The following is a 56,722-nucleotide window of genomic DNA, read 5'->3' as shown; positions in this document are numbered from 1 at the left end:
GATTCGAGCACGTCAATCTCGATCTCATCTACGGCACCCCGGGCGAGCGTGACGGTGACCTGGATCAGTCTCTCGCCGCCGTGCTCGACGCCGGTGTCGACCACGTCTCGGCGTACGCACTGATCGTCGAGGACGGCACCGCCATGGCCCGTAAGGTCCGCCGCGGTGAGCTGCCCGCACCCGACGACGACGTACTGGCGAGCCGATACGAGCGCATCGACACGGCGTTGAACGCCGCAGGCCTGTCCTGGTACGAGGTGTCCAACTGGGCCACCGACGCCGCAGCGCAGTGCCGCCACAACATCGGCTACTGGGACGGCGGCGACTGGTGGGGCGCGGGACCCGGCGCGCACAGCCACATCGGCGGCACGCGGTTCTGGAACGTCAAACACCCGGCCGCGTACGCCGATCGCCTCGCCGCAGGACACCTACCGGTGCTGGGCAGCGAACTGCTCAGCGCTGAGGACCGACACCTCGAGGAGCTGATGTTGACCGTGCGGCTCCGCGCGGGAGTGCCGAAAACCCTGCTGGGGCCGGCCGAGCGTGCCGCTGCCGAGCAGACCGTCGCGGACGGGTTGATGGTGCAGCGCGGGGAACGACTCGTGCTCACCGATCGGGGCCGATTGCTGGCCGATGCGGTGGTGCGCACCATCGCAGCCGCCTGAAAACCTGGCTCAGGCGCCAAGAGCGTCGTAGTCGAACACCCTGGCGTGCAACACCGTTCGACTGCGCAGAGCCGCACGCACTGCCCGATGCAGGCCGTCCTCTAAATAGATGACGCCGCGGAACTGCACCGCGTGGGGGAACAGATCGCCGTAGAAGGTGGAGTCCTCGGACAGCAACCTGTCCAGCTCGAGCACCTTGGTGGTGGTGACGATCTCGTCCAGACGGAGCTGGCGTGGCGGAATTCTCGACCAGTCTCGGATGGACAGACCGTGCTCGGGATACGGCTTTCCGTCACGAACACCTTTGAAGATCATCGCGAGCCTCGAGCCGCTGGACCGAATCGAAAGAACGTTTCCACTCGGACCACAGTAAGGCCTTGCACGAGCATGCGTTCGCCGGCTACTAGACTCGAGCGACGATTGGAAACGAGAACGGAGGTGGGCACCGATGTCGAGCACCGACGACAGGCGGTTCGAGGTTCTACGAGCGATCGTGGCGGACTACGTGTCCACCCAGGAACCCGTCGGTTCACGTGCCCTGGTCGAGCGCCACAACCTGGGAGTGTCCAGCGCAACGGTGCGCAACGACATGGCCGTGCTAGAGGCCGAGGGCTACATCGCCCAGCCGCATACCAGTTCCGGCCGGGTGCCGACCGACAAGGGCTACCGACAGTTCGTCGACCGGATAGCCGACGTCAAGCCGCTGTCGGCGGCCGAACGACGCGCCATCCTGGAGTTCCTCGAGAACGGCGTCGACCTGGACGACGTGTTGCGACGCGGCGTCCGATTGCTGGCTCAGTTGACCCGTCAGGTCGCTGTGGTGCAGTACCCCACGCTGTCGGCGTCCTCGGTTCGCCACCTGGAAGTGGTGGCGCTCACCCCGGCCCGGTTGCTGCTTGTGCTCATCACCGACTCCGGGCGAGTCGATCAGCGCATCGTCGAACTCGGTGACGTGATCGACGACGAGAATCTGGCTCAGCTGCGGCGTCTGCTCGGTAGTGCGCTGGAGGGCAAGCGGCTGGCGGCGGCGTCGGCTGCGGTGGCCGAGCTCGCCGAGAACGCTCCGCCCGCGCTGCGCGACGCGATGATTCGATCGGCAACGGTGCTGGTGGAATCACTCGTCGAGCACCCCGAGGAACGCCTGGTCCTCGGCGGGACGGCGAACCTGACGCGCAACGCCGCGGATTTCGCAGGCGACGCTGGGTTTCCCGGATCGCTCAGAGCGGTACTCGAGGCGCTGGAAGAGCAAGTGGTCGTCCTCAAGCTCCTCGCCGTGACGCAGGACACCCGCACCGTCACGGTGCGGATCGGCGAGGAAACGCAGGTCGAGGAGATGCGCGGGACATCGGTGATTTCCACCGGATACGGGTCGGCTGGCATGGTCCTCGGAGGAATGGGTGTTCTCGGGCCGACCCGAATGGACTACCCAGGAACAATTGCGTCGGTCGCCGCGGTTGCCAGGTACATCGGCGAGGTCCTGGCCGAGCGCTGAGACGAGCGAGAACCGATCGAACGCCGGCGGCGGGGGCACGGGCGGCCGGAACACAGCTTCATCGAACGAGATACATCTTCTAGGACGAAAGAGACGACGTGGCACGGGATTATTACGGGACTTTGGGCGTCGGCCAGCAGGCGACGGACCAGGAGATCAAGCGCGCCTACCGCAAGCTGGCGCGAGAACTGCACCCGGACGTCAACCCGGACGAGGCCGCTCAGGCTCGATTCAAGGACATCTCCACCGCGTACGAGGTGCTCTCCGATCCGGAGAAGCGTCGCATCGTCGACCTCGGCGGCGACCCGCTGCAGCAGGGCGGCGGAGGCGGCGGTGGTGGATTCGGTGGCGCCGGATTCGGCGGCGGCCTGGGAGATGTGTTCGAGGCGTTCTTCGGCGGCGGCGCGGGCGGATCGCAGCGTGGGCCCAAGGGCCGCGTGCAGCCAGGAGCGGACTCGCTGCTGCGGACCAAGCTCACCCTCGACGAGTGCGCCACGGGCGTGAGCAAGCACATCACCGTCGACACGGCGATTCTGTGCGACCTGTGCACGGGCTCGGGCACCAACGGCGATTCCAAGCCGGTGCGCTGCGAAACTTGTGGCGGTGCCGGTGAAGTGCAGTCGGTGCAGCGCTCGTTCCTCGGCCAGGTCATGACCAGCCGTCCGTGCCCCACCTGCCGCGGCGCAGGCGAGACCATCCCCGACCCCTGCCGCAAGTGCGGCGGCGACGGTCGCGTTCGGTCGCGTCGCGACATCTCGGTCAAGGTGCCGGTCGGCGTGAGCAACGGCATGCGGATCCGACTGGCCTCACAGGGCGAGGTCGGTCCAGGCGGCGGACCCGCAGGTGACCTGTACGTGGAGATCGTCGAACAGCAGCACGAGGTGTTCGTGCGCGACGGTGACGACCTGCACTGCACCGTTCGCGTCCCGATGGTCGACGCGGCTCTTGGCACCTCGGTCAACATCGACGCGATCATCGACGGACCCACTGAGATCTCGATCGAGCAAGGCACACAACCGAATTCGACGACGGTTCTGCGTGGTCACGGTATGCCCAAGCTGCGGTCCGGTATTCGCGGCGATCTGCACGCGCACCTCGAGGTCATCGTGCCGACCAAGCTCGACAGCAAGCAGACCCACCTGCTCGAACAGCTCAGGTCGATGCGCGACCGCGACTCGGCCGAGGTCGTCACCACCGGTTCGGCGCACAGCGGCGGCCTGTTCTCGCGGTTGCGGGAAGCATTCAGCGGTCGCTGATCGATGGCCCCCACGGTCTTCTACCTCTCGCCTCTACCGAACGTCGGCGAGCTAGCCGTGCTGGACGGCAAGGAAGGGCACCACGCCGCCACGGTACGACGCATCCGCGTCGGCGAGCGGGTGTTGCTCGGTGACGGAGCGGGCGGCTTGGCCGACACGGTCGTGGCCGCAGCGGAGAAGAACCGACTGGAATTGACCGTGCAGTCGCGCAGTGAGGTGCCGCGTCCCACTCCGGTGGTGACGCTGGTGCAGGCATTGCCGAAGGCGGACCGGTCGGAGCTGGCCGTCGAGCTGGCCACCGAAGCGGGCGTCGATGCCGTCGTGCCCTGGCAGTCCGCGCGGTGCGTCGCACGGTGGGAGGGCCCGAAGGCATCCAAGGGCGTCGCGAAGTGGCGCAGCACCGCGGCGGAAGCAGCCAAGCAGTCGCGTCGGGCATACATCCCCGAGGTCTCCGAGCTGCACGATTCGCGGGCGGTGAACGCCTTCGTGCGCGGCGTCGTGGAGCGCGGCGGAATCGTCGCCGTGTTGCACGAGGCAGCCACCTCGGCGTTCCGGGACCTGCCGTTCGACTCGGTGCCCGAGGTCGCGATCGTCGTCGGACCCGAGGGCGGGCTCGACGACCGCGAGGTGACCGCGCTGACCGAGGCGGGTGCGACCCCGGTGGTGCTGGGCCCGACGGTGCTGCGGACCTCGACGGCAGGAGCTGTGGCTCTCGGCGCGCTGGGCGTCCTGACCTCGCGGTGGACCCAACTACCGCCCGACTTCCAGAACGCATGAGCGCTCGGATCAAGATCGCGTACGGCGATCACCCGGAGCAGTTCGGCCACCTCTACCTGCCGGCCGAGCCGATGGATCACCGCACGGCGGTGGTCGTGGTGGTGCACGGTGGTTTCTGGAGCGGACAGTACGGATCCAATCTGGGCACCCAGTTCGCCCGCGCAGTCGCCGGAGCCGGAGCGGTGGCGTGGAACATCGAGTACCGACGCGTCGGCGCAGGCGGCCACTGGCCGGAGATGCGCTCCGATGTGACCGCGGCACTCGACGTGGTCGCCGGGGAACTGCAGCAGCACGCCCCGGTCGGTGTCGACGACGTACGCGTCATCGGGCACTCCGCAGGAGGGCACCTGGCAGTGTGGCTCGGCGGCGAGACCGGCACGAAGGTCCGCCCGTCGCGCATCGTCTCGCAGGCAGGCGTTCTCGATCTCGAACCTCGAGGTGCGTCGGGACGCACCAACCCGGCGGTCGAGGCTCTGTTGCAGGCCCGGTACGAGGACGATCCCGACCTGTACCGCTCGGCCTCGCCGGCCGCGCGTGTACCTATCGGCATCCCGACGATCGCCTTGCACGGATCCGAGGACATCCAGGTCCCCGCGGCGCAGAGCGAGCGGTACGTCGCGCTGGCACGCGCAGCCGGAGACGACGCGCGGCTGACGATCGTGCCGGGGGAAGACCACTTCGCTTTCCTGAATCCCGATTCCCGGTGTTGGGCGCTCTCGCTCGACGCCGTGCTCGGTGCCACCAGCGAGTAATGGGAATGCGCATCGTTGCTGCGGCGTTAAACTCGATCCATACCAAGTGCACGTTCGAGAAGCCGACACCAGAGAGCAGGCCGTAGCCACCACGTGAGTGAACACAGCGAATTTCCCGCCGAGCGTGACGTTCGGTCCACCTTGGAACTCGCCCCCGAAGCGGTGATGCCACTGCTGGGACAGTCCGACGAGAACCTGCGGGCGCTCGAGCAGATGCTGACGGCAGACATCCACGTACGAGGAAACGCCGTGACGCTCACCGGGAAAGTGGCCGACGTTGCGCTGGCCGAACGGGTGATCTCCGAGTTGGCCGCGCTGGCCAAGCGCGCTCAGCCACTGACTCCCGATGCGGTGCGCCGATCGATCGCCATGCTCACCGAGGGCGTCGCCGATTCGCCGGCCGAGGTGCTGAGCCTGGACATCCTCTCGCGCCGCGGCAAGACGATTCGGCCCAAGACGCTGAACCAGAAGCGGTATGTGGATGCGATCGACGCCAACACCATCGTGTTCGGCATCGGCCCGGCCGGTACCGGCAAGACGTACTTGGCGATGGCGAAGGCCGTGCAGGCATTGCAGACCAAGCAGGTCAGCCGCATCATCCTGACGCGTCCGGCAGTGGAGGCGGGGGAGCGGCTGGGATTCCTCCCCGGAACGCTGCACGAGAAGATCGACCCGTACCTGCGGCCGTTGCACGATGCGTTGCACGACATGATGGACGACGAAGCCATTCCCAAGCTGATGCAGGCCGGGGTCATCGAGGTCGCCCCGCTCGCCTATATGCGTGGCCGGACCCTCAACGATGCATTCATCATTCTCGACGAGGCGCAGAACACCACCGCCGAGCAGATGAAGATGTTCTTGACGCGACTCGGATTCGGATCGAAGATCGTCGTCACCGGCGACGTGACCCAGGTCGACCTTCCCGGAGGCGCGCGATCCGGATTGCGTGCGGCGTCCGAGATCCTCACCGACGTCGACGACATCCACTTCGCGCAGCTCACCAGCAGCGACGTGGTACGACACCGACTGGTTTCCGAGATCGTCGACGCCTACGAGCGGTTCGAGTCGACATCGGAAGGCGTCATTCCCAATCGTGCGCAACGCCGGACCGGTGGACCGCGTTCGGCGAGAAGATGATTCAGGCATTCCGGCCGACAGATGCAGGCAACGAGAGCGTGGGTAGTGGCTAGATGAGTATCGAAGTGTCCAACGAGTCGGGGATGGACATCTCCGAACCCGAGCTGGTCTCGGTCGCACGGTTCGCGATCGCCGGTATGGACGTGCATCCCGCCGCGGAACTGTCGATGGTGCTGGTGGATTCGGCCACGATGGCAGATCTGCACATGCGGTGGATGGATCTGCCCGGCCCCACCGACGTGATGTCGTTTCCGATGGACGAGCTCGAGCCGGGCGGTCGTCCCGATGCGCCCGAGCCCGGACCGGCGATGCTCGGCGACATCGTGCTGTGCCCGTCGTTCGCCGCGGATCAGGCTGCTGCAGCGGGGCATTCGCTCGAACACGAGCTGGCGTTGCTGACCGTGCACGGCGTGCTGCACCTGCTCGGCTACGACCACGCCGAGCCGGACGAAGAGAAGGAAATGTTCGAGCTGCAGAACCGGCTGCTGGCCGAGTGGTACGAGGACGCCAGGCGCGCGGAGCAGGCCGCCGAACAGGCCGCCCGTGATGCCCGGCTCCTCGGCAAGGCCGGTTTCGTCGACGGACTCGATCGATGATCAGCGTCGTCGAACAGGTGGAAGTGTGGGGTCCTGGCGCGTGAGCAGTGCTGTTGCGCTCATCGTGTTCGCTGCCCTTCTCGTGCCTCTCGGAGGCCTGTTCGCTGCCGTCGATTCCGCGCTGAACACGGTCTCGCGTGCGCGAATCGACGACATGGTCAAGGACGAGCGCCCTGGTGCCACCGGCCTCGTCGTGGTGGTCGGCGACCGCCCGCGGTACGTCAATCTCATGGTGCTGCTGCGCATTCTGTGCGAAATCGGCGGCACAGTGTTGCTCGCGGGTGGCCTGACGCAGTTGATCGACTCCACCACAGCATTGGTGATCAGCGCGGTGGCCATGGTGTTGGTCAGTTACGTCGTGATCGGTGTCGGTCCGCGAACCCTCGGTCGGCAGAACGCGTACTCGATCGCGTTGGCGGCCGCGTTGCCGTTGCGTGCACTCGGGTGGCTTCTCGGACCGATCAGCAGACTGCTCATCCTCATCGGTAACGCGATCACCCCCGGTAAGGGATTTCGCAACGGCCCCTTCGCCTCCGAGATCGAACTCCGAGAACTGGTGGACATGGCCCGCGAGCGCGGCGTCGTGGCCGACGACGAACGGCGGATGATCCAATCGGTGTTCGAGCTGGGGGACACCTCCGCCCGTGAGGTCATGGTCCCGCGCCCCGAGATGGTGTGGATCGAGTCCGACAAATCGGCAGGACAGGCCACCTCGCTGGCCGTGCGCAGCGGCCACTCCCGCATCCCGGTGATCGGCGAGAACGTGGACGACGTCGTGGGCGTCGTCTACCTCAAAGACCTTGTGCAGCAGACGTATTACTCCACCGACGGTGGCCGCGGAGTGCAGGTGTCCGAACTGATGCGTCCGGCCGTCTTCGTGCCCGACTCCAAGGCACTCGACAGTCTGCTCGCCGAGATGCAGCGCGATCGCAACCACATGGCCCTGCTCGTCGACGAGTACGGAGGCATCGCAGGGCTGGTGACCATCGAGGACGTGATCGAGGAGATCGTCGGCGAGATCGCCGACGAATACGACTCCGACGAGGTTGCGCCCATCGAGGAACTCGACGACGGACGCTATCGGCTGTCCTCGCGGCTGCCGCTCGAGGACCTCGGCGAGATCTTCGGCATCGACATCGAATCCGAGGAAGTCGACACCGTCGGCGGACTCCTCGGCTACGAACTCGGCCGAGTACCGTTGCCCGGTTCGCAGGTGATCACCCACGGACTCCTGCTGCGCGGAGAAGGTGGAGCCGACCCCAAGGGACGCGTCCGCATCGCCACGGTCCTGGTCGAAAAGCTCGAACCCGACGAAGAAACCACCGAGGCCGACGACTCGTCGGACGTCACTCGCCAACACTGAAATCTGGAGGTGCTCTTGTGTCCGAGCAGAACAACGGTGAGTTCCGATCCGGATTCGTCTGTTTCGTAGGCCGACCCAACACCGGCAAATCCACGCTGACCAATGCGTTGGTGGGATCGAAGATCGCCATCACGTCCTCGCGTCCCCAGACGACGCGGCACACCATTCGTGGCATCGTGCACCGGGAGCACGCCCAGCTGATCCTGGTCGACACCCCGGGCCTGCACCGACCGAGAACACTGCTGGGTCAACGTCTCAACGACCTGGTGCAAGACACCTACTCCGAGGTCGACGTCATCGGACTCTGCATCCCCGCGGACGAGAAGATCGGGCCCGGCGACCGGTGGATTCTCGAACAGGTGCGGCACATCGCGCCCAAGACGACGCTCATCGGCATCGTGACCAAGATCGACAAGGTCAAGAAGGAACGCGTCGTACAGCAGCTGATGTCGCTGTCGAAGCTGCTCGGTGAGAATTCGCACGTCATCCCGGTGTCGGCTGAATCAGGCGAGCAGATCGAGAAGCTCGTCGACCTGCTGGCCTCCGAGCTGCCGCAGGGCCCGGCGTTCTACCCCGACGGGGAGCTGACGGACGAGCCCGAGGAAATCCTGATGGCCGAACTCATCCGTGAGGCCGCGCTCGAAGGCGTCCGCGACGAGCTGCCGCACTCGCTTGCCGTCGTCATCGACGAGGTCACCCCCCGCGAGGGCCACGACAACATGCTCGACGTGCACGCCATCATGTACGTGGAGCGATCGAGCCAGAAAGCGATCATCATCGGCAAGGGTGGTTCGCGACTCAAAGAGGTCGGCACGGCATCGCGACTGCAGATCGAGAAGCTGCTGGGCACCAGGATCTACCTGGACCTGCACGTCAAAATCGCGAAGGACTGGCAGACCGACCCGAAGCAAATGGGCAAGCTCGGATTCTGAGCTGCCCTGTGCACGGAAGTTCGTAGCAGACTACGAGGTTTCGCTCACGTCGGTCCACCAGGGATCGGGGCGCTTGCGGTGCCACTGCAGCACGTTCTCGAGTTGAGCGGCCACCGACACCAGTAGCGGCTCGGAGGATTCGTGGCCCATCAGTTGCAGGCCGATGGGAAGGCCGCGGGCCGTGAATCCTGCGGGCACGTTGACGCTCGGCCACCCCAGCACGTTCCACGGCCAGGTGTACGGGCAGTGCTCGGTGATGACCCGATCGGTATCGGCGTTGGAGATGCCGTCGATGGCTTCGATTCGAGGCGGCGGGGTGGCCGTCGTCGGGGCGAGCACGATGTCGTACTCGTCGAAGAACCGGCCGATACGACGCCCGATGCGCGGCTCGGCGGCGCGTGCTGCACGAAGCGGCGCTCCGGCGAGAGCCCGGCCGCTCTTGGCATTGGCTCGGGTCCTCGGGTCGGCGAGAGACGGATCTGGCAGGCGGTCGACCCAGGCCGCCACACCGGCCAGTGAGCGGGGTAAGAAGTTGAGCCCCAACAACATTCCGTAGGCGGGGTCGTCGACGACCACTCGGTGTCCGAGCAATCGCAGCACCGCCGCCATCTCGTACGCCGCAGCCGCGATCTCGGGGTCCAGTGGTGCGGGCGTCGGGATGAAGGGCTTACGCAGGCTGAGCGCGATTCGCAGCGAGCCGGGGTTGCGTCCGACGGCATCGGAGACGGTCAGCGGTACCGGACGATGCAGATCTCCGTCATGACTACCCGAGACGACGTCGAGGAGCAGTGCCGCGTCGGCCACCGTGCGCGCGAGCGGGCCGATGACGGTGATGCCGTTGAACGCCTCGGGCTCCGGCCACGAGGATATGCGTCCACGTTGCGGCTTGATCCCCACGAGATTCGTCCACGAGGCCGGAATCCGCACCGAGCCTGCACCGTCGGAACCCAGAGCGGCAGAGACCAATTCGGCAGCCACTGCGGCAGAGCTGCCACCCGAGGAGCCGCCGGGAGTGCGCTCGCGGTCCCATGGATTGCGGGTGTGCCCGAAGGTGCCGCCGGTGAACGGCCACTGGCCGAGTTCCGGGCTGTTGGTCTTTCCGACGATGACGGCTCCGGCCGCACGCAGTCTGCGCACCACCTCCGAATCCGCGGTGGCAGGCGGAAAGTCGCCCGCGCAACCGAAGGCGGTCGGTTCCCCGGTGACGTCCACGTCGTCCTTGACGGCAATCGGAACGCCGAGCAGGGGAGCGGTGGTGCCCGCGGCGCGCAGCCGATCCGCTTCGGCTGCCTCGGCGAGGGCGGCATCGCGACGCACGAGGCGGAACGCATTGAGCGTGGGTTGACTCTTCTCGATCCGGTCGAGCGATTCGGTGACCGCCTGTACCGAGGTGATGCGACCCGACGCGATAGCGGCGGCCTGGGCAACGAGAGTCGACCGATGAAAATCCACGCCTGCACAGTATCGACTTCTCGTCAGCGCGGGAACGGTCACCGCCGCTGCGCGCGTGGGACACTGGATCACGTGAGGCCATACCGTGACAACGCAGTCGTCCTGCGCCAGCACAAGCTGGGTGAGGCCGATCGCATCGTCACGTTGCTGACCAGGGAGAACGGGATCGTGCGGGCTGTCGCCAAAGGGGTTCGCCGCACCAAATCCAAGTTCGGTGCGCGGCTCGAGCCGTTTGCGCACATCGACGTTCTGCTCTATCCAGGACGCAACCTCGACATCGTCACCCAGGTGCACACGGTCGACGCGTTCGGCGGAGACATCGTGGCCGACTACGGTCGCTACACCACCGGTTGCGCGGTTCTCGAAACTGCCGAACGGCTGGCAGGCGAGGAGCATGCACCCGCGCAGCGGCTGCATCAGTTGACCGTCGGTGCCCTGCGCGCCCTCGCGCAGCACGTCCGGCCTCCCGAGCTGGTGCTCGACGCGTATCTGCTGCGCGCGATGGGGTTCGCCGGATGGGCTCCTGCACTGACCGACTGCGCGCGGTGCGCAGCGGTGGGGCCACATCGCGCTTTCCATGTCGCTGCCGGTGGGGCCGTGTGTGTGCATTGCCGGCCGCCGGGATCGGCTACGCCGTCGACCGGGGTTCTCGATCTGATGGTCGCGCTCGAGCGGGGGGAGTGGGACTACACCGTCACCACCTCCGATGCCGTCCGCAAGCAGGCCAGTGGACTGGTGGCAGCACATCTGCAATGGCATCTGGAACGACAGTTGCGCACACTTCCGCTCATCGAACGCTCGCACCCGCATCAGGTGCCGCTGGCGCAACCTGACTCCGTGTTCGCCGACACCGTCGGGCAGGATGGGGACCGTGATTCGACGACGAGAGCCGCAACCCCGGCCTGACGAACAGTCGGCAGTGCGACCTCCCGATCCGCATCCGTCGGGCGCTCGGCCACCGATCCTGCAGCCGGAACTCATTCCTCGCCATGTCGCTCTGGTGATGGACGGCAACGGCCGTTGGGCGCAGGATCGTGGTCTGCCGCGGACCGCGGGGCACGAGCAGGGTGAAGCGGTGCTCATGGACGCCGTGTGCGGGTGCATCGAGATCGGGGTGCAGTGGTTGTCCGCGTACGCATTCTCGACGGAGAACTGGAAGCGCAGTCCCGACGAGGTCAAGTTCCTGATGGGCTTCAATCGTGACGTCATTCGTCGTCGACGCGACGAGATGAACGAGATGGGCGTCCGGGTTCGCTGGGCCGGCCGTCGACCGAGGTTGTGGGGCAGTGTGATCAAGGAACTCGAAGTTGCCGAGGAGTTGACGAAACGCAACACCGTGATGACGTTGACGATGTGCGTCAACTACGGTGGCCGGGCCGAGATTGCCGATGCCACAAGAGAAATCGCTCGACAAGTGGCCGCAGGCAAGCTGAACCCCGAGAAGATCACCGAGGCCACCGTCGCCAAGTACCTCGACGAATCGGATATGCCCGACGTGGATCTGTTCCTGCGTCCGTCGGGGGAGCAGCGGACGTCGAACTTCCTGCTGTGGCAGTCCGCCTACGCGGAATTCGTGTTCCAGAAGAAGCTCTTCCCGGATTTCGACCGTCGGGATCTGTGGGAGGCGTGTATCGAATACGCCTCGCGGGACCGACGATTCGGTGGAGTGAAGTATGAGTGACAGCGCGAACGGGACACCGGACGAGGGGCTTTCGCTGCAGGCCCGTGCCCAGTTGGCGCTCTCGCAGTTCGCGACGGTCACACTCGGCGACGAGGGTTCTCTCGGTTTCGACTATGCGGGCGCCCTGTGCTCGCTGCGTGCCGTTCGACTTTCACCCGAACTCGAGGTGCTCTCGCTCACTGCGGTCTTGGCGTGGGACCGGCCGCTGAAGCCTGCTCTGCACAAGAAAGTTGCCGACCGCAATGCGGATTCGCAGTTCGGCGCGATCTCGGTCAATACCCACGACAAGCTCGCGGATGTGTTGCTGCGCTACACCTTTCCTGCCAACGGCCTGGATGACGAGGCGATGTTGACGATGCTCATTCTGGTGCTCGCCGGAGTGGAGAAGGCGCGCGAGGGCTTGCTGCCCTGACCGGTCAGCTAAGGTTTGCCTGTACTTACTTTCCAGTAGAGGCGGATGCGATGACTGTGCGGTGGACCCGAATGCTCACGGCAGCGGTGGCGGTGATCGCTCTCGGTGTGGCCGTAACGGCCTGCTCCACGGCCGACACCGGCGACACTGCGACGCAGTCGGCGGACGGTGCATTCCCGGTCGTCATCGATCACATCTACGGCAGCACGACCATCGCCGAGAAGCCGACCCGCATCGTCACGCTCGGGGTGTCCGACGCCGATGCCGTCATCGCGCTCGGCACCGTTCCGGTCGGCAACACCGGGTACGCGTTCTACGAGACCGGACTGGGTCCGTGGACCGACGAGCTGGTCGGCGACGCGCCGTTGACTCTGCTGGGCTCGGAGTCCGAGCCGAACTTCGAGCTGATCGCCTCTCTGGCACCGGATCTCATCACCGGACTCAACGCGGGCTTCGACGAGGCGACGTACGACAGGCTCAGCGGCATCGCGCCGACGGTCGCCCGACCTGCAGGATCGGCTGCCTACGCCGTCGATCGTGAGGTGGCCACCGACACCATCGCTCGCGCGATGGGTGAACGCGACCGCGGTGAGGAGTTGAACGCGCAGACCGACGATGCGCTCGAGCAGGTTCGAAACGAACATCCGGAGTTCGCGGGTAAGACTGCCGCAGTGGTGCTTCCGTACGATGGCCAGTTCGGCGCATATCTGCCCGGGGATGCCCGCGGCACATTCGTCACCTCGCTGGGCTTCGAGGTCCCGGAATCGATCCGCGCCCAGGACGACGGCACCAACTTCTTCGTTCCGGTCTCGGCCGAGAACATCTCGATGCTCGACGCGGACCTGGTGCTCTATCTCGGTACCGGTGACGACATCGACGTGGTGGCGGAGAACCCGATCTTCGGAACGCTCGATGCTGCACGGCGCGATGCGATCGTTCCGTTGTCCACCGATCAGCGTGGAGCGATTACGTACAACTCTGTGCTGTCGATTCCGTTCGCTGTCGACGCATTGGTACCTCGCGTGGCAGAGGCCGTCGCCTGAGCGGACTCACCGCGCGGCAGCGCTGCACTGACTGCAGGTGCCGAAGATCTCGATCGTGTGGCTCACGTCGCTGAAGCCGTTGGATTCGGCCATACTCTGCGACCACTTCTCGACGGTGGGGCCTTCCACCTCGACGGTGAAGCCGCACGAGCGGCACACCAGGTGATGGTGATGTCCGGAGGAGCAGCGTCGGTAGACCGACTCGCCGTTGTCGGTGCGCAGTACGTCGACAGTCCCGGCGTCGGCCAAGGTCTGCAGTGTGCGATACACCGTGGTGAGGCCGATGCCCTCACCACGTTTGCGCAATTCGTCGTGCAGATCCTGTGCGGACTTGAACTCTTCGATGGTGTCGAGCAGATCCGAGATCGCACTGCGCTGCTTGGTGGCCCGCACTCCGACGACGACGGGTCGTCTGGGTGTGGCGGTGTCGGTGGACTTGTCGGTCACAGGTTCCGGCCTTCCTCGGCGTGGGCCACGGCGTCGACGACGATGTGGGAGAGGTGATCGTCGACCAATCGGTACAGGACCTCGCGTCCGTTGCGTTCTCCGCGCACCACACCCGCTGCCTTGAGTACCCGAAGGTGCTGGCTGATCAGCGGTTGCGTGACACCGAGGGCGACCACGAGTTCGTGGACGCACCGCTCGGACTCCCGCAGCTGCAGCACGATGGCGATGCGGACCGGGGCCGCGAGTGCGCGCAGGATGTCGCCCGCCGCGGTCAGAGTCTCCTTCGGCGGGATGTGAGCCGGGGGAGCGGCGGCGAAAGGATCGCCGGAGTGCAACGGGTGCTCCGGGTCCTGCCGGTGGGTCGTACTGGCTTCCACTGTCGAGTCCGTGGACACGGTTGCGGCTCCTTCGATTGCCGGTTCGTTGCCGGCGGACTCTCCCTGCACGATCGACGTCATGGCATCAGGTTAGTGCAGTAGTTGTTATTGCAAATCGTATTCATTGTGATATGCACAGGTGCGCATGTCAACTTCCGCACTCGACCGCTGTTCGGTTTCGCCCGCCGAGCCAGATAGTCTGATCAGGGCGAAAACCGCCCACGTCACCTCTTACACGATGTAACCGAAGATGGAGAGCTCCGCCAGTGGCACCCAAGTCCAAAGTCGAAACCGTCGCCAACCTCGCCAAGCGCAGAGGCCTCGTCTACCCGTGCGGCGAGATCTACGGCGGTACCAGGTCTGCCTGGGACTACGGTCCGCTGGGCGTCGAGCTCAAGGAGAACATCAAGAAGCAGTGGTGGCGCAACATGATCACCAGCCGCGACGACACCGTCGGGCTGGATTCCTCGGTGATCCTGCCGCGTGAGGTGTGGGAGGCGTCCGGCCACGTCGAGACGTTCTCCGACCCGCTGGTGGAGTCGCTGCACACGCACAAGCGGTACCGCGCCGATCACCTCATCGAGGCGTACGAGGAGAAGCACGGCCACCCGCCGGAGAACGGCCTGGCCGACATCCGCGATCCCGAGACCGGTGAACCGGGCTCGTGGACCGAACCGCGAGCGTTCTCGGGCCTGCTGAAGACCTTCCTCGGCCCGGTCGACAACGAAGAGGGCCTGCACTACCTGCGTCCCGAGACCGCACAGGGCATCTTCGTCAACTTCGCCAACGTGCTGACCACCTCACGCAAGAAGCCGCCGTTCGGCATCGGCCAGATCGGCAAGAGTTTCCGCAACGAGATCACCCCCGGAAACTTCATCTTCCGCACCCGTGAGTTCGAGCAGATGGAGATGGAATTCTTCGTCAAGCCTGGCGAGGACGACGAGTGGCACCAGTACTGGATCGACTACCGCATGAAGTGGTACACCGATCTCGGTATCGATCCGGAGAACCTGCGACTCTACGAGCACGCCAAGGAGAAGCTGTCGCACTACTCCAAGCGCACCGTGGACATCGAGTACAAGTTCGGTTTCCAGGGCAGTGCGTGGGGCGAGCTCGAAGGTGTCGCCAACCGCACCGATTACGACCTGTCGGTGCACTCGAAGGCGTCGGGCCAGGACCTGAGCTACTACGAGCAGGCCACCGACACCCGCTACACCCCGTACGTCATCGAGCCTGCGGCCGGTCTGACGCGTTCGCTGATGGCATTCCTCGTCGACGCGTACACCGAGGACGAGGCCCCCAACGCAAAGGGCGGCGTCGACAAGCGCGTCGTGCTCAAGCTCGACCGTCGTCTGGCTCCGGTGAAGGTCGCGGTGCTCCCGCTCTCGCGCAACGCGGACCTGACGCCCAAGGCGAAAGATCTTGCGCAGCAACTGCGTCAGTACTGGAACGTCGAGTTCGACGACGCCGGAGCCATCGGTCGCCGCTACCGTCGCCAGGACGAGATCGGTACCCCGTTCTGCATCACAGTCGACTTCGACACGCTCGACGATCATGCCGTCACCATCCGCGAGCGCGACACGATGGCGCAGGAGCGCGTCGCTCTCGATCAGGTCGAGGGATACATCGCGTCTCGTCTGATCGGCGCGTAACAACCTCACACACACCACAGGGCCCGATCTCATCGCGAGATCGGGCCCTGTCGTGTGTGGTCGAGAAAGCCTAGAAGCGGCCGCCGCCACCACCGAATCCGCCGCCACCGCCGCCTCCGCCGAAGCCCCCGCCGCCACCGAATCCGCCACCGAAGCCTCCGCCACCCCCGCCGCCGCGAAGCACACTGTTGATCAGGATGCCGCCGAGCACCGCGCCGGCGATGTTGCCTCCGCTGCTGCCCCCGCGAGGACCGTGACGATTTTCCCAGTTCTGTACATCGGCCTGGGCGATCTGCGATGCGCGCGAGGCCAATTGGCTGGCGGCGTGAGCATGCTTGAGAGCTTCGTCGGGGTTCTCGTCGCCCAACTGGCGCGCCGCGCCGAGGTGGCGTTCGGCCTCGGACAGGCGCGTTCTGGCGTCGGCACCCACTCCGCCGCGACGGGTCGAGATGTAGTCCGCGGCAGCGGTGATCTGCGCCTGAGCGGCCGCGATATCGCGCTCCAGACGGGCCCGCAGTTGGTCCTCGGCAGCCTTCTCCGCCGACGCCTCGTCGACGATCTTCTCCAGTTCGGCATCCGCTTCGGCGAGGGCGGTGTAGCTGCCGAGTGGATCCGAGGACTGGGCCGTCTCCGCGTTCTGCAGCGCAGTCTGCGCCGCAGTCATGGCCGACTGGAGTTCGGCACCGCCGTGTTCGGTCAAACCACGTGCCTGCTCGATGTCGCGGCGAACGTCCGCGATGGCGTCGGGCAGGGTGGCGATGGCATGCCTGATGTCGTCCCGGGCATGGTCGACTCCGTCGAGGAGTGTCTTGGCCTGGTCGACGGCTCGTTCGGCCGTCCTGATCGCGGTGACCGCAGGCCCCTGCTTTCCGGGCGGGAGTGCTGCCGCCTTGCGGCCGGCCTCGATGTTGTCCTCGGCCAGCGCGAGTCGCTCCTGTGCCATCGTGACGTTGTCGGCGATGGATTTCAGTGCCGTCTCGGAGAACTCCGAATGCAATTCAGCGAGCAAGGTTTCCGATTGCGGAATCCTCACCGTCAACCCGATGATCGCCTGGGTCAGCTCGTCGAGATGGGCGTCGGCGTTCATCACGAGATCGCGGAAACCGTCGAACTCCTCCACTCGCGAATCGAGTTCGCGATCGGCCTGGCCACAGGAGGAGATGATCTCGACGAGCATCGCGCGCCGCTGATCGGGAGTTTCCGGAATGGCGTCGTCGAGGCGTTGACGGATCTCGAAAGCGGACGCGAGGGCTCGCTTGGCGTTGTCGTGGGCGGAGATGAACGGTGCGGCCGCAGAATCTCCGAACTCTCCACGGGCGAGGTTCAATTCCTCCTCGCTGGCGCGTACGGCATTGTCGGTCTCGACCAGAATTTCCTTGGCCCGGGTGTCGAGGACGTCGATGGGGAAGGCAGCGAGTGCGGCCGGGTCGCTCGGGTCGATCTTCGCCACGGCCTCGACCTCGGCTGCAACGCGGGCCTTCTTGCGCCGGGACGAGTAGACGACGGCTCCGCCGCCGGCCACGGCCAGTGCGCCGACGCCGATCAGCAGTGGTGCCGACGAGCCGCCGCTGCCGCTCGAGGCGTACGCGTCGCCGAGTGCACCGGCCGCCGCAATGGCCGCACCGGACCAATCTTCCTCGCGCAGTGCGGGTTCGACGTCGTCGACGCGGATGTCGTTCTGCTCCGAGGTGGTGACCTGTGACAGCCCGGTGTTCACAGCGAGGTAGTACGAACGGTCGACGGTCGCCACGGCGAGCAGAACGTCGCGCGCACCGAGGTCACTTCTGGTGTACGTCTGCTCGGCCCAGTTCGCCGCCGACATGTTGTCGAAGTCCGCGACGTAGGTGACCCACAATCGAAGCTGGCTGCTGCCGTAGAGGTCGTCGATCGAGGTCTGCACCTCGGCGAGTGCATCGGGGTCGAGTGCCTGGACGTTGTCGGTGATCTGCGTGGCCAGCCGCGAGGGAGCCTCGGCGGATGCAACCCCTGGCGCGAGCAGGACCGCGGCGAACAGGGTCAGAGCACCCACAGCGGCGAGACGACGAAATCGATGGACCGAGCTTCGGACGGCTGACTTTCGAACGACTGTGGCGCTGCTGTGCCGCCGGTGCTGGACTGCCATGCACTGAAATCTACCGGCTGGGCGGCGAGGAGATCGAGCAGGTCGATGCGGATGCATGACAGTTGTCACCTCGCAATCGTGACGCTCGAACGAGGTCGACGCTGCTCGATCGCAGCAGAGTGATTCCCATGACCACAACCAAGGCAGTCGAACTACGGGACGTCACCAAGACCTACGGCTCGGTCCGGGCGGTCGACGGGCTCAGCCTGTCCATCGAACCGGGCGAGGTCGTCGCATTTCTCGGACCGAACGGAGCGGGAAAGACGACCACCATCGACATGATGCTCGGCCTGGCAACACCCACCACCGGCTCGGTGTCGGTGTTCGGGGGAACGCCCGCCGACGCGATCGCCCAGGGCCGCATCTCGGCCGTCATGCAGACCGGCGGTCTGCTTCGCGATCTGACCGTCCGCGAAACCGTCGAGCTGACGTCGGTACTGTTCGCCCGCACTCGGTCGGTCAAGGAGGTTCTCACTCGGGCCGGCATCGCCGACATCGGAGATCGCCGAGTGGCCAAATGCTCGGGCGGGCAGCAGCAGCGACTGCGATTCGCGCTCGCACTGCTGCCCGATCCGGATCTGCTGGTACTCGACGAGCCGACCACCGGCATGGACGTCGAGGGGCGTCGCGACTTCTGGAACGCCATCCGCCAGGACGCCAGCACCGGCCGAACGGTGCTGTTCGCAACGCACTATCTCGACGAAGCCGACGCGTACGCGGACCGCATCGTGCTGGTGCGGCACGGCAAGATCGTCGCCGACGGCAGCGCCGCCGAGGTCAAGAACCTGGCGGCAGGGCGCACCGTCACCGCCACGCTGCCCGGCGTCGACCAGTCGGTGTTGCTGGCTCTACCTGGGGTGGATCGCGTCGACACACGTGGCGATCGGGTGATCGTGCACGGACGCGACTCCGACGCCGTGGCCCGGTACCTGCTCAACGACGCACATGCGACCGATCTGGAAATCGTCTCGCGCAACCTCGAGGACGCATTCCTCGCCCTGACCACCGATTCTGACAACGACACAGCCGAGAACGAACTCGCCGGGAGCATCCGATGACCACGACCACGCCGTCCACGACCACCCGCACACCTGCCAGAGCTGTTGCCTGGGGCGGCTTCTCGCCCACATTCCTCCGACTCGAGATCCGCAGACTCTTCCGGAACAAGCGAACTCTGATCTTCACCTTGGTGATGCCGCCGGTGTTCTTCGTCATCTTCGGCACGCAGTCCGACTACAGGACCAATTACCCTTTCGCGCACGGAAACGTCACCGGCTACATCGCCATCAGCATGGCCGTCTACGGCGCGATGCTCGCCACCACCAGTGGGGGAGCGATGGTCTCGGTCGAACGAGCTCAGGGGTGGAGCCGACAGTTGCGGTTGACCCCGCTGAAGCCCGTCGCCTACATCGTCACCAAGGTCCTCGTGGCCATGACGATGGGTGCAGCCTCGATAGTCGTGGTGTTCGTCGTCGCGAAATTCTTCGGGGCGGACATGCCGATCTGGGTGTGGATCGTCAGCGGTCTGATCGGCTGGATCGGCTCGGCGGTGTTCGCCGCATTCGGACTGTTCATGGGCTACCTGCTGCCGTCGGAGAACGTGATGCAGATCCTCGGACCCGTGCTCGCGTTCCTGGCGTTGGCGGGCGGACTCTTCGTTCCTCTCGGTGACAGCGGCTGGTTCCCGATGCTGGCCCAGTTCACCCCGCTCTACGGGCTGGCCACCGTATCCCGGGCCGCGTTCGCCGGGACCGAAACCGGAACGTTGCTGATCGCCGTGATCAATCTGGTGGTCTGGGCGACGATCTTCATCGCCGGCGCGGCGATTCTGTTCCGGAGAGACACCACGCGTGCTTGAGACCGAAACCGCTGATCGTGTCGCCCACAGGGATACCGTGGGCGACATGACCACGTTCACCGCCGACCTGCCGGAGGGGCGGGTCTGGCGGTTCGGCTGGATGTTCGGAGCCATCTGGCTGATCTACCTGATCTACCCCCTCAACGAGATTCTCGCTCTGGCCTCGGTGGCGGAACGGGTCGCCGGGATCGTTGCGATCGTCTGTTTCGGTGCGGTGTTCACGACCACCTTCTGGCGTTTCCGCAACGGCCATCGTCGAGGGAATCCGTTGCCCACGTCGCAGGCATGGATCGCGCTCGCGGTGATGGTCGCCCTGACCGTCGCGATGAGTGCCCTGGTCGGAACTACCGGCTTCGGCGCCACCGTCTACATTGCCGTCCTGGCGATGATGACCCTGCCCGTCCGACACGCGTGGACGTTGGTCGCGGTGATGGTGGTGATCGTCGAACTGGCACCGCGCCTGATCTCGTCCTGGGTGCCCGACACCTTCTTCGCATTCCAACTCCTGATCAGCGCGGCCGCGGCATGGGGAATCACCCAGGTCTTCCAGCGCAATCACGAATTGGCCGTGGCCAGGCAACAATTGGCAGATCTGGCCATCGTGGCCGAACGCGAGCGCATGAGCCGGGATGTGCACGACATCCTCGGCCATTCCCTGACCGTCATCACAGTCAAGAGTGAACTGGCCGGCAGGCTCATCGAGATCGACCCCGCCCGAGCGGCCGTGGAGATCGCCGAACTGGAAACCCTTGCTCGGCAAGCACTTGCCGATGTCCGCAGTACCGTCGGGGGCATGCGGCAGGTCGATATCGGATCCGAATTGGCCAGTGCGCGAACGGCATTGACCGCTGCGGGAATCGACGCCGATCTTCCCGGTGACGCCGACGTGGTGCCACTGCGATACCGAGAACTGTTCGGTTGGGTGATCCGGGAAGCGGTGACCAATGTGGTTCGACACTCGAGTGCGCGACAGTGCCGGGTGACGCTGACGGCGTCGAGCATCTCCATCGTCGACGACGGAGTGGGACCGGCAGACAAGCAGTCCGGCGGCAACGGTCTACGTGGGCTGGGTGAGCGAGTGGCTGCCGCGGGTGGCGCACTGACGATCGCCCGGGTGCCGACCGGTGGGTTCAGGGTGGAGGTACACGGTGAATAGGACTCAGGCGCAATGACCATCACACTGTTGCTGGCCGACGATCAGGCTCTGGTGCGGGGTGCACTGGCAGCTCTGCTGGGGCTCGAACACGATCTCGACGTCGTCGCCGAGGTGGGACGCGGGGACGAGGTTGCCGCTGCCGTTCTCGAACATCGACCCGACGTCGTTCTGCTCGACGTGGAGATGCCCGGCAAGAACGGTATCGAGGTCACCGCCGAACTGGCGCTCGTCGCACCGCAGTCGAGAGTGCTGATCGTCACCACGTTCGGGCGACCCGGTTACCTGCGACGCGCCATCGATGCGGGTGCGTCGGGTTTCGTGGTCAAGGACACCCCCGCCAAGCAGCTGGCCGACGCGGTTCGACGCGTGCACATGGGGCTTCGCGTGGTCGATCCGACGCTGGCGACCGAGACCCTCACCGACGGCGTCTCTCCACTGACCGCCCGAGAGCAGGAGGTTCTCCGCGCGGCTGCCCGGGGCGGGACGGCAGGATCCATCGCTGCTCAGGTCCATCTCTCGGAGGGCACGGTGCGCAATCATCTGTCGTCGGCGATAGGGAAGACCGGCACCAGCACCCGGGCCGAGGCGGTCCGGGTGGCCGAGGATCGAGGGTGGCTGTAGCTCGTTCGGGGCGCGCCGTGACCATGCCGATGAGCAGGCCTGGCAAACTCGAGGGGTGAATCCAACTCTCGACCGCGATTCGTACGGCGATCCGTACGACGATCGGTATGCCACGGACCCCGGTCCCGAGCGCCTGGGCTTCTTCGGAACGCTCGGACGCTGGACCGGTCGGCTGGTCGCGGGAGTGGTGCTGATGTCGTTGGTGCTGGTCGCGGGAACAGCGGTGCGGGTATGGCAGGTGGCGCGCATCGACGACTATTCCAAGGCGGACGCCATCGTGGTTCTCGGTGCTGCGCAGTACAGCGGCACACCCTCGACGGTGTTCGAGGCACGACTGTCCCAGGCCGCGTCTCTGTACGAGCAGGGAATCGCTCCCGAGATCGTCACCGTCGGTGGCAAGCAGGAGGGCGACCTGTTCACCGAGGCCGCGTCGGGCCGCAACTATCTGATCGATCAGGGAGTTCCCGCCGACGCCATCATTGCCGTCGAGACCGGCTCGGACACCCTCGAGAGCATCGAGGCAGTGAGCAACACACTGCGCGAACAGGGCAAGTCGTCGGTGGTGTTGGTCAGCGATCCGTGGCATTCACTACGCACTCGAACGATGGCGCGCGACGCCGGACTGGACGCCTGGACCTCGCCGACGCGTACCGGTCCCGCCGTCTACACCAGAGAATCTCAGGCACACGGGATCGCCAGGGAGACGGGCGCTCTGCTGTGGTACCAGCTGACCCACTTCACCGCGGACTTCTCCTACACGGCAGGCCAGTAGATGACCGGCACATACTCGGCGCACGACGTCGAACGATTCGTCACCGAACCTCCCAAGACCGCAGGACTGCGGGTCGGGGCAGACAACGCCTCGCATCGAAGTGCTTTCGCGCGCGATCGAGCGCGCGTGTTGCACTGCGCCGCACTGCGCAGGCTCGCCGACAAGACTCAGGTCACCGGTCCGCGAGACGGAGACACACCGCGCACGCGATTGACGCACTCGCTCGAGGTTGCGCAGATCGGCCGCAGTATCGCCGAGGGTCTCGGTAGCGATCCCGATCTGGTGGACCTCGCCGGGCTGGCGCACGACATCGGCCATCCGCCCTACGGACACAACGGTGAACGCGCCCTCGACGAAGTGGCCCAGGATTGCGGTGGGTTCGAGGGCAATGCGCAGAACCTGCGGATTCTCACCGGACTCGAGCCGAAGATCCTCGACGCCGACGGCCGCAGTGCAGGACTCAACCTGACCCGAGCCTCGCTCGATGCCGCCACGAAGTACCCGTGGATCCGGCCCGCCCCCGGCGCAAAATTCGGTGCTTACGACGACGACTCCGCCATTCTGGGCTGGGTGCGCGACGGCGCACCGGACAAGCACAAGTGCCTCGAAGCGCAGAGCATGGACTGGTCCGACGACGTGGCCTACTCGGTGCACGACGTCGAGGACGGCGTCATCGACGCTCGAATCGACCTACGGGCGCTGTCCGATCCGATCGAGCGACGCGCCCTCGCCGAACTCGGCGTCTCGGAATTCCGCGGACTCGATGTCGACGAACTGATCGAGGCCGCCGATCGCCTGTCGAGGATGCCCGTCGTCGTCGCGGTCGGACGCTACGACGGCACTCTCGCCGCATCCGTAGCGCTCAAGCACATGACCAGTGAACTCGTTGGGCGCTTCGCCACCGCCGCCATCGAGGGCACCCACGAGAAGTACGGCACCGCGCCCTTGAGTCGCTACGACGCCGATCTCGTGGTGCCGTCGATCGTCGGCTCCGAAGTCGCGCTGCTCAAGACCATGGCCCTGCGGTACGTGATGTCCGACGCAGGGCACAAGATCCGGCAGGAGCGTCAACGCGACCGCATCCACCGCGTCGCCGAGTGGTTGATGCGCTCGGCTCCCGGCGAGCTGGATCCCATTCTGGTGCCCGCCTGGCAGCGGGCGGGCAGCGATGCCGAACGGACCCGAGTGGTGGTCGACCAGATCGCGTCCTACACCGAAAGTCGACTCGAACTGATCGACAAGCGTTCGCTCGGAGCTCAGGCCAGCTGGGGCTGACCGCTCCGCGACCGAATGTGGGTAGGTCCGGATCGGGACTAGACTGCCCTTCGTGGCCGGCCGAATTCCTGAACGCGACATCGCCGCCATTCGCGAACGCACACGGATCGAAGACATAGTCGGCGACTACGTCTCTCTCAAGCGCGCGGGCGGCGACTCCATGAAGGGGTTGTGCCCCTTCCACGACGAGAAATCTCCGTCGTTCCACGTCCGCCCCAACCACGGTCACTATCACTGCTTCGGCTGCGGCGAAGGAGGTGACGCCTACTCCTTCCTCCAGAAGATCGAGCACATCTCCTTCGTCGAGGCCGTCGAGCAATTGGCCGATCGGTTGAACTACTCGATCTCCTACGAGGGCGGAGGGCCGTCGGTTCAACGTGACCGCGGCACCCGAGCGCGCTTGATCGCCGCGAACGCGGCAGCGCAGGAGTTCTACGCGGGCAGGCTCAGCGGTCCTGACGCCCAGGCTGCGCGGGACTACCTCACCGAACGCAACTTCGACGGGCACGCTGCCCTGGCCTACGGCTGTGGGTACGCGCCGGACGGCTGGGACACCCTCACCAAACACCTGCTGGGCAAGGGCTTCGAGGCCAAGGAGATCGTCGACGCGGGGTTGGCGACACCCGGCAAGCGCGGTACACCCATCGACCGTTTCCGGCGCCGGTTGGTGTGGCCCATTCGCAGTCAGAGCGGCGACGTCATCGGCTTCGGCGCACGCAAGCTGTTCGACGACGACACGATGCCGGGTAAGTACATCAACACCCCGGAAACCATGCTGTACAAGAAGTCTCAGGTGCTCTTCGGTCTCGATCTTGCCCGCAAGGAGATCGCGAAGTCGCATCAGGCCGTCATCGTCGAGGGGTACACCGACGTGATGGCGATGCACCTGGCAGGCGTCAAGACTGCGGTGGCGTCCTGTGGAACCGCATTCGGCGAGGATCACCTGGCGATGCTGCGTCGACTGATGATGGACGACAGCTATTTTCGGGGCGAAGTGATCTACACCTTCGACGGCGACGAAGCCGGCCAGGCCGCCGCGATGAAGGCATTCGAGGGTGATCAGAAGATTGCCGGTCAGACGTTCGTCGCTGTCGCGCCGGACGGAATGGACCCGTGTGACTTGCGGTTGAAGTCCGGCGACAACGCCGTTCGCGATCTCGTCGCCAGACGCACGCCGATGTTCGCGTTCGTCGTCAAATCGCTGCTGCGAGAACATGATCTGGACACGCCCGAGGGTCGAGTCGAAGCATTGAAGCGAACCGTCCCCGTGGTTGCCCGCATCAAGGACGCGTCGCTTCGGGACGAGTACGCGCGGCAGCTCGCCGGCTGGACCGGGTGGGACGACACCGCGATGGTGCTCGCCCGCGTGCGCGACGAGGCGAAGAAGGGGGCCAGGGGCGACACGAGCGGCAAGCGTGTGCCGTTCGAGAAGCGTCAGGCAGCTCCGGTGGAGGCCCCCACGGGACCTCCGCGTCCCAACCCCACCGATCCGTCTCTGTGGCCGCAACGGGAAGCACTCAAGGCGGTACTGCAGATGCCTGCGATGGCAGGCACGGTGTTCGATTCGCTCCCGCCGGAGAGCTTCCATCACCCGGCGTACTCGGCCGTGCGCGACGCAGTGGCCGCTGCCGGCGGCACCGCTGCGGGCTTGGGTGGAGGGGAGTGGGTCGACGCCGTGGCCAAACAGGCCAAGGACGCCGTAGTCGTGTCGTTGGTCACCGAGTTGGCCGTCGACCCGATGCGCGTGGCCGACGACGCTCTCACCCGCTACATCTCGGGCGTACTCGCACGGCTCCAGGAAGTGTGGGTCGGCCAACAGGTGGCCGAACTCAAATCGAAACTGCAGCGCATGTCACCGGTGGAGAAGCCCGACGATTACAACGCGTTGTTCGGCGACCTCATCGCCCTCGAGCAGTACCGCCGCAGTCTGCTCGAGCTCGCGGTAGGAAGTGTGGCCGAGGTCGGTTAGCGCCGCAGCTGATCGCGGGGAACGAAGACCTGGGTCTCGTCGTCGATCGGCTGCATCGGTTCCAGTCGCGGCTGAGTGTTCAGGGAGTCGGACAGCTTCTGACGGCCGACCTCGATCGCCTTCTTGGTGGCCGGGCTCGACGCGACGGCGCTCGCTGTCTTGCGAATCTGCTCGTATCGGCCACGTCCTGCCTTGGCACCGAGCACATACGCAGCTCCAGCCGCCAGTACCAAACGAATCATCAGTAGGTCCTTCCATAGGGCGTGCGGCTGTTCTTCCATCTTGCCCGACGAACCTCGAGCAGGGCGATTTGGTACTCGGCAGGGGGTGTGCGCTATTGTTTCCAACGGCTCGCACGAGAGTGTGACGCCGCGAGGTAATCCCCCATAGCTCAATTGGCAGAGCATTCGACTGTTAATCGAAGGGTTCCTGGTTCGAGTCCAGGTGGGGGAGCGCAGTCCCCGTCCGGTTCTCCGGGCGGGGATTTTTGCTGTCGTGGGTGGGCCTTATGGTCCCCGGCGCGGCCCGTGAACGTACCGGACATGTGGTACCGAGAGTTCGAGTTAGTTAACAGATCGTGACGGTTATTTCTGTATATCGAATGAATGAATCCCGTCGACCGATGTCAGTTTTGTCGGTCGTCCGCGACATACTGAACACGCGATCCCGGTGGCTCAACAGTGCTATAAAAAGCCGGGTCGGTCGGTTTTAAGGGGCTTCATGAGTTTGAGTTACGCAGCAACCGTTCCGCGTCACCTCGTGCATCGGCGGTCACCGGGCGACGTTCTGTTGACCGATTACGAGACCGTCGACGGCACCCATCGGGCGGCGGTGCAGTTCCCCACGTCTCATCGCATGTTCGCGCCGGTCCGCCGAACTCACGACTCGTTGATGGTGGCCGAGGCTCTGCGCCAAGCGATCAGCCTGTTCTGTCACGTCAACCACGGCGTGCCACTCGATCACGTGGTGTTCATCGAGCACTCCCGCTTCGAGATCCTGGACCCGCTCTCGGTCGACGACATCGACGATTCGCTTGTCGCAGAGTCGATCACGACCGACGTGACGTTCGAGAACGAGTCGCTGGACAACATGAAGCTGTCCGCCCGACTCCTGAACGGCATCCACCTCGTCGCGTCGGGGACGGCGTCCGTCCGGACCATCGGACCCGAGGTGTATTCGCAGTTCCGCAAGTCGACCATTGCCGACCCCCACTTCCGGTTCCTGCCGGCCGGAACCGAGGTGGTCCCGCCGTCCTCCGTCGGGCGTCTCGATCCGTCCGACGTGGTGCTGGCACGGCATACATCCGACGGGACCATCGTCGTCGCGCCGGATCCGCGCAACCTGGCGATGTTCGACCATTCGGTCGAGTACCTGCCGGGCGTGACGATGCTCGAGGCGGCCCGTCAGGCTCTGCGCTTGGCCACCGAGACACCGGCGCTGGATTTCACCTCGTGCGAGGTGAGGTTCATGGGATTCGCCGAGTGGACCAACCCGTGCTCGGTGATCGTCGATACCGACTCCACCGACGGCGTCTACCGCATTCAGTTCGAGCATGACGGCGAGGTGCTGTCGGCGATGTCCGTCACGGCGACGTCCGAACCGTGGCTGGCCTCTACCGATCGCTCCAGTCGATAAGGGCGTCCTCGGCAACTGCCATCACCCGCGGAAGGCGTCGGCGCGGCACCACCGCGGGCAGCAGCATCTGCCACATCTCGGTCAACCTTTGCTGCAGATCGGCGCGTCCGGTCAACATCTCCGACACTGTCTGCACGCCGGTGAACGACGCGACGATGTATCGACCGAGCGTGAGTGCGTCCATACCGTCGACGATGTCGCCTTCGGCCTGAGCGCGTGCGGCCAGATCGCCCATCTTGCCGATCCAGTCCTCGAACGCTTGCGCATTGGGGCTGTCCACGATGGCCGACTCCAGCGTCAACCGCATACCCCCGCGGGCGATCGATTCGGTCTGCAGTTGGCGTCCCAACTCCTTGCTCACCAGGATCAAGGCGTCCAATGCTTTGGGCGTCTGCTCGATGACGACGGCGCTCGCACTCGCCGCCATGGCCAGTTGCGCGTCGATCACTGCCTGAGCCAGATCTTCCTTGGACGAGAAATGGAAGTACATCGCGCCTTTGCTGACCCCGGCATGGGCGATGATGGTGCTCAAACTTGCTGTGCCGTAACCGAACTTCTCGAAACTGGCCGCGGCGCCTTCGAGTACGGCCTGCCTGGTGGACGCTGCACGCTCCTGCATCGGTAGACAATAACTGTTGCCCGGGTTTGCGGCACGGCGTGCAGAAGGAATGGCGATTCACCTGTAGTCGGTATCGGAACCCATAGAGCGAACCTCGCGGGCTTGACCGAGGCGATTCTGGAGATAGGTCTCGATCCACTCGAAGGACTTCGAGCCCAGCGGAAGCCGCAGCGGGGGAGTGTCCGAGGAAATCGCGGCGATGACGGCATCGACGCCGCGGCGTGGGTCGCCGGGCTGATGGCCGTGGGTAGCTTCGAAAGCGGTTCGAGACGGTCCGATCAGGGCGGCGTAGTCGTCGAGAGGGGTTCCCCATCGCATCGACCGTCCGCTCGCATCGGTGCGGAACGGACCCGGTTCGACGATGGTGACACCGATACCGAGATGACGCACCTCCGCGGCGAGAGCCTCCGAGAAGCCTTCGAGTGCGAATTTGCCTCCCGCATATGCGGTTCCGCCCGGACCGGGGACCACGCCGATGACCGAGGACATCTGCACGATGTGGCCGTTGCGGCGCGCCCGCATCGAGGGCAGCACCGCCCGGGTGACGGCCAGTGGGCCGAAGAAGTTGACCTCCAGGTTATGGCGAAAGTCGGGTTCGTCGATCTCCTCGAACGCTCCGAGCAGGCCGAAACCGGCGTTGTTGACCAGGACATCGATGCGTCCGAATCGGTCGAGAGCGTAGGCCACGGTGGAGTCGATCGACTCCTGATCGGTCACGTCCAGCCGCGCGTGGAGTAACCGATCGCTTTCGGGCCCCTCGAGATCGGCGACGCTGCGGGCAGTGGACATCACTCGATCACCCGCGTCGAGGGCGCCACGAACGAATTCGCGACCGAATCCCGAGCTGGCACCGGTGATCAACCAGACCCTGTCCGATCCCGTCGTGTCCATGTCGCTCTACCTCCCGTAGATGTGTGTGGTCGTGAGCCGCGATAACGGTAGTGACGTCGAAATACGGAGAGCAACCGAATTGATGGCACGCTGAGTCCATGGTGAATACGAGTGCAGGAATCCTGTTGTATCGCGTCGGTGTCGACGGCCCGGATGTCCTGATCGCTCACCCCGGCGGACCGTTCTGGGCTCGCAAGGACGATGAAGCCTGGTCGATCGTCAAAGGGCTGATCAACGACGGTGAAGACCCCTGGACTGCGGCGCAGCGGGAATTTCGCGAGGAGGTCGGGGTCGACGTTCCGGCTGGGGTACCCGTCGGCCTCGGCACCGTCACCCAGCGCGGCGGAAAGATCGTCACCGCGTTCGGCGTCGAGGCCGATCTGGATGTCTCGAATGCGGTGAGCAACACATTCGAGATGGAATGGCCCCCGAAATCCGGCCTCATGGAGTCGTTTCCCGAGGTCGACCGCGTCGAGTGGTTTCCGCTGGCGCAGGCGAGAACGAAGTTGCTCGCCGCGCAGCACCCCTTTCTGGACGCGGTGGAGGCGGTTGTCGCGGCACCGTAGTTTCGGCGTGGGTTCCCAGGGTATCCACCGGCCGGAAATGACGAGGGTCACCGATGCTGGGTGGGAAATTGATGATGACGCCTACGGGTACGGCAGGCGCGACTGCTCACGCGGAGACTGCTCTCGTGGAGACGGTGTGGGGCGGCCGAATAGTGGCGTCGGCGTTCGTGGTCTTGGCCACAGGGTTGTCGTGGGTCTTCGTCGCAACGGCAATGATCGGACAGTGACCGAGGATCGGTCGGCCGATACTGCTCGGCGACAACGACGAAGGACAACACAGTGACCGACGGCATTGCCTCTGCAACTCCACCAGCGACAGAGGTGCCCGCACGCGCCTGGAAAGCGCTCGTGGTTCTGCTGCTCGGCATGTTCATGGCACTGCTGGACACCACCATCGTCAACGTGGCACTACCGACGATCAGCACCACGCTGGACGCGTCGGAATCGGTTCTGTCGTGGATCATCTCGGGGTACGCACTGGCCTTCGGCTTGGCTCTCATCCCGGCGGGCAAGGTGGGCGACCGGATCGGCCACAAATGGGTCTTCTTCACCGGGCTCGCCCTCTTCACCCTCGCGAGTTTCGCGTGTGGGCTGGCTCAGGACGATCTGCAACTGGTCGTCGCGCGAGTCGTTCAGGGCTTGGCGGGCGGCATGTTCGTCCCAGCGGTCACCGCGTTCATTCAGCTGTTGTTCCCAGGACCGGTGCGGGGCAAGGCATTCGCCATCATGGGTGCGGTCATCGGAGTCTCGACAGCACTCGGTCCCATCGTCGGTGGCCTGATCATCCAGGCTTTCGGCGACGAGAACGGCTGGCGACTGGTCTTCTGGGTCAACCTGCCGATCGGAATCGTCGGTCTCGTCGCGGCTGCAGTGCTGCTCCCGAACAAGACCGATGCCGAGCCGGCGGCCCGCCCCGGAATCGACTGGCTCGGGCTGGTACTCATCTCCGCAGGTCTCATCGCACTGCTCGTTCCGCTGATCGAGGGCCAGGAATTGGGCTGGCCCATGTGGACGTACCTGACGATCGCCGCAGGAATCGGCCTCATCGCGCTGTTCGGCTGGTGGGAAGTGATTCGGAGCGGCCGCGGACAGAATCCGTTGGTGCCACCTCGATTGTTCACCCGTCCGGCGTTCACCGGCGGTGTGATCCTCGCGCTCGTCTACTTCGCGGCCTTCACAAGCATTTTCTTCACCATCTCGCTGCTGTGGCAGACCGGACTGGGCAACACGGCACTGGCATCGGGTCTGGTGTCCATACCGTTCGCGATCGGCAGCATCATTGCCGCCTCGCAGAGCAATAGGCTGACGATCCGTCTCGGTCGCACCGTCCTGATACTCGGGGCGTCGCTCGTCTCGATCGGGCTGATTTGGCTGTGGATCATTTTGGCGACCAGTTCGGCCGACACGATCTCGCACTGGACGCTGTTGGTTCCACTGTTCATCGCGGGTCTGGGCAACGGCGCGTTCATCGCACCCAATGCGCAGTTCATCGTCGCCACCGTCGATCGCGACGACGCGGGAGCCGCGAGCGGGGTCATCTCCACCATGCAGCGCGTCGGCTCGGCGATCGGCATTGCCGTGATCGGCAGTGTTCTGTTCGGCAGTTTGGACATCACCGGGCCCGACACCGTCGGCTCGGGCTTTCTGCACGGCGCGGCGATGGCAATGGCAGTCAGTGCAGCGTTCAGTGTGGTGGCGCTGGCTTTGGTCTTCGCACTCCCCAAGAAGGTTCAGGGCGCGCACTGAGCGCACATGATCAGCGCTTCAAGCCCTTGCTGTGCCGATGGACGACAGATGCTGCGAGGTCGGCAATCTTGACGTTCAGGTCCTGCGAGGACTTACGCAGCAGGGCGAACGCCTCGTCACCGGACACATCGTGCAGGGCCATGATCAGGCCGATCGCCTTGCCGATCTCACGGTTGCTCTCGAGCCCGTCACGCAGAGTCGACGCCTCTTGACCGTTCATGACAGCAGCAACGGTGACGGCCGTGAACGCCGTCAGAATGATCGCCTTGCTCGCGCTGTCGGTATCGAACACACCCGGCTTGTCGGTGAACAGGTTGAGCGCGCCGACCTTCTGATCGTCCACGTTGAGCCGAAATCCCATGGCCCCTCGTACCGGCGTGCGGTTCAACACACCGCGGGCCATCGCGGGCCACTGCGTCGGAGTTCGGAAGTCGGCCTCGAGCTGCGCTGCCTCGCTGGTGATCGCGTCCAGACACGGGCCCTCGCCGGTGGCGCGCTCGATATCGTCGACGACACGAGCGATGTCGTCCGAGGCCGCGACCGTGACGGGCTTCCCGTGGCGCATCAGCATCAAGCTCGCGTGATCGCAGTGGGGAACAACGAGTACGGCGGCGTTGCAGATTGCGGTGTAGATCTCCTCCGCGCTGCTGCCTCGATACACGATGTCGGCCAGCGCGGCGAACACGGTGGCCGGATCGGTCGCCGAGCCGTCGGTGGAGCCTGCAGGAACGGCTGGAGGTCCGTTCAGCTGCGAATCGTCGTTCATGGGTTACTTCCGTCCAGTGTGTGAGCATCGAGTGACCGGGACTCCAGGTGGATCAACCGTACCGTCACCGGATGGGGTGGCCGAAGGGACGGGGTCCCGGCAGTAGCCTCGACTCGTGAGCGATGCGCAAGAATCCACCGGTTTCGAGTACGGCCACGACGGTCCCAAGTCGATCGTGGTGGGGGTCGACGGTTCCGATTCTTCCTGGCGTGCCGCAGCCTATGCCGCAGGACTCGCTCGCAGGCAGCGGTCGCTGCTGGTGCTGGTGTACGTCCAACCCATTGCGACGGCGTCGTGGGGCCAGGCCGGTATCTCACTCGTCGAAACCGGTCAGCAGATCGCCGACGAGTTGCTCGACTACGTCCGGACCTCTGCTGCCCGATTCGGAGATCGGGAGCACGTGCGGTGGGAGTTCCGCACCGCGCAGGGTGACCCGTACAACGGACTGATCGCCGTGGCAGAACAGCTGCGCACCGACGCCGTGGTGGTGGGCGCATCCGAGAATGCGGGGCATCGAATCGCCGGTTCGGTGGCGGTGCGGTTGGTCAAAGCGGGCCGCTGGCCGGTGACCGTGGTGCCCTGAACGGTCCGAAAGCGAGCCGATCCGCGGTCTGCCCTGTAAAAATAGGCAGTCACCTCGTCGGATGCGAGGCGCACGTGGTGCCGTTCTCGAGGATCCGAGGAGTTCCATGGCCGGGCTGTCGCGTCGACAATTCATTGCTCGAGTGGGGGCTCTTGCCGCGGCGTGGGGGATTGCACCCCACGTGCTGGGTCAGGCTCTCGTTGCGCATGCCCAGCCTGTGGAAGCGGACGGGACCGGAACGCTGGCGCAGACGATTCTGCGAACCTCGACCGGGCCGGGGAAGTACCGCGTGCTCGGTGCCGGACCGGGGGAGCCCTACGTTGCTCGGGTGGACGTTCTCGGACGAGCGCCGAATCCGTCGAGGGTCCAGTCGCGGCGGTCGTTGCTCTACCTCGGGCACCTGTCTGACATGCACGTCATCGACGCGCAGTCGCCCGGACGGATCGAGCCCATGATCGTCTCCGACCACGCAGCATGGGGCTCGGCGTTCCACCCGCAGGATCCGCTCACGGTGCACGTCACCGCGGCGATGGTGAAGGCGTTCGCGGACGCGCGGATCAGCCCGGTCACCGGCGCACCGATGGGAGCGGCAGTGGTCACCGGGGACAGTGCCGACATGCACTCGCACCTCGAATTACGCTGGTACATAGACGTTCTCGACGGCGTTCCGGTTCGGCCGACGAGCGGGGACGCGAACGTCTTCGAGGGTGTTCAGGCCTGGCCGGAGGCGCAGTGGGCCTACCGGCCCGGTGATCCCTCGGGAGGCTCGTTCGGCGACTACGGATTCCCGACGCTTCCCGACCTCCTCGAGCAGGCAATGTCTGGAACCGTGGAATCGGTGGGGCTGCCGGTGCCGTGGTATTCGGTGTACGGAAACCACGACACGCTGTTGCTCGGCACCTTCGATCTGTCCTCGCAGCTGCATGCACTCGCAGTCGGTGGCCGCAAGGCCCACACGCTCGAGGCGACGGCTACGTCGGCCCTCGCCGGCTACGCGTCGACGGCGAGTCCGTTGCAGCGAATGGTCGACGCGTTGGGCGTCGGATCCGGTGCGCGACCGGGGTTTCGGGCGGTGTCGGCCGATCCGGCTCGCTACCTGTTCGAGCAACGCGAGTTCATGGCGGAGCACTTCGAGACCACTCCGACTCCGGGACCGATCGGGCACGGCTTCACTCAGCACAACCTCGACTCCGGCGAGACGTGGTGGGCGGCAGACCCCACCCCGAACATCCGCACGTTCGGGCTCGATACCTGCAACGCTGTCGCCGGCCCCGACGGTGCGGTGCCCGAGGACCAATTCGACTGGCTCACCGGGCAATTGGAGCAAGCGCAGGCCGAGAACAAACTGGTGCTCATCTACACGCACCACAACAGCCTGACGTTGGAGAACCGGGCACAGAGGCCAGGGCAGTCGGTAAAGCTCTACGGCGCAGACGAATTCATCGATCTGCTGTTGAAGTATCCGGTGGTGATCGGCTGGCTCAACGGCCACACCCACCAGAACCAGATCCTGGCGCATTCGAGCGGCGGACGCGGATTCTGGGAGATCACCACCGCGTCGTGCATCGATTTCCCGCAGCAGCAGCAAGTGGTCGAGATCGTCGACAACCAGGACGGAACCCTGTCCCTGTTCACCACGGTTCTCGATCACGCGTCTCCGGTCACGCCCGGAAACAGCGGCAGCTACCTGGATCTGGCGTCGCGTAGCCGCGAGTTGGCGGCCAACGACTGGGCCGAGAATCCGCTGATGCGGCGTGGGTCGCGTCTGGATCGCAACACCGAGCTGCTCCTTCCGGCTCCGTTCGACCTGAGCACCATCACCGACGCCGCTCTCGAGAAGCAACACCTGGACGAGCACGCCAGACTGATCGCGTACGAGACGAGGCAGCCCCGATGAACAGTGTTCGCAGGAAGATCCTTCTCGTCTCTACGGTGGTGGTGTGCGCGGGGTGTTCTCAGACCGCTGCGCTTGCCCCGGTCGGCGGAGCCGAGCTCGGAAATCTGCGTTACGCAGTGAACGACGTCTTGTTCGAGAAGGGAATCGAGATACTGGTCGCGCCGGTGTGCTCGGGTAGCGGAGCAGACATCGAATGTGCCGGGGAGACAACCGACAACGAGGCGATTACCGGTTCGGCCACTTCGGGCGACGCGAGCACCGTCGAGGTCAAGGTCGGTACGGAGGTCCTCTACTCGGGATCGGTGCAGGACGTGCTCGATCGCAATTCGACGGTCGGTGCGCCGTGAAGGGGAGTGTGGTGCTCGCGGCCGTGGTGGTCGTGTCTGCACTGATACAGGCGCTGACTGTGGTGGGGGATCCCGTGCCCACGTCCTCCCTGGGATTTGCTGGGTTGGTTGCGGCCTCCGCCGCAGCACTGGTGCTCGCGCTGTGGATCACCGCATCGACGGCACTCGACGTGGTGGACGGCAATGCGCTCGGTGCACTGAGTCGGGCCTGGAGACGGCCGCGTGTCCTGGTGTGGTGTGTGGTCCTGACTCTGGTGGCCGTTGCGCTGGCAGTACTTTTCCCGCTGCTTCCGGTCATCGTGATTCTGGTTGCGCTGCTGATCCTTCCGGCCGCGGTCGACAGGCAACGACATCCGTTCCGCGCTGCGTCGGCTACGGTCCGGCGGTCCCCGGGGCGGTGTGCAGTCGCAGCGGTCGTCACGATCCTGGCCTATGTTCTCGCCTGGGTCGTGGCACTGGTACTGGGTTTCTTCGTCACCGGCATCCTGGCGGCATTCGTGACGTGGCTGTGGTTCGGGGCGAATGCTGCTGCGCTGCTGGTGTATTGGTCTCGGCTGTATCGAAGAGCGGGCAGCGACCAGACCCGGGGCGACGATACGCCTGCGCTCGGAGCGGAATCAGCCGCGGGCGCGTAGACCGATGGCCGCATCGGCGACGACCTGGGCAATTCGACCTGACCGAGTATCGTCTCGAGCCGCACTGACGATCCACCACAGCATTTGCTTACGAGCGCTGGGCGGAAATCCGTCCCAGTTGCTCCGAGCCTGGGGGTTTGCATCCAGCGCCGTCGCCAACTCCGGTGGTTCTTCGAGGTCTTCGACCTGATCGGAAATCGTCCACCACCCGTTGGATTTCGCCGCAGCGATGGCGCGGCGACCCGCGTCGGTCATAAGGCCGCGGTCCTCCATTTCGGCGGCGCGCTTCCGGTTCAGACGGGTCCACTGGCTCTTGGGCCTGCGCGGCGTGAAGAGTTGCAGGCTGCGCTCGTTGTCGAGGACGGTGTTCGTGGAGTCGATCCAACCGAAGCAGATGGCTTCCTCGACGGCTTCGGGGTAGGGGCAGCGTGGTCGGTCGGTGGTGCTGCGCCACGAGCACAGCCACACGCCTCGGGTCGAGGTGTGATTGTTGGCCAGCCAGGTGCGCCACTGTGTCCGAGTCTCGGCGTGAACAATCGGGTAGTCGAACTTCCACGTCGGTGGGTGGTCGGACGCCGACGAGGAAGTCTTCTCAGCAGTCACTTGTGCGCTCCATCTACTCGTCGTGGTGTCACACTGAAATCCGCATGCGTTCAGTGTGCCCACAATCGGGGACATCTGATGCCCGCAATTGCACTGGGGTCTCCTTCATCGGCACGAATATCAGGGTTCGGCCGCCTGCATCGTGGTGCGGGCCCTGAGATCTATTCGAAGAATTCGCACCTGCTAAGCCTGGAACAGAGTGGGTCTCGTGACTAGTGCGTCCATTTGGTGAAGCCGGGGCATCGACTGCTCTGTCGCACGATCATGTCCAAGATAATCTGACGGTGTGATTCATGGCATTTCGACAGGATCAGTTGACGCCGTCCGCGCCGATTGCGTCGCTTTTGCGATCGGTGTCGAATCGAAGTAGTAGACAAGCGAGGGCCGCACTGGCCAGAAGCGCGGCGGCCGCAATGTAGCTGACGGTGTGTATCGCCACGTCGTAAGCCTTCACCGCCGATTCCACTACTTCGGGGACGGGTTTGACTGTGGACGCCAGGATTGCTGTTGGGTCCGAGTTACCCTGTAGCGCTGTACCTTCGGGAAGGGTCAGGCTGAGTCTGTAGGCAATCGCCAGGGCGGTTCCGAGTACGGCGATGCCGAGTCCCGCTCCGAGCTCGAATGATGTTTCCTGTATCGCGGCCGCTTCGCCCGCGCGGTCGGGTGATGCTGCAGTCATGATGGCGTCAGCTCCAAGCGTCATGATTATCCCTGCGCCCGCACCGACCATGAGGAGTGTGGGGATCAGTGTTGGATAGGCGTCGAGATCCGCGACGAGGTTGAGCAGGATGAGTCCGATACCAGCAGTCGACAGACCTGCGGTGATCGACCATCGCAGCCCAACGAGGGATGAAGCGCGCGATGCGAGGGCAGCGCCGGCCGCGTTCGCGAGTGCCAGGGGCGTCAGTGCGAGGCCTGCTCGCAAACTCGAGTAGTTCCCCACATACTGAAACCACTGCGCCAGGAAGTAGAGCATCGCGGTGTAGCTGCCGAAGCAGATCAGAACACAGAAGGTGGCAACAGAGAACCGCCGGTCGGAGAAAAGCCTCAGGTCGAGTAGTGGTTCGGGTATGCGGAGCTGTCGTCGCACGAACAGGACTAGGAAGAGTATGCCGACGACGGCGAAGACGATGGCTACGGTGTCGATTTTCAGTTCGGAGCCCACTGATTTTATCGAGTAGACGATGAACCCGAGGGCGATAATCGATGCGATTGCGCTGATCGCATCCCATGTGCGTGGGACAGGGTTTTTCGATTCCGGGATGACTGCGACGCCGACGACAGTCACGATGAGGACGATCGGGACGTTGACAAGGAAGACGGATCCCCACCAGAAATGTTCGACCAGGAATCCTCCGACGACGGGTCCCAAGGATGCGCCCAGGCTGTGAGCTGCTGTCCACAGGCCGATTGCAAACGTCCTTTCCTTGCTGTCGGTAAATACCACCCTGATGATCGAGACTGTGGACGCCATGATCATTGCGGTGCCGATGCCGAGGATGATTCTCGCCGGTATGAGTTGCGCCGCCGAGGTGGACAGTGCGCACGCCAGCGATGCCACTCCGAACACTATGAAGCCGGTCAGCACGATTTTCTTGCGGCCGAGTTTGTCGCTCAGCGTTCCGAAGGTGACCAGTAGTGCTGCGACGGTGAGGGAGTATGCGTCCAGTATCCAGAGCAGAGAGGTGTTGCTGGGTCGAAGATCGGCTGCCAGGCTGGGTGCTGCGATGTGGAGGACCGTCAGGTCCACACCGGCGAGGAACAAACTGAAGCAGAGGACTGCGAGGACGGCCCATCGGCGGCTATTCGGTGGACTGTCGGATGTCGGGTCGACGACGTGACGGGTCCGATCTGCTGTCATGGTTCCTCAGAATTCGGTCAGGTTTGCGCGGAGGGTGCTGCCGGGAACATACGACGAGCGGGTCAACCCTCGTCGTTGGAGAGCGGGAACGAGCCCTTCGGTGAGGTGCCCCTCGTACGCGACGTCCTCGCGTTTGGTTCGCGCTTTATCCGGAACTGCGACCCGATTGTTGGTCTCCGAGAGGTAGTGGTCGATGTCGGCCGTGGCGATACCCGATGTGCCGCCGACCACGACGACGTCGGTCATTTCCTCAACTCGGCTCGTGCAGCACCAAGCTTCGGTAGGAGAGCAAGTATTCCGACACCCGCGAAAGCCAGGGACAGGTAGTAGACCGAGTGGACGGATCCGGATAGATCGATGATGACACCACCAAGGGACGCGCCGAGGAAGATCCCGAAGCAGATGATCGAGGTGTGGACGGTGTTTACGACGAATGATGTACCGCCGACTCTCATGACCCGGACTGCGAATGCCGGATTGAGACTCACGCCGGCGAATCCGAGGGCGGCAACGCCGACCAAGACTGCCACCGAATTGCTGTCGCCGAGAAGGAACAGCAGACCGGACAGGAAGATCACCACCGCGCCGACGCAGGCGACGGACAAGGGGAAGTCATCGGAAAGTCGACTGACCACAGTGATGCCGATGACGCATGCGACGCCGTATGCGGCCAAGATGATGGGTACCCAGCTCTGGTCGAAGCCGGCACGTTCGGTGAGGATGGGGGAGAAGTAGCTGAAGATGGAAAACACGCCGCCGATCAGCAATCCGCTTGTCGCGTAGGCGAGCCACAAGCTGCCGTTCTTCAACTCCGATAGTTGAGTCAGAATTTTCGGTCGCGGGCCGGCGTCCACCGCGGGTACCAAAACGAAGCTCGCCACGAGTGCGATCGCCGCGAGGACTGCCACGAAGGCAAAGGCCAGTCTCCACCCGAAGGCGTTACCGAGGAAGCTGGCAACAGGTAGACCGATGACGGTGCCGATCGTGTTGCCTCCCATGACGATACCGATGGCGCGGCCTCGGATTTTCTCGGGTACCGCCTGGGCTGCGATGGATAGAGTGACGCCGTAAGCGGTGCCCGCGGCGGCACCGGTGAGGATACGACCGATGACGACGACGGCGTAGTTGGGGGCTGCAGCGGCGATCAGTTCGCCGATGATGAACACGATCGAAATGGCGATGAGAGCCGACTTGGGTCGAAACCTGGTGAGAAAGATCGAGGCGGGCGGGGCCACGATCACCATCGACAGCGCGTAGATCGCGATGAGATACCCGACGCTGGGGATCGATGCAGGCAGATCCCGTGCCAGGTCGTTCATCAAGCCCGACACCATGAATTCGCTCGTCGTGAAGGCCAAGATGGTGAACGCAAGTACGTAGACGGGGAGGGGGACGCGGGTGATGCCGTCCACATTTTTGGCCTGTGGCCCGGCCAAGTCGGTGCTGCTCATACCGCGGTCCTTTCGTCGAGTGGATGGCCTGGACTGGTTCCTGGTACGAGACCGGATCGGCGGCTGATTTCGGATGCGCGCGCGGTGTCGTCGTCGGTCGTGTGATGGGCGGCGCCACCGGCGGACGCGGGGGTTCCGGCTTGAATGAAGAATTTCTCGGGTTCAGGTGTCGAGACCGTGTGTTCCACTGAGCTTCCCCCATCGCTTCGTACTCCGGACATCCCAAGGCAAGTTTCTGTACAGATCCGTACACAATCGATCCGTGCAACCCGGCATGTAAGTGTTGTGTCTATTTGCCTGCTGCTCTTAAGGTTTCAGGGCGATCAACGCGCCATCGGCAATAGCGCGCATTGCCTCGCGACCGGACCCCACCCTTGCAGCTACCCGGATGCCGACAACGGCACCGTTGATAATTTCTGCCTGTGCGCGGGGTGGCAAAGTACACGAAATGTCGCCGCTGGACTGCCCGGCCCGTAGGTAGTCCGCCATGATGGACAGCCTTCGGTGCAAGTTCGCCGTCAATTGCTGGAGCGGCACTGCGAGCTCGGGATCGTCCGCAGCTTCGAGTGCCGTGTTCACCGAAAAGCAGCCCGATGGTCCGCCTGCCGCCCGCCGGTCTATCTCGCTGTCGATCAGGTCATCGAACAACGCCGAAACACGTTCCAGCACAGTCATTGCACTGGACCTGAGAACAGCGTCCACCGACTCGTCTGCTTCTGCGAGGTAGGTTGACATGCACTCTTCGTACAGGCCCACTTTGCTGCGGAAAGCGTTGTAGAGACTGCTGCGACCCAATCCCGTGACACGACACAGGGTCTCGGTGCTCGTGCCGTGAAAGCCATGGGTCCAGAACTGACCGAGCGCAGCGTAGATTGCTGTGCGTCGATCGAACTCGGCTGTCCGTCCCATGAGAGGACGGTAGCAATTGTGTATCGATCTGTCCATAAAAATGGTCTGTTCTAGTGGTGCGTACGAAACGGGGTGAGGAACCACCGATCACCCCTCATCTGCCCTGCTCGACGCCGCAGCAATGTCCTGCACGCCGTGCTGACGAGCGGTACCGAGTATCGACCGGCGCAGCGACGTGACGCGGAAACGATCGCCGCCTAAATGCCTGCCGAGGGGTCGGTGTGAGGCCGCTGTCAGACTGGCGACATGTCGATCACACTCGTTCCGATCACTCTTCAGCGGTTTCCCTTGTGGCTGAAACGGAGCCAGAGCGAGTACAAAACGGACCTGATTGCTACAGGTGAGACGCCACGCGCCGCTGAAGAGCATTCCAGTGATGCCCTCGAACGTGCTTTCCCAGCGGGTGCGCCCACCCCGGGTAACACTGTGTTCGACCTCGTTGATGACGCGGGCCAGATCGTCGGGTACCTCTGGATTGGCCGTGACAACTCAGACGACGCCAGCTCGTGGTGGGTTTGGGATGTCGTAGTCGAGCCAGAGCACCGAGGCCAGGGCTACGGGCGAGCAGCGATGCAGCTCGCCGAAGACTATGCACGGGCGGAGGGCGCGCGGACGCTGGGACTGAGCGTGTTCGGATTCAATGCGGTCGCGCGCGGGATGTACGAGTCAGCCGGTTATGAAACCACAAGTGTGAAGATGCGCAAGCAGCTCTGAACCCCTCAATCGTTGCCTACTGGGATGGTCGTGAGCCGGCTGAGGGTCGCGGCGAGGCAGAGGCCAGCGCGGTGGGTTGCGAGCGGTCTGGACTGACCTCACCACGATGCCGCGCCATTGGTCGAGCTTGTCGTAGCAACGCTCGACGAAATGCATCTGCGGTAGCGGCCGTGCTGGTTGTGGCCGAAGCCGGTTGGTCGGCCGCGCTTCTTGTTGCGGTGGCGTCATGGGCAATTCCGTCCTCATCGCGTTCTTCGCAACGGGCATGCCTGCTTTCGGATCCTGCGTGCGAATCGGCAGTCCGGCCGGCAGAAAACCTGCCGACGGTGGAAGTAGCAAAACCCCCCTCAATTTTCGAGGGATAGGTCTGTTCAAGATCTCCAGGAATAGCCCATATCACGGCTGAAACTCGCCGGGCTGGGGCCTTGCGCAGTTGATAGAAGCACTCGCCGACGTACTTGGTTCCGGGTTCGAGTAAGACCGTCTTGGTGGGGCGGGCGGGGCTCGAACCCGCGACCAATGGATTATGAGTCCACGGCTCTAACCGACTGAGCTACCGCCCCATGCCCGTACCAGGTACGAGCCTGCAGAATCGTACAGAATCCCGCCGCCTCGACGGTGCGGCGGGGCAGCTATTTCGCCCTCACCTGCACCGGAACGCCGTTGAGGATGGCATTGGCCGAGACGGCGTCGACGCGGCCCGGGTCGGTGATGTCGTTGACACTGGGACCCGCCACCGTGGTGGCAACCGACAGTTCCACGCCGGGGCGCTGATGCCCAAAGCCGTGCGGCATGCTCACCACACCCGGCATCATCTTCTCCGACGCCGCCACCTCGATGTCGACGGTCCCGGCGGCGGAGGTCACCGAAACCATCGCCCCGTCCTCGATGCCGCGGTGTTCCAGGTCGTCCGGGTGGGCCAGAAGCTGATGTCGCGCTTTGCCTTTGGTGAGCCGGGCGGTGTTGTGCATCCACGAGTTGTTGCTGCGGAGGTGTCGCCGACCGATCAGCAACAGTTCGTCGCCGGTCGCAACAGCGCTCGAGTGCATCAGGTCCACCAACGCGGGGAGTTCGGCAACAACGATGTCTTGAATCAGCTGTACCCGCTTGTCCCGCGTCTTCAGCTTCTGCGGAAAGCCCGGACGCAGTGGTCCGAGATCGACACCGTGTGGGTTGGCTCGAAGCTTCTTGAGTGACAACCCTTTTCGTTGGCTGCGGAGCAGGATGTCCAGGGTGCGGGCGGGGGACAGTCGCAGGCGTGCCTCGCCGATCACGCTCTTCGGAGTCAATCGTGACTTCAGCCGACCGACCGTCGAACCGGCCATCCGGCTCTTGTAGCGCAGCGACAGATCCCGGAAGATCTCCCAATCATGCTTTGCCCCAGTCTTCTTGGGCAGCACCGCGGGCATGTACTTGGCAGTGTTGTGTACCGCGAAGGAGTTGAAGATCAGGTCGTAGTGGTCACGTTCGAGGGACATCGTCGGCGGCAGAATCACGTGTGCGTGACGCGAGGTCTCGTTGATGTAGAAGTCGAACGACACCATGAAATCGAGGCCTGCGAACGCGTCGTTCAAGGTGGTTCCGCCGGGCATCGACAACACCGGATTGCCGGACAGGACCGCCATCGCGCGGATCTGGTCCTTGCCCTCGGTGGTGATCTCGTCGACGAGCGTCGAGCAAGGGTATTCACCTGCGAACTCGGGCAGGTCGCGAACGCGGCTGCGCCACTTGTCGAAATGACCGCGGCTGACGAGGCCCTGCTTGATCAGATCGATCGCGGGATCGGTCACCATGGCACCGCCGGGGCGATCGAGATTGCCCGTGATGATGTTCAGTACCTGAATCGCCCACTGGCACACGGTGCCGAACTGCTGGGTCGAGACCCCCATTCGGCCGTACGCCACCGCGGACTTCGCCGAGGCGAAATCACGTGCCAGAGTCGAGATCTCATCCGCAGCAATCCCCACGACCGGAGCAACGGATTCGGGAGTGAACTCGGCGACGAGGTCTGCGAGGCGATCGGCCCCGTCGATGTAGTCGGCCACGCGCACGGTGCCGTCGGCGACGATGATGTGGATCATCGCGAGCAGCAGCAGTGCGTCGGTGCCGGGGCGAACGAAGAAGTGCGTGTCCGCGATGTCGGCGGTCTCGGTCTTGCGCGGATCGACCACGACCAGCCGGCCGCCTCGTTTACGCAGTGCCCGTGCTCGTTTGGCGAAATCGGGGACGGTCATCATGGAGCCGTTCGATGCCATCGGGTTGCCGCCGAGGACGAGGAAGAAGTCGGTTCGATCGATGTCCGGAATCGGCAGCAGCAGTTGATGCCCGTACAGCAGGTGATCGACGAGCTGGTGCGGCAACTGATCCAGTGAGGTGGCGGAGTATCGATTGCGTGTCCGCAGGAGCGAGGTGAAGGGAATGCCGTGGGTCATCGCGCCCATCGAGTGCACGTTGGGGTTGCCCTGATAGATGCCGACCGCATTGCGGCCGTACTTCTCACGCGTCGAGATCAGACCGTCGATCACGAGGTCGTACGCCTCGTCCCACCCGATCTTCTCCCACTTCTGACCCACGCGTTTGACCGGTGTGGTGAGTCGATCGGTATCGGAATGCAGGTCGATCAGCGACAGAGCCTTCGGGCAGATGTGACCGCGGGAGAGAGGGTCCTTCTCGTCACCGCGGATGGCCGTCACCGCATCGTTCTCCACCGTGAACTCGAGCCCACAGATCGCTTCGCACAGATTGCACGAGCCATACACAACCGACATCGCATTCCTCCCACTCATGTGCTGCGAGCGTAGCCCGGCGGGGGACCGGGGCACCGTCATCGACCGACAATTAGGCTCGTGAATCGTGACCACCCTCGATCTCACGGCCTCTTGGCCCGTCGACCATGTCAGTGCAGCAGTCGTCACCGCCTCCGGAGTTCGTGAGGAGGTCGGCGACACCGATCGCGTCTACGAGTTGGCCTCGGTCACCAAACTGCTCAGCGCGTACGCAGTTCTCGTCGCCGTCGAGGAAGGTGCGGTGGAGCTCGATCAACCCGCAGGGCCGGAAGGGTCGACGGTGCGTCACTTGCTGGCACACGCGTCGGGACTGGCGTTCGGCGACCGCACAGTCCAGGCACCGGCCGGTACCAAGCGGATCTACTCGAGCGCTGGGTTCGAGGTGCTGGCCGAACTGATCGAGACCGAGGCAGGCATCGCCTTCCCGGACTATCTCGACGAGGCCGTGTGCCGGCCACTGCAGATGACGAACACCGCGCTACCGGGATCGGCAGGCCACGGTGCGAGTTCCACCCTGGCGGACCTGAAGAAGTTCGCGGCGGAGTTGTTGGAACCCAAGCTCCTCGTGTCGCAGGCCCTCTCGTCGGCAACAGCCGTACAGTTCCCCGGCCTCAATGGAATCGTGCCCGGATACGGATCGCACAGGCCGTGCGACTGGGGACTCGGGTTCGAGCTGCGCGGAGAGAAGACCCCACACTGGACCGGAAGTGACAACTCGCCGGCCACGTTCGGGCACTTCGGGCAGGCCGGAACGTTCCTGTGGGTGGACCCGTCCGTGCGGACGGCATGCGTGGTGTTGACCGACCGGGCCTTCGGAGACTGGGCGAAACCGCTCTGGCCCGAACTCTCCGACGCCGTCCTTGCAGGGTGAATACCGACCGTTCACAGATTGCACTGGCGCAACAGGGGTAACTCGGGGCACACTAGTACACATACGTGTTGATTCACTGCAGCCAGTCGAAGCATGTCGAGGTCGTTGGGGAAGACGTCCCTCGTCGAAGCTGGAGGTAGTGCAATGCGTGGATCGAATCAATTCGCAGAAGCGACGTCGGGTGTCGTGTACATCCACTCGTCGCCCGCGGCGTTGTGCCCGCATGTCGAATGGGCGTTGTCCGACGCCCTCGATTGCCGTGCGAATTTGAAGTGGTCTGCGCAGCCGGCCTCCGACGGGCAGCTGCGCGCCACCACCGACTGGATCGGCCCGGTCGGGACCGGAGCGACCCTCGCCGGCATCCTGCGCTCGTGGCAGATGTTGCGCTTCGAGGTGACCGAGGACCCCAGCGAAGGCGTCGACGGCGAACGGTTCTCGCACGTACCCGGATTGGGGCTGTGGCGTGGATCGACGAGCGCTAACGGTGACGTGGTCCTCGGCGAGATGCGACTGCGTGCCCTCATGGAGAACAACCAGGGCAACCTCACCGCCGCCGTGGAGCACGCTCTCGGCTCGGACTGGGACGCCGCCCTCGAGCCGTTCCGCACCGGTGGTGCAGGAGCCGAAGTGACGTGGTTGAGCCGCAACGTCGGCTAGTCGTGGGAGTTGCTGGGGGTTCGGTGTCGCGGTAGTTTCGCGTGCGTGCCTGGGGTAGGCATGTGGGAACGACCGTGGAGTGGTGAGTTCGATGTTGTCGACCGGAAAAGTGATTCGATTCGACGAGTTCAAGGGGTACGGATTCGTAGCGCCGGACGAGGGCGGCGAGGACGTGTTCATCCACGTCAACGATCTGGATTTCGACAAAAGGCTGCTGGCGCCGGGGGTTCGCGTCGAATACGTCGCCGTCGACGGCGATCGCGGCCTCAAGGCCACCCAGGTACAGATTATCGACGGTCCGGCATCGACCGCGCTGGTCACCCGACACAAGCCCGACGTGCCGTACCACGACGTTCCGATCAGCGAACACGAGCAGATCGAAGACGTCATCTGCGACGTGCTCTCCGAGGCGGACTTCACCGCCGAAGTGACCGAGGCACTCCTGACGGCCAACGGAACCGTGACGGCAGCGCAGATCCTCGACATCCGATCAGCGATGCTGCGAGTGGCTCACGACCACAAGTGGATCGAGAACTGACGATCAGAGCGGAATGTTCTTGTGGTTGCCGCGTGCCGCGGGGGCGGCCGCGAGGGCCTTGGCCACAGTGCTGCGGGTCTTGCTCGGCTCGATGACCTCGTCGACGACACCGATGGCCACGGCACGCTCGACGCCACCGGCGATGTTTTCGTGCTCGACGGTGAGGCGATCGTGCAGTGCCTCACGCTCCTCCTCGGGAGCGGCTGCGAGTGCCTTCTTGTGCAGGATGCCGACGGCGGCCTTCGCGCCCATCACGGCGACCTCGGAGCCGGGCCAAGCGTAGACCGCGGTGGCACCGAGCGCGCGAGCGTTCATCGCGATGTATGCGCCGCCGTAGATCTTGCGGGTCACGAGGGTGACGCGGGGGACGGTGGCTTCGGCGAAGGCGTGCAACAGCTTTGCGCCGCGGCGGACGACGCCTTCCCATTCCATGCTGACGCCGGGAAGGTAACCGGGGACATCGACGACCACGATGAGCGGGATGCCGAACGCGTCGCACAGTCGCACGAAACGTGCTGCCTTCTCGGCACTTTCGGAGTTGAGGCAACCGCCGAGGCGAATGGGATTGTTGGCGATGACGCCGACGGTGCGGCCGCTGATACGTCCGAGGCCGATGACGATGCTGCGGGCCCAGCCGCCCTGGAACTCCTCGAAGGTCGATTCCCCTTCGACGTTGTCCAGCAATTCGTGCACGATCGGGTGGACATCGTATGCGCGACGGTTGGATTCGGGCATCAGCGCTCGAAGATCGGTATCGCCGTGCTCGGCGGCGGCGATGTCGAATTCGCCCTGCTCGCAGAACATGGACACCAGACGGCGGGCGCGGGTGAACGCGTCCATCTCGCTGTCGGCAACGATGTGGCACACGCCGGACTTCTTGTGGTGGGTGTCGGGGCCGCCGAGCGAGGCCATGTCGACCTGCTCACCGGTGACGCTGCGGACGACGTCGGGACCGGTGACGAACACGCGTCCCTCGGGAGCCATGATGACGACGTCGGTCAACGCAGGACCGTAGGCGGCGCCGCCGGCTGCGAAGCCGAGGACGACGGAAACTTGGGGGACGAGGCCGGATGCTCGAACCATGGCCTCGAAGACGAGTCCGACGGCGTGGAGAGCTTCGACGCCCTCGGCGAGGCGAGCGCCTCCGGAGTGCCAGACGCCGACGATCGGAGCGCGCTGCTCGATGGCCGTGTCGATGGCGGCGACGATGTGCTTGCAGCCGTCCACACCCATGGCACCGCCCATGACGGTGGCATCTGAGCAGTAGGCGATGGTGTGGACGCCGTCGATCTCACCGGACGCCGCCAGGATGCCGGACTTGTCCCGATCGTGCAGGGGCACAGTGGTTCCGGCGTCGAACAGATTCTCGAGGCGGGCGAGTGGATCGCGGGGATCGGTGGAGGTACCGGATCGTGTGACAGGGGCCAGAATGGTCATCGCTTGTCCTTCTTCAGGGCCCCTGGCGGGGGCGAGGCCCGAACCGGGGCCGTTCCCTGGGAACGGCCCCAGCCCGGATCATGCACTGCGAGAGCGAGATTCGCTGAGTCGAAGAATCGACTCAGTGCATCACGCCTTTCCGAAGGCGAGCGCTACGTTGTGCCCACCGAATCCGAACGAGTTGTTGATCGCGTAATCGATCTGTCCGACGCGGGGCTCGCCCTTGACGACGTCGAGATCGATCTCGGGATCCTGATTCTCCAAATTCAGTGTGGGAGGGATGATTCCCTCGCGCACTGCCAGCACCGTCAGAACCGACTCGAGAGCGCCGACGGCACCGATCGAGTGGCCCAGAGCGGATTTCGGTGCGTACACCGCTGCGTGATTTCCGACGGCCTTGTTGATTGCCAGCGCCTCGGCGGTGTCTCCGATGGGAGTTGCCGTTGCGTGGGCGTTCACGTGGGTGATGTCGGACTTCTGCAGACCTGCGGTCTCGATCGCACGCTGCATAGCGCGCGCGGCACCCTTGCCCTCCGGGTCGGGAGCCACGAGGTGGAACCCGTCGGAGGTGATTCCGGCACCGAGCAGGCGGGCGTGGATCGTTGCGCCGCGTGCCTTGGCGTGCTCCTCGGTCTCGATGACCATGAGCGCACCCGCTTCACCGAAGACGAAGCCGTCACGATCCTTGTCGAACGGACGTGACGCACCCTTCGGATTGTCGTTGTTGGTGCTCATCGCCCGCATCATGGAGAAGCTGGCGATCGGAACCGCGTCGATGTAGCCCTCGACGCCGCCGGTGACGACCATGTCCGCGTCGCCCATCACGATCATCCGCCACGCGTGTGCGATGGCTTCCGATCCCGAGGAGCAGGCGGAGACGGGGGTGATGACACCGGCCTGTGCTTTGAGCTCGAGGCCGACGACCGCGGCGGGGCCGTTCGGCATGACCATCTGAACGGCGAGCGGAGACACCTTGCGGTAGCCGCCGGCCTTCATCTTGTCGTTGGCGTCGATCAGTGAATCGCCGCCGCCGAGGCCGGTACCGATCGACACACCGAGGCGAAGGGGATCGACGTCGGGAGTTCCGGCGTTCTTCCAGACCTCACGACCGAGCACGGTGGCCAGCTGCTCCACGTAGCTCAGGCGACGAATCTCGACCCGTGAGAGCAGGCTCTGCGGGTTCACCGCGAGGTGGCCGCCGATCCGCACGGGCAGGTCGTACTCGGCGACGAAGTCGTCTTCCAGCGTTGCGATTCCGCTGTCGCCGTTCAGCAGACCCTTCCACGTGGCATCGACGTCACCCGCGAGTGACGTGGTCGCAGCGAGGCTGGTGACGACGACACTGGGGAAGCGTCCGTTGGCGGTGGATGGGTTGGTCATGGGCCGTGTCACTCGCTCGCGGAGTCGTCGAGCTTGGCCTTGATAGCTTCTGCGGCTTCGGGGTTCTCCGCTTCGAGCTTCTGGATGTAGTTGACGGCGTCGCCGACGGTGCGCAGACCTGCGAGGTCCTCGTCGGGGATCTTCACGCCGTACTTGTCCTCGGTCTGCACTGCGATCTCGACCATGGAGAGTGAGTCGATGTCGAGGTCGTCCACGAAGGACTTCTCGATGGTCACCTCGGACGGTTCGATGCCCGTGACCTCCTCGATGATCTCTGCAAGTCCGGCGATGAGGTCTTCCTGGCTGGCCACTGTTGTGGCTCCCTTCTCTTCTGTGTAGAACGCCGAAGTCATGTGCTTCGAGACGCGATTGTGCATTTCTGCCACTCGGGGAGTGGAAGTGCGATCCGCCGTGCTGTGACGGCGAAGTGTGTGGGTCGAGCTAACCGAGCTCGGCCATTGCGGAAATGTCCGCCGGTGTCTTCAGGCCCAGGTTGGCGACGCCACGCAGCTCGCGTTTGGCGATGCCGACCAGCGCACCTGCCGGGGGCAGTTCGACAAGTCCGGTGACCTGCGCGGTGCGCAGGTAGGCGTTGCACAGATCCCATCGCACGGGGCGAGTGACCTGGGCAGCAAGCTTGTTCAGTGCGTCGGCACCCGAGGCGACCGGCTGACCGTCCGAGTTGGACAGCAATGTCCGCGTCGGCTCGGACGGGGTGATGGCGGCTGCCGCTGCGGCAACGGTGTCGCCCGCAGACGCCATGAACTTGGTGTGGAATGCGCCTGCGACCGGCAGCGCGCGAACCCGAGCCTTCTCGGGCGCGCTCTCGGCCAGCTCGGCAAGTTTGGTGAGCAGTCCGGCTGCGACGATCTGACCCGCAGCGTTGACGTTGGCCGGAGCGAGGTCCAGTTCTTCGAGTCGAGCCAGGACGGCAGCTTCGTCTCCGCCGAGCACGGCGGACATGCCGGTCGGTTCCAGTGCGCATGCCTTGGCCATTGCTGCGCCACGGACGGCAGCGAGGGACACGGCGTCGTCGGAGGAGATGACGCCGGCGATCGCAGCGGCGGCAAGTTCGCCCACCGAGTGTCCAGCGACGATGGCGTCCTCGGGGAACAGGCCGCGCGATGCGATCTCCTCGAATGCGAGCAGCGCCGACGCCACGACCAGGGGCTGGGTCACCGCGGTGTCGGTGATCTCCTCGGCGGTGGCTGTGGTGCCGAGGCGGACGAGGTCGAGACCGGAGGCCTTCGACCACAACGCGAGTCGGTCTGCCGCGCCTGGCAATTCGAGCCAAGGCAACAGCATGCCGGGAGTCTGGGAGCCCTGACCGGGCGCAAGCAACGCAATCACAGGGTTAAGAGAACACCGTCGGGTGCCTGATGAGTGATGTCGCGCTCGATGAACTCTCGACAAGCAATTTGTGGGAACCCTACAAATTGCCTCGTGGGGATCCGCTATCGCCGGAGGGTGGGTCGGCGTTACGTGACTACTTCTCCGAATGTGACCTGTGTGACATATGGGGCAGGATGCGGCGGTTCGTGATGCGTTCGAGCCAACCTACCTACCGTTGCCGCGACCCTGAGTACGTACGCGTCTCGCGGGTGAGTGGGGTCGCGACCGGTGACCTCGGCGATGCGCTTGAGCCGATACCGGACGGTATTTGGATGAACAAACAGCTGCCGTGCGCAGGTTTCCACGGCACCGCCACAGTCGAGATACGCGTCGAGGGTGTCGGCCAAACCGGAGCCGGCCGCCGCCAACGGAACGACCACGTGATCGTTCAACGCCGATATCGCTGCGCCGTCGTTGAGGAGTGCGCGTTCGGGCAACAACTCACCTGCGTGCACCGGACGCGGCGCACCCCGCCAACCCGCCACGGCCTGCATCCCGGCGAAGGCCTCCACCGCGCTCGAGTGCGCCGCGCCGAGAGTGCGAGTGGTCGGTCCGATGACGACGGGTCCGTCCGAGAAGTTCTGCAGCATGTCGTCGATGAACGCGCGATGCGTGGCAGTGTCGTCGAGCTGACCGCTCACCACCATCACCAGCCGCGTTCCCTGCACCACGGCCAATGCCGCGCGGCCGTGCTTCTGCGCCACGGCGTGCACGGTTCCGACCACCGAGACGCCTCGATCGTCCGGGGGAGTGCCGACCAGCACGGTTGCGGGCGCAGTGGCGTCCCAGTTCAACGTGGCGGCGCGCGAGAGCATGTCCGAGCCGGTGTCTCCGCGCACGACGGCGTCGACCACTAGGGCTTCGAGGCGGGTGTCCCAGGCTCCGCGGGACTCGGCGGCGCTGGCGTAGACCGACGCGGCCGCGAAGCCGAGCTCGCGCCCGTACCGCAGGACGGCCTCGGTCAGGGCCACCAGCTGCTGGTCGTTGCGGGCCAGCGCCGGAAGCCATTGCTCGAAGAACTCCATCGCCACCCGCACCATGTCGACCGTCTGGCGCAGAGTGAGGCGTCGGGCAAGGTCTTGGGGGATGACCTGAAATGCGTCGAGGCTGAAGCGAATATCGCTGTTGGGGTTCTTCAGCCATTCGAGAAAGTTGTCGACGGCTGTCTGAATCAACAGCTGGACGCTGGCACGTTGGGCTGCGTCGAGATCACCGAAGAACGGCAGCTGGCCCTGCATGGTGGTGACGGCCTCGGTCGAGAGTCGGCCGGAGAACTGCTTGACGCGTCGCAGCAAGGCATCGGGCAGGGGATCGCGTTTCTGGCGTGAGGGAGCCAATGAGGCGACCGGAAGGTGCACTTCGTTGTCCGAGGTCAACGAATCGCGCAACGCTTCACGGTAGGCGTCGCGTCGGGACACATCGCGTGCAGACGCACTGTCCGGTGAACCGGGCTTCGCATCGGACATAAGGAGAACCTACGCCGGACCCCCGCCCCCATCGCGATGGACGTACTTCGCGACGTGGGACGGGGGTCGGACGATCAAGGGTGGAACCTACGCGGAACCGGTATCGGCGAACGACGTCGGAGCCGCGGTGACGTCGTCGATCTTGTACTTCTCCGCAGCCTCGACGGCCTTGGACTTGTCGATCTCACCGGATGCGGCGAGGGCGGACAACGTGGCGACGACGATCGACTCGGCGTCGACGTTGAACACCCGACGTGCGGCCGGACGGGTATCGGAGAACCCGAAGCCGTCGGTGCCGAGGGTGACGTAATCGCCCGGAACCCACTGACGGATCTGGTCCGGAACGGCGCGCATCCAATCCGAGGACGCGATTACCGGGCCGTTGGCGTCGGCCAGAGCCGAGGTGACGAACGGAACGCGCTTGTCGGCACCGGGGTTGCGCAGGGACTCCTTCTCGGCGTCGACGCCGTCGCGGCGCAGTTCGCCCCACGAGGTCACCGACCAGACGGCCGAACGCACGCCCCACTCCTCGAACAGCAGCTCGCGCGCCTTGCGGGCCGAGACCATGCCGACGCCCGACGCCAACAGCTGCGCCTCGGGTCCGTCGCCCTCCTGCGGAGCCGCGAACCGGTAGATGCCCTTGAGCAGACCCTCGACGTCCAGGTTCTCCGGCTCGGCCGGCTGTACGTACGGCTCGTTGTAGAGGGTGATGTAGTAGAAGATGTTCTCGCCGCCGAAGCCTTCCACGCCTTCGGTGCCGCCGTACATCCGTCGCAGACCGTCCTTGACGATGTGCGCGATCTCGTACGAGAACGCCGGGTCGTAGGCCACGGCCGCCGGGTTGGTCGACGCCAACAGCAGCGAGTGACCGTCGGCGTGCTGCAGACCCTCACCGGTGAGCGTGGTGCGACCTGCGGTGGCACCGAGCACGAATCCGCGAGCCATCTGGTCTGCCGCTGCCCAGAGACCGTCGCCGGTGCGCTGGAATCCGAACATCGAGTAGAAGATGTACAGCGGGATCATGACTTCGCCGTGCGTGGCGTACGAGGTACCGACCGCGGTGAACGACGACGTCGAACCGGCCTCGTTGATGCCCTCGTGCAGGATCTGGCCGACCGAGCTCTCCTTGTAGGCGAGCATCAGCTCCGAGTCCACCGAGGTGTACAGCTGGCCGTTGCGGTTGTAGATCTTCAGCGACGGGAACCACGAGTCCATACCGAAGGTGCGGGCCTCATCGGGGATGATCGGGACGATTCGGTGACCGATCTCCTTGTCTCGCAACAGCTCCTTCATGACACGCACGAGCGCCATGGTGGTGGCGACTTCCTGCTTGCCGGAGCCCTTGCGCAGCGTCTTGTACGTGTCGTCGCCCGGCTGCGGCAGCGGCTTGACGTCGACGCGGCGCTCGGGAACGAATCCGCCGAGCTTGTTGCGACGATCGAGCATGTACTGGATCTCGGGAGCATCCGGGCCTGGGTGGTAGTACGGCGGCATGTACGGATCCTTCTCGAGCTCCTCGTCGGAGATCGGGATGTGCTGGAGATCGCGGAACGTCTTGAGATCGTCCAGCGTCAGCTTCTTCATCTGGTGCGTGGCGTTACGGCCCTCGAAGTGCTTGCCGAGGGTGTAGCCCTTGATCGTGTGCGCCAGGATGACCGTCGGCTGGCCCTTGTGCGACATCGCGGCCGCGTAGGCAGCGTGCACCTTGCGGTAGTCGTGGCCGCCGCGCTTGAGGTTCCAGATCTCGTCGTCCGACAGATCCTTGACGAGCTCCTTGGTGCGCGGATCGCGGCCGAAGAAGTGATCGCGGACGTACCCGCCGTCGTTGGCCTTGTAGGTCTGGAAGTCGCCGTCGGGCGTGGTGTTCATGAGGTTCACCAGTGCGCCGTCGCGGTCCTTGTGCAGCAGCGAGTCCCACTCGCGGCCCCAGACGACCTTGATGACGTTCCAGCCGGCACCGCGGAAGAACGACTCCAGTTCCTGGATGATCTTGCCGTTGCCGCGGACCGGGCCGTCGAGGCGCTGCAGGTTGCAGTTGACGACGAACGTGAGGTTGTCGAGGCCCTCGGTGGCGGCCACGTGCGCGAGTCCACGCGATTCCGGCTCGTCCATCTCGCCGTCGCCGAGGTACGCCCACACGTGCTGATCGGTGGTGTCCTTGATGCCGCGGTCGTTGAGGTAGTGATTGAAGCGGGCCTGGTAGATGGCGTTCATCGGGCCGAGACCCATCGATACCGTCGGGAACTCCCAGAAGTCCTGCATCAGACGCGGGTGCGGGTACGACGGCAGTCCGCCGCCCTCGTTCACGTGACTGGCCTCCTGGCGGAAGCCGTCCATGCGTTCGGCCGGAATGCGGCCCTCGAGGAAGGCGCGGGCGTAGATGCCGGGAGAGGCGTGACCCTGGATGAAGATGTGGTCGCCGCCGCCCGGGTGATCCTTGCCGCGGAAGAAGTGGTTGAAGCCGACCTCGTACAGCGCAGCCGACGAGGCATACGTGGAGATGTGGCCACCGACGCCGACGCCGGGACGCTGCGCGCGGTGCACCATGATGGCCGCGTTCCAGCGGATCCAAGCGCGGTAGCGGCGTTCCATGGACTCGTCGCCGGGGAACCACGGCTCGTTCTCGGTGGGAATGGTGTTGACGTAATCCGTCGACGTCAGCGACGGCAGTGCGACGCGGCGCTCGCCGGCGCGCTCGAGCAACCTGAGCATCAGGTAGCGAGCGCGGTTGGGGCCGGACCTCTCCAACAGGCCGTCGAACGATTCGATCCATTCGTTGGTCTCGTCGTTGTCGATATCGGGCAGGTACGACGCGACACCCTCACGGATGACGCGGACCCGGCCGTCAGAGCCCTTCTTGCCTGCAGACGATGTGTTCTGCCGTTCGCCGCTGTTCACTTCGGACAACGTGTGCACTCCTCAATGTGGCGGACGCTCGGTGTGGCGCCCGGTCCCGGTAGACCCGCCCCTGTGACGGCGGTCTACTTTCCTCGTTCTCGTGATTCCTCCCCAATCCTGCTACATCCTGTCGGTTCTGGTAGTACAGAGGTCCGATACCCACCAGTAGAAATTTATGTACGCAATTTCGGCGCGGTCAGCTTGCGCGAACGGCTTCAACACTGTTCGCTTTGTCTACTGCACCCACAATTCAAGGAGGTCACCACCGTGGTCGCCGCGGCGGACGCTCAGAACTACGCTCAGAAACTTGGCATCACTCGCGACATGGTCGTACAGGAGCTGGGCTGGGACGAGGACACCGACGATGATCTGCGCGCCGACGTAGAGGATGCGATCGGTGGCGAGACCCTCGACGAGGATTCCGACGAGGTGATCGACGTTGTACTGCTGTGGTGGCGCGACGGAGACGGTGACCTGGTCGATGCACTCATGGATGCCATCGGGCCACTCTCGGACGATGGAATCGTGTGGGTCCTCAGCCCCAAGACCGGCATGTCCGGTCACGTCGAACCCAGTGAGATTGCCGAGTCCGCCCCGACCGCAGGATTGACGCAGACCTCTGCGGCAAACCTCGGTGACTGGATCGGAAGTCGATTGGTTCAGCCCAAGACCCCTGCCACCAAGCGGTAGGCCGATGCTCGACACAGGAAGACGGTTCTAGATGCCGATCGAGGTTGGCGCAGTTGCGCCCGACTTCACCCTCAAAGACCAGAACAACCAACTGGTGACGTTGTCGTCGTACAGGAACGTGAAAAACGTTCTGCTCGTGTTCTATCCATTGGCCTTCACCGGCACGTGCCAAGGCGAGCTGTGCAAAGTACGCGACGAGTTACCGACCTTCGAGAACGACGAGACTGCCATCCTGGCAATCTCGGTTGGTCCGCCTCCGACCCACAAGATCTGGGCTGCAGAACAGGGCTACACCTTTCCGCTGCTGTCGGACTTCTGGCCGCACGGTGAGGTTGCTCAGGCCTACGGGGTCTTCAACGACACAGCAGGATTCGCCAATCGCGGAACATTCGTGGTCGACAAATCCGGAATCGTCAGGTTCGCCGAAATGAACGGACCCGGCGAGGCACGCGACAGTTCTTCGTGGGCCGAGGCTCTCGCTCAGGTGAGCTGACCTGCGGAATTGTAGTTAGAGATCAGACACGATAAATTTCTCCAAGCGTTCCGGTGGCCCGGGGTTGTCCCCAGGCCACCGGTGCTCGGGCGTATAGCTCAGCGGTAGAGCTCTGGTTTTACACACCAGCGGTCGGGGGTTCGAACCCCTCTGCGCCCACCCTGGTCACAGGGGTTGTTGGCCCTGATTTGACCCAATCGGCGGCGAGTTTTTATCACGTTTTGTCACAAGTGATCCGTAACTGGTTGCAGCAGCGTTCAGCGCATGGGGCTGGTTGTGGACATATCGAGCCATCTTGAATGCGGCAATCGCATGGCCCAACCCGCAGAAACCGTTGGGATCGGGACACCGTTGACGATCATGAGCGTGGCGCATGTGTGTCGTTCGTCGTGCAGGTTAATGACGGAACGCCAGCCGGGCGCAGGCGGCCTTCCATCGATCAGTGAGGTAGTCGGGGTGGACAGGATCGCCCAGCTCGTTCACGAACACAAGACCGCTGTCACGGTATCTGTCAACAGCCGGTGACATCTCCTGGCGCTTTACGGCTCGGGCGTGGAGCAATGACGAGTAGACCGGATCGGGGATCGGTACGTCTAGCTTTGACCGTTCTTTCTTCGGCTGTCCGATGATCACCTTGGCGTCGACAATCGTGCGTGTACGGACGATCCGCATCCTGTGCGCTTCCAAGTCGATGTGCTCCCAGCAGAGGCCTGCCAACTCTTGCTTGCGAAGACCAAGTGAGCCGAGTTGGTGTTGATGACCGTCACGATCATCCTTGATGACATCAATAAGTGCATGTAGTTCTTGAACCGTCAGGGTCGGGCGTTCCTTGCTGTCGAGCCGCGGTGTGTCCACGTACGCGTGTCTGTCACTACCTTTTTGCTTCCGGTTCTAAATCAATCAGATCATCAAAGCTAGGTAGTGGCAGCAGTACGTAGTGATTGCCAAAGCGATCGGGCATGGGAATCCCCAGACTGGTTATCGGGTGATGATGGCGCTCATCGAAAATGCTCAACTTCGCTCAGCGAAAGTGCTCACCCGGTAGCGGTGATCACTGTAGCGGTTGACGGGTCCCGGTGACGGC

57 protein-coding genes and 3 tRNA genes (1 of these 60 cut by a window edge) are annotated in these 56,722 nt (G+C 64.5%); 37 read left to right on the top strand and 23 right to left on the bottom strand.

Going from position 1 to position 56,722, the window contains the following annotated elements:
- On the top strand, positions 1-665 hold the 3' portion of the coding sequence (hemW, locus tag AB0366_RS18950) for a radical SAM family heme chaperone HemW (protein ID WP_366245257.1). The gene continues 547 nt to the left of window position 1, outside the view; only the last 665 of its 1,212 coding nucleotides appear in the window; its start codon lies off the left edge, out of view; the stop codon is at positions 663-665.
- A gap of 9 nt (positions 666-674) precedes the next feature.
- On the opposite strand, the gene AB0366_RS18945 is transcribed toward hemW, so the two are convergent.
- A complete protein-coding gene (locus AB0366_RS18945; RefSeq protein ID WP_027497503.1) occupies positions 675-980 on the bottom strand; it encodes a type II toxin-antitoxin system VapB family antitoxin in 306 nt (101 codons plus the stop codon).
- Between the two features lie 133 nt (positions 981-1,113).
- Here AB0366_RS18945 and hrcA point away from each other — a divergent pair, with 133 nt between their 5' ends.
- From hrcA to era, 8 genes are all read left to right on the top strand, one after another.
- Positions 1,114-2,157: a heat-inducible transcriptional repressor HrcA gene (gene hrcA, locus AB0366_RS18940; RefSeq protein ID WP_121869503.1), complete on the top strand. Its 1,044-nt coding sequence runs from the start codon at positions 1,114-1,116 to the stop codon at positions 2,155-2,157.
- Positions 2,158-2,255: 98 nt separating this feature from the next.
- Positions 2,256-3,413 (top strand): molecular chaperone DnaJ, encoded by a 1,158-nt coding sequence (gene dnaJ / locus AB0366_RS18935; protein ID WP_366245256.1) that lies wholly within the window; start codon positions 2,256-2,258, stop codon positions 3,411-3,413.
- Positions 3,414-3,416: 3 nt separating this feature from the next.
- A complete protein-coding gene (locus AB0366_RS18930) occupies positions 3,417-4,190 on the top strand; it encodes a 16S rRNA (uracil(1498)-N(3))-methyltransferase (RefSeq protein ID WP_366245255.1) in 774 nt (257 codons plus the stop codon).
- Complete coding sequence (locus tag AB0366_RS18925) at positions 4,187-4,942, top strand: alpha/beta hydrolase (protein ID WP_366245254.1); 756 nt, start codon at positions 4,187-4,189, stop codon at positions 4,940-4,942. The genes AB0366_RS18930 and AB0366_RS18925 overlap by 4 nt, the downstream gene beginning before the upstream one ends.
- Before the next feature lie 93 nt (positions 4,943-5,035).
- The gene (locus AB0366_RS18920) at positions 5,036-6,079 is read left to right on the top strand and encodes a PhoH family protein (protein WP_094612780.1); all 1,044 of its coding nucleotides are present in this window, start codon (positions 5,036-5,038) and stop codon (positions 6,077-6,079) included.
- Positions 6,080-6,132: 53 nt separating this feature from the next.
- Positions 6,133-6,675: an rRNA maturation RNase YbeY gene (gene ybeY, locus AB0366_RS18915; protein WP_032394543.1), complete on the top strand. Its 543-nt coding sequence runs from the start codon at positions 6,133-6,135 to the stop codon at positions 6,673-6,675.
- A gap of 40 nt (positions 6,676-6,715) precedes the next feature.
- Positions 6,716-8,038 carry a hemolysin family protein gene (locus AB0366_RS18910; RefSeq protein ID WP_121869507.1) on the top strand — a complete coding sequence of 441 codons (1,323 nt, stop codon included), beginning with the start codon at positions 6,716-6,718 and terminating at the stop codon, positions 8,036-8,038.
- A 17-nt stretch (positions 8,039-8,055) separates the two neighbouring features.
- Positions 8,056-8,970: a GTPase Era gene (gene era / locus AB0366_RS18905; RefSeq protein WP_094612778.1), complete on the top strand. Its 915-nt coding sequence runs from the start codon at positions 8,056-8,058 to the stop codon at positions 8,968-8,970.
- A 30-nt stretch (positions 8,971-9,000) separates the two neighbouring features.
- On the opposite strand, the gene AB0366_RS18900 is transcribed toward era, so the two are convergent.
- Positions 9,001-10,422, bottom strand: a complete 1,422-nt coding sequence (locus AB0366_RS18900) for an amidase (protein ID WP_366245253.1) — start codon at positions 10,420-10,422, stop codon at positions 9,001-9,003.
- A gap of 72 nt (positions 10,423-10,494) precedes the next feature.
- On the opposite strand from AB0366_RS18900, the gene recO reads away from it, so the two are divergent.
- Genes recO through AB0366_RS18880 form a run of 4 tightly spaced genes read left to right on the top strand, consistent with a single transcriptional unit; the run spans position 10,495 to position 13,558 of the window.
- The gene (recO, locus tag AB0366_RS18895) at positions 10,495-11,328 is read left to right on the top strand and encodes a DNA repair protein RecO (RefSeq protein WP_008715506.1); all 834 of its coding nucleotides are present in this window, start codon (positions 10,495-10,497) and stop codon (positions 11,326-11,328) included.
- Positions 11,285-12,103, top strand: coding sequence for an isoprenyl transferase (locus AB0366_RS18890; RefSeq protein WP_366245251.1), 819 nt, complete (start codon positions 11,285-11,287; stop codon positions 12,101-12,103). The genes recO and AB0366_RS18890 overlap by 44 nt, the downstream gene beginning before the upstream one ends.
- Positions 12,096-12,515 carry a hypothetical protein gene (locus AB0366_RS18885; protein WP_366245250.1) on the top strand — a complete coding sequence of 140 codons (420 nt, stop codon included), beginning with the start codon at positions 12,096-12,098 and terminating at the stop codon, positions 12,513-12,515. The genes AB0366_RS18890 and AB0366_RS18885 overlap by 8 nt, the downstream gene beginning before the upstream one ends.
- A gap of 50 nt (positions 12,516-12,565) precedes the next feature.
- Entirely contained in the window at positions 12,566-13,558 is a 993-nt protein-coding gene (locus tag AB0366_RS18880) for an iron-siderophore ABC transporter substrate-binding protein (RefSeq protein WP_366245248.1), read from the top strand.
- Positions 13,559-13,564: 6 nt separating this feature from the next.
- Here AB0366_RS18880 and AB0366_RS18875 read toward each other — a convergent pair whose 3' ends face one another.
- Positions 13,565-14,005, bottom strand: a complete 441-nt coding sequence (locus AB0366_RS18875) for a Fur family transcriptional regulator (RefSeq protein ID WP_366245246.1) — start codon at positions 14,003-14,005, stop codon at positions 13,565-13,567.
- Positions 14,002-14,463 carry a metalloregulator ArsR/SmtB family transcription factor gene (locus AB0366_RS18870; RefSeq protein WP_366245244.1) on the bottom strand — a complete coding sequence of 154 codons (462 nt, stop codon included), beginning with the start codon at positions 14,461-14,463 and terminating at the stop codon, positions 14,002-14,004. Before AB0366_RS18870 ends, AB0366_RS18875 begins: the two co-directional genes overlap by 4 nt.
- 185 nt (positions 14,464-14,648) lie before the next feature.
- Between AB0366_RS18870 and AB0366_RS18865 the strand changes: the two genes are divergently transcribed.
- The gene (locus AB0366_RS18865; protein WP_121869514.1) at positions 14,649-16,034 is read left to right on the top strand and encodes a glycine--tRNA ligase; all 1,386 of its coding nucleotides are present in this window, start codon (positions 14,649-14,651) and stop codon (positions 16,032-16,034) included.
- 70 nt (positions 16,035-16,104) lie between these two features.
- Here the strand turns inward: AB0366_RS18865 and AB0366_RS18860 are convergent, their stop codons facing one another.
- Positions 16,105-18,063 (bottom strand): TPM domain-containing protein, encoded by a 1,959-nt coding sequence (locus AB0366_RS18860; RefSeq protein WP_366245241.1) that lies wholly within the window; start codon positions 18,061-18,063, stop codon positions 16,105-16,107.
- Between the two features lie 221 nt (positions 18,064-18,284).
- On the opposite strand from AB0366_RS18860, the gene AB0366_RS18855 reads away from it, so the two are divergent.
- From AB0366_RS18855 to dnaG, 7 genes are read left to right on the top strand one after another with little or no spacing between them, the layout of a single operon-like run.
- Positions 18,285-19,214: an ABC transporter ATP-binding protein gene (locus tag AB0366_RS18855; RefSeq protein WP_366245240.1), complete on the top strand. Its 930-nt coding sequence runs from the start codon at positions 18,285-18,287 to the stop codon at positions 19,212-19,214.
- Positions 19,211-20,014, top strand: a complete 804-nt coding sequence (locus AB0366_RS18850) for an ABC transporter permease (RefSeq protein ID WP_366245238.1) — start codon at positions 19,211-19,213, stop codon at positions 20,012-20,014. The genes AB0366_RS18855 and AB0366_RS18850 overlap by 4 nt, the downstream gene beginning before the upstream one ends.
- Before the next feature lie 46 nt (positions 20,015-20,060).
- Positions 20,061-21,170 (top strand): sensor histidine kinase, encoded by a 1,110-nt coding sequence (locus tag AB0366_RS18845; protein ID WP_366245236.1) that lies wholly within the window; start codon positions 20,061-20,063, stop codon positions 21,168-21,170.
- 12 nt (positions 21,171-21,182) lie between these two features.
- Positions 21,183-21,791: a response regulator transcription factor gene (locus AB0366_RS18840; RefSeq protein WP_094612772.1), complete on the top strand. Its 609-nt coding sequence runs from the start codon at positions 21,183-21,185 to the stop codon at positions 21,789-21,791.
- 55 nt (positions 21,792-21,846) lie between these two features.
- Complete coding sequence (locus tag AB0366_RS18835; protein WP_366245235.1) at positions 21,847-22,563, top strand: YdcF family protein; 717 nt, start codon at positions 21,847-21,849, stop codon at positions 22,561-22,563.
- Positions 22,564-23,838 (top strand): deoxyguanosinetriphosphate triphosphohydrolase, encoded by a 1,275-nt coding sequence (locus AB0366_RS18830; protein WP_366245234.1) that lies wholly within the window; start codon positions 22,564-22,566, stop codon positions 23,836-23,838.
- A gap of 52 nt (positions 23,839-23,890) precedes the next feature.
- On the top strand, positions 23,891-25,807 hold the full coding sequence (dnaG, locus tag AB0366_RS18825) for a DNA primase (RefSeq protein ID WP_037193018.1): 1,917 nt from the start codon (positions 23,891-23,893) through the stop codon (positions 25,805-25,807).
- Here dnaG and AB0366_RS18820 read toward each other — a convergent pair.
- The gene (locus AB0366_RS18820; protein ID WP_141217061.1) at positions 25,804-26,049 is read right to left on the bottom strand and encodes a hypothetical protein; all 246 of its coding nucleotides are present in this window, start codon (positions 26,047-26,049) and stop codon (positions 25,804-25,806) included. The two genes, dnaG and AB0366_RS18820, sit on opposite strands and share 4 nt — an antisense overlap.
- 138 nt (positions 26,050-26,187) lie before the next feature.
- Between AB0366_RS18820 and AB0366_RS18815 the strand changes: the two genes are divergently transcribed.
- Both AB0366_RS18815 and AB0366_RS18810 read left to right on the top strand, forming a co-directional pair.
- Positions 26,188-26,260 (top strand) — tRNA-Asn (locus tag AB0366_RS18815).
- A 267-nt stretch (positions 26,261-26,527) separates the two neighbouring features.
- Positions 26,528-27,442 (top strand): AfsA-related hotdog domain-containing protein, encoded by a 915-nt coding sequence (locus AB0366_RS18810; RefSeq protein WP_366245231.1) that lies wholly within the window; start codon positions 26,528-26,530, stop codon positions 27,440-27,442.
- Here AB0366_RS18810 and AB0366_RS18805 read toward each other — a convergent pair.
- Positions 27,420-28,061, bottom strand: coding sequence for a ScbR family autoregulator-binding transcription factor (locus tag AB0366_RS18805; RefSeq protein WP_366245230.1), 642 nt, complete (start codon positions 28,059-28,061; stop codon positions 27,420-27,422). The two genes, AB0366_RS18810 and AB0366_RS18805, sit on opposite strands and share 23 nt — an antisense overlap.
- 57 nt (positions 28,062-28,118) lie before the next feature.
- Positions 28,119-28,952 (bottom strand): oxidoreductase, encoded by an 834-nt coding sequence (locus tag AB0366_RS18800; protein ID WP_366245229.1) that lies wholly within the window; start codon positions 28,950-28,952, stop codon positions 28,119-28,121.
- 98 nt (positions 28,953-29,050) lie between these two features.
- Between AB0366_RS18800 and AB0366_RS18795 the strand changes: the two genes are divergently transcribed.
- The 3 genes from AB0366_RS18795 (at position 29,051) to AB0366_RS18785 (ending at position 31,264) form a co-directional block, all read left to right on the top strand.
- Complete coding sequence (locus AB0366_RS18795; RefSeq protein ID WP_366245228.1) at positions 29,051-29,518, top strand: NUDIX domain-containing protein; 468 nt, start codon at positions 29,051-29,053, stop codon at positions 29,516-29,518.
- Between the two features lie 74 nt (positions 29,519-29,592).
- On the top strand, positions 29,593-29,745 hold the full coding sequence (locus tag AB0366_RS18790) for a hypothetical protein (protein WP_366245227.1): 153 nt from the start codon (positions 29,593-29,595) through the stop codon (positions 29,743-29,745).
- A gap of 52 nt (positions 29,746-29,797) precedes the next feature.
- Entirely contained in the window at positions 29,798-31,264 is a 1,467-nt protein-coding gene (locus tag AB0366_RS18785) for a DHA2 family efflux MFS transporter permease subunit (RefSeq protein WP_366245226.1), read from the top strand.
- A gap of 10 nt (positions 31,265-31,274) precedes the next feature.
- Here AB0366_RS18785 and AB0366_RS18780 read toward each other — a convergent pair whose 3' ends face one another.
- Entirely contained in the window at positions 31,275-32,030 is a 756-nt protein-coding gene (locus tag AB0366_RS18780) for a GAF and ANTAR domain-containing protein (protein ID WP_366245224.1), read from the bottom strand.
- A 115-nt stretch (positions 32,031-32,145) separates the two neighbouring features.
- On the opposite strand from AB0366_RS18780, the gene AB0366_RS18775 reads away from it, so the two are divergent.
- From AB0366_RS18775 to AB0366_RS18760, 4 genes are all read left to right on the top strand, one after another.
- Positions 32,146-32,613: a universal stress protein gene (locus AB0366_RS18775; protein WP_243593994.1), complete on the top strand. Its 468-nt coding sequence runs from the start codon at positions 32,146-32,148 to the stop codon at positions 32,611-32,613.
- A gap of 106 nt (positions 32,614-32,719) precedes the next feature.
- Positions 32,720-34,510: a TIGR03767 family metallophosphoesterase gene (locus AB0366_RS18770; protein WP_366245223.1), complete on the top strand. Its 1,791-nt coding sequence runs from the start codon at positions 32,720-32,722 to the stop codon at positions 34,508-34,510.
- Positions 34,507-34,857, top strand: coding sequence for a hypothetical protein (locus AB0366_RS18765; RefSeq protein WP_366245222.1), 351 nt, complete (start codon positions 34,507-34,509; stop codon positions 34,855-34,857). The genes AB0366_RS18770 and AB0366_RS18765 overlap by 4 nt, the downstream gene beginning before the upstream one ends.
- Complete coding sequence (locus AB0366_RS18760; protein ID WP_366245221.1) at positions 34,854-35,492, top strand: EI24 domain-containing protein; 639 nt, start codon at positions 34,854-34,856, stop codon at positions 35,490-35,492. The genes AB0366_RS18765 and AB0366_RS18760 overlap by 4 nt, the downstream gene beginning before the upstream one ends.
- Here AB0366_RS18760 and AB0366_RS18755 read toward each other — a convergent pair.
- The 5 genes from AB0366_RS18755 to AB0366_RS18735 all read right to left on the bottom strand — a co-directional run bounded on the left by AB0366_RS18755 (position 35,475) and on the right by AB0366_RS18735 (position 40,316).
- Entirely contained in the window at positions 35,475-36,095 is a 621-nt protein-coding gene (locus AB0366_RS18755) for a YdeI/OmpD-associated family protein (RefSeq protein WP_366245220.1), read from the bottom strand. The genes AB0366_RS18760 and AB0366_RS18755 overlap by 18 nt on opposite strands.
- A 310-nt stretch (positions 36,096-36,405) precedes the next feature.
- The gene (locus tag AB0366_RS18750) at positions 36,406-37,956 is read right to left on the bottom strand and encodes an MFS transporter (RefSeq protein ID WP_366245219.1); all 1,551 of its coding nucleotides are present in this window, start codon (positions 37,954-37,956) and stop codon (positions 36,406-36,408) included.
- Between the two features lie 6 nt (positions 37,957-37,962).
- The gene (locus AB0366_RS18745) at positions 37,963-38,202 is read right to left on the bottom strand and encodes a hypothetical protein (protein ID WP_366245218.1); all 240 of its coding nucleotides are present in this window, start codon (positions 38,200-38,202) and stop codon (positions 37,963-37,965) included.
- Positions 38,199-39,407, bottom strand: coding sequence for an MFS transporter (locus AB0366_RS18740; RefSeq protein WP_366245217.1), 1,209 nt, complete (start codon positions 39,405-39,407; stop codon positions 38,199-38,201). Before AB0366_RS18740 ends, AB0366_RS18745 begins: the two co-directional genes overlap by 4 nt.
- Positions 39,408-39,713: 306 nt before the next feature.
- Positions 39,714-40,316: a TetR/AcrR family transcriptional regulator gene (locus AB0366_RS18735; RefSeq protein ID WP_366245216.1), complete on the bottom strand. Its 603-nt coding sequence runs from the start codon at positions 40,314-40,316 to the stop codon at positions 39,714-39,716.
- Between the two features lie 246 nt (positions 40,317-40,562).
- On the opposite strand from AB0366_RS18735, the gene AB0366_RS18730 reads away from it, so the two are divergent.
- Positions 40,563-41,030, top strand: a complete 468-nt coding sequence (locus AB0366_RS18730) for a GNAT family N-acetyltransferase (protein WP_366245215.1) — start codon at positions 40,563-40,565, stop codon at positions 41,028-41,030.
- 486 nt (positions 41,031-41,516) lie between these two features.
- Here AB0366_RS18730 and AB0366_RS18725 read toward each other — a convergent pair.
- Both AB0366_RS18725 and AB0366_RS18720 read right to left on the bottom strand, forming a co-directional pair.
- A tRNA-Ile gene (locus AB0366_RS18725) sits at positions 41,517-41,593 on the bottom strand.
- Between the two features lie 69 nt (positions 41,594-41,662).
- A complete protein-coding gene (locus tag AB0366_RS18720) occupies positions 41,663-43,798 on the bottom strand; it encodes a molybdopterin-dependent oxidoreductase (RefSeq protein WP_366245214.1) in 2,136 nt (711 codons plus the stop codon).
- Between the two features lie 85 nt (positions 43,799-43,883).
- On the opposite strand from AB0366_RS18720, the gene AB0366_RS18715 reads away from it, so the two are divergent.
- From AB0366_RS18715 to AB0366_RS18705, 3 genes are all read left to right on the top strand, one after another.
- Positions 43,884-44,687 carry a serine hydrolase domain-containing protein gene (locus tag AB0366_RS18715; RefSeq protein WP_366245211.1) on the top strand — a complete coding sequence of 268 codons (804 nt, stop codon included), beginning with the start codon at positions 43,884-43,886 and terminating at the stop codon, positions 44,685-44,687.
- 144 nt (positions 44,688-44,831) lie between these two features.
- Complete coding sequence (locus tag AB0366_RS18710) at positions 44,832-45,344, top strand: DUF3145 domain-containing protein (protein ID WP_121869542.1); 513 nt, start codon at positions 44,832-44,834, stop codon at positions 45,342-45,344.
- Between the two features lie 91 nt (positions 45,345-45,435).
- Positions 45,436-45,882 carry a cold shock domain-containing protein gene (locus tag AB0366_RS18705; protein ID WP_366245458.1) on the top strand — a complete coding sequence of 149 codons (447 nt, stop codon included), beginning with the start codon at positions 45,436-45,438 and terminating at the stop codon, positions 45,880-45,882.
- Between the two features lie 3 nt (positions 45,883-45,885).
- Here the strand turns inward: AB0366_RS18705 and AB0366_RS18700 are convergent, their stop codons facing one another.
- The 6 genes from AB0366_RS18700 to aceE form a co-directional block, all read right to left on the bottom strand.
- Entirely contained in the window at positions 45,886-47,319 is a 1,434-nt protein-coding gene (locus AB0366_RS18700; RefSeq protein WP_121869543.1) for a carboxyl transferase domain-containing protein, read from the bottom strand.
- Between the two features lie 129 nt (positions 47,320-47,448).
- Positions 47,449-48,699 (bottom strand): KasA/KasB family beta-ketoacyl-ACP synthase, encoded by a 1,251-nt coding sequence (locus AB0366_RS18695; protein ID WP_032403883.1) that lies wholly within the window; start codon positions 48,697-48,699, stop codon positions 47,449-47,451.
- A gap of 8 nt (positions 48,700-48,707) precedes the next feature.
- Entirely contained in the window at positions 48,708-49,052 is a 345-nt protein-coding gene (acpM, locus tag AB0366_RS18690) for a meromycolate extension acyl carrier protein AcpM (protein WP_045199610.1), read from the bottom strand.
- Between the two features lie 88 nt (positions 49,053-49,140).
- Positions 49,141-50,049, bottom strand: coding sequence for an ACP S-malonyltransferase (locus AB0366_RS18685; RefSeq protein WP_314141538.1), 909 nt, complete (start codon positions 50,047-50,049; stop codon positions 49,141-49,143).
- A gap of 128 nt (positions 50,050-50,177) precedes the next feature.
- On the bottom strand, positions 50,178-51,557 hold the full coding sequence (locus tag AB0366_RS18680; RefSeq protein ID WP_366245210.1) for a helix-turn-helix domain-containing protein: 1,380 nt from the start codon (positions 51,555-51,557) through the stop codon (positions 50,178-50,180).
- An 87-nt stretch (positions 51,558-51,644) separates the two neighbouring features.
- Positions 51,645-54,464: a pyruvate dehydrogenase (acetyl-transferring), homodimeric type gene (gene aceE, locus AB0366_RS18675; RefSeq protein WP_366245208.1), complete on the bottom strand. Its 2,820-nt coding sequence runs from the start codon at positions 54,462-54,464 to the stop codon at positions 51,645-51,647.
- A gap of 258 nt (positions 54,465-54,722) precedes the next feature.
- On the opposite strand from aceE, the gene AB0366_RS18670 reads away from it, so the two are divergent.
- The 3 genes from AB0366_RS18670 to AB0366_RS18660 all read left to right on the top strand — a co-directional run bounded on the left by AB0366_RS18670 (position 54,723) and on the right by AB0366_RS18660 (position 55,797).
- On the top strand, positions 54,723-55,145 hold the full coding sequence (locus tag AB0366_RS18670; RefSeq protein ID WP_032379129.1) for a DUF3052 domain-containing protein: 423 nt from the start codon (positions 54,723-54,725) through the stop codon (positions 55,143-55,145).
- Positions 55,146-55,176: 31 nt separating this feature from the next.
- Entirely contained in the window at positions 55,177-55,638 is a 462-nt protein-coding gene (locus AB0366_RS18665; RefSeq protein ID WP_366245207.1) for a peroxiredoxin, read from the top strand.
- 87 nt (positions 55,639-55,725) lie between these two features.
- Positions 55,726-55,797: transfer RNA gene (locus tag AB0366_RS18660), tRNA-Val, on the top strand.
- 237 nt (positions 55,798-56,034) lie between these two features.
- On the opposite strand, the gene AB0366_RS18655 is transcribed toward AB0366_RS18660, so the two are convergent.
- Positions 56,035-56,493, bottom strand: a complete 459-nt coding sequence (locus AB0366_RS18655) for a hypothetical protein (protein WP_347871642.1) — start codon at positions 56,491-56,493, stop codon at positions 56,035-56,037.
- Positions 56,494-56,722: the final 229 nt, after the last annotated feature.

The sequence above is a fragment of the Rhodococcus sp. NPDC076796 genome (genome assembly GCF_040702765.1).
GTDB lineage: Bacteria > Actinomycetota > Actinomycetes > Mycobacteriales > Mycobacteriaceae > Rhodococcoides.
Note: the sequence above shows the minus strand (reverse complement) of the source record. Positions and strands in the feature narration are given on the sequence as shown.

Coding starts and splice junctions, on each gene's coding strand:
- AB0366_RS18795 (WP_366245228.1), top strand. CDS start 29,051: ATGGTGAATACGAGTGCAGGAATCCTGTTGTATCGCGTCGGTGTCGAC.
- hrcA (WP_121869503.1), top strand. CDS start 1,114: ATGTCGAGCACCGACGACAGGCGGTTCGAGGTTCTACGAGCGATCGTG.
- AB0366_RS18780 (WP_366245224.1), bottom strand. CDS start 32,030: ATGAACGACGATTCGCAGCTGAACGGACCTCCAGCCGTTCCTGCAGGC.
- AB0366_RS18840 (WP_094612772.1), top strand. CDS start 21,183: ATGACCATCACACTGTTGCTGGCCGACGATCAGGCTCTGGTGCGGGGT.
- AB0366_RS18710 (WP_121869542.1), top strand. CDS start 44,832: ATGCGTGGATCGAATCAATTCGCAGAAGCGACGTCGGGTGTCGTGTAC.
- AB0366_RS18695 (WP_032403883.1), bottom strand. CDS start 48,699: ATGACCAACCCATCCACCGCCAACGGACGCTTCCCCAGTGTCGTCGTC.
- AB0366_RS18770 (WP_366245223.1), top strand. CDS start 32,720: ATGGCCGGGCTGTCGCGTCGACAATTCATTGCTCGAGTGGGGGCTCTT.
- AB0366_RS18810 (WP_366245231.1), top strand. CDS start 26,528: ATGAGTTTGAGTTACGCAGCAACCGTTCCGCGTCACCTCGTGCATCGG.
- AB0366_RS18885 (WP_366245250.1), top strand. CDS start 12,096: ATGAGTGACAGCGCGAACGGGACACCGGACGAGGGGCTTTCGCTGCAG.
- acpM (WP_045199610.1), bottom strand. CDS start 49,052: ATGACTTCGGCGTTCTACACAGAAGAGAAGGGAGCCACAACAGTGGCC.
- AB0366_RS18705 (WP_366245458.1), top strand. CDS start 45,436: ATGTTGTCGACCGGAAAAGTGATTCGATTCGACGAGTTCAAGGGGTAC.
- AB0366_RS18930 (WP_366245255.1), top strand. CDS start 3,417: ATGGCCCCCACGGTCTTCTACCTCTCGCCTCTACCGAACGTCGGCGAG.
- AB0366_RS18700 (WP_121869543.1), bottom strand. CDS start 47,319: ATGACCATTCTGGCCCCTGTCACACGATCCGGTACCTCCACCGATCCC.
- AB0366_RS18665 (WP_366245207.1), top strand. CDS start 55,177: ATGCCGATCGAGGTTGGCGCAGTTGCGCCCGACTTCACCCTCAAAGAC.
- AB0366_RS18730 (WP_366245215.1), top strand. CDS start 40,563: ATGTCGATCACACTCGTTCCGATCACTCTTCAGCGGTTTCCCTTGTGG.
- ybeY (WP_032394543.1), top strand. CDS start 6,133: ATGAGTATCGAAGTGTCCAACGAGTCGGGGATGGACATCTCCGAACCC.
- AB0366_RS18750 (WP_366245219.1), bottom strand. CDS start 37,956: ATGACAGCAGATCGGACCCGTCACGTCGTCGACCCGACATCCGACAGT.
- AB0366_RS18745 (WP_366245218.1), bottom strand. CDS start 38,202: ATGACCGACGTCGTCGTGGTCGGCGGCACATCGGGTATCGCCACGGCC.
- AB0366_RS18820 (WP_141217061.1), bottom strand. CDS start 26,049: ATGATTCGTTTGGTACTGGCGGCTGGAGCTGCGTATGTGCTCGGTGCC.
- AB0366_RS18805 (WP_366245230.1), bottom strand. CDS start 28,061: ATGCAGGAGCGTGCAGCGTCCACCAGGCAGGCCGTACTCGAAGGCGCC.
- AB0366_RS18945 (WP_027497503.1), bottom strand. CDS start 980: ATGATCTTCAAAGGTGTTCGTGACGGAAAGCCGTATCCCGAGCACGGT.
- AB0366_RS18870 (WP_366245244.1), bottom strand. CDS start 14,463: ATGACGTCGATCGTGCAGGGAGAGTCCGCCGGCAACGAACCGGCAATC.
- AB0366_RS18680 (WP_366245210.1), bottom strand. CDS start 51,557: ATGTCCGATGCGAAGCCCGGTTCACCGGACAGTGCGTCTGCACGCGAT.
- AB0366_RS18880 (WP_366245248.1), top strand. CDS start 12,566: ATGACTGTGCGGTGGACCCGAATGCTCACGGCAGCGGTGGCGGTGATC.
- AB0366_RS18830 (WP_366245234.1), top strand. CDS start 22,564: ATGACCGGCACATACTCGGCGCACGACGTCGAACGATTCGTCACCGAA.
- AB0366_RS18735 (WP_366245216.1), bottom strand. CDS start 40,316: ATGGGACGGACAGCCGAGTTCGATCGACGCACAGCAATCTACGCTGCG.
- AB0366_RS18925 (WP_366245254.1), top strand. CDS start 4,187: ATGAGCGCTCGGATCAAGATCGCGTACGGCGATCACCCGGAGCAGTTC.
- AB0366_RS18720 (WP_366245214.1), bottom strand. CDS start 43,798: ATGTCGGTTGTGTATGGCTCGTGCAATCTGTGCGAAGCGATCTGTGGG.
- AB0366_RS18850 (WP_366245238.1), top strand. CDS start 19,211: ATGACCACGACCACGCCGTCCACGACCACCCGCACACCTGCCAGAGCT.
- AB0366_RS18845 (WP_366245236.1), top strand. CDS start 20,061: ATGACCACGTTCACCGCCGACCTGCCGGAGGGGCGGGTCTGGCGGTTC.
- AB0366_RS18790 (WP_366245227.1), top strand. CDS start 29,593: ATGACGCCTACGGGTACGGCAGGCGCGACTGCTCACGCGGAGACTGCT.
- AB0366_RS18800 (WP_366245229.1), bottom strand. CDS start 28,952: ATGGACACGACGGGATCGGACAGGGTCTGGTTGATCACCGGTGCCAGC.
- AB0366_RS18855 (WP_366245240.1), top strand. CDS start 18,285: ATGACCACAACCAAGGCAGTCGAACTACGGGACGTCACCAAGACCTAC.
- AB0366_RS18740 (WP_366245217.1), bottom strand. CDS start 39,407: ATGAGCAGCACCGACTTGGCCGGGCCACAGGCCAAAAATGTGGACGGC.
- AB0366_RS18890 (WP_366245251.1), top strand. CDS start 11,285: ATGGGGACCGTGATTCGACGACGAGAGCCGCAACCCCGGCCTGACGAA.
- AB0366_RS18765 (WP_366245222.1), top strand. CDS start 34,507: ATGAACAGTGTTCGCAGGAAGATCCTTCTCGTCTCTACGGTGGTGGTG.